This is a genomic window from Microbacterium sp. WCS2018Hpa-9 (genome assembly GCF_031843745.1).
Taxonomy (GTDB): Bacteria; Actinomycetota; Actinomycetes; order Actinomycetales; family Microbacteriaceae; genus Microbacterium.
In genome coordinates, this window is the sequence record NZ_JAVTIY010000004.1 from 55,999 (window position 1) to 111,996 (window position 55,998).

The 55,998-nt window shown below is 67.9% G+C and carries 55 protein-coding genes (2 of these 55 cut by a window edge); 21 read left to right on the forward strand and 34 right to left on the reverse strand.

The genetic code is table 11. From position 1 onward, the window contains the following. From rpoC to RQG82_RS09640, 6 genes are all read right to left on the reverse strand, one after another. A protein-coding gene (gene rpoC, locus RQG82_RS09615; protein WP_311258865.1) for a DNA-directed RNA polymerase subunit beta' crosses the window boundary here: on the reverse strand, window positions 1-59 show its 5' portion. 3,817 nt of this gene lie to the left of the window's left edge; 59 of the gene's 3,876 nt are visible here — the first part of the coding sequence; it begins with the start codon at window positions 57-59; its stop codon lies off the left edge, out of view. Between the two features lie 85 nt (window positions 60-144). Continuing rightward, window positions 145-3,648, reverse strand: a complete 3,504-nt coding sequence (locus RQG82_RS09620; protein WP_311258866.1) for a DNA-directed RNA polymerase subunit beta — start codon at window positions 3,646-3,648, stop codon at window positions 145-147. A gap of 230 nt (window positions 3,649-3,878) precedes the next feature. Further along, entirely contained in the window at window positions 3,879-5,585 is a 1,707-nt protein-coding gene (locus RQG82_RS09625; RefSeq protein WP_311258867.1) for an ABC transporter ATP-binding protein, read from the reverse strand. Then, the gene (locus RQG82_RS09630) at window positions 5,582-6,532 is read right to left on the reverse strand and encodes an ABC transporter permease (protein WP_311258868.1); all 951 of its coding nucleotides are present in this window, start codon (window positions 6,530-6,532) and stop codon (window positions 5,582-5,584) included. Before RQG82_RS09630 ends, RQG82_RS09625 begins: the two co-directional genes overlap by 4 nt. Window positions 6,533-6,581: 49 nt before the next feature. Further along, window positions 6,582-7,586 carry an ABC transporter permease gene (locus RQG82_RS09635; RefSeq protein WP_311258869.1) on the reverse strand — a complete coding sequence of 335 codons (1,005 nt, stop codon included), beginning with the start codon at window positions 7,584-7,586 and terminating at the stop codon, window positions 6,582-6,584. 86 nt (window positions 7,587-7,672) lie between these two features. After that, a complete protein-coding gene (locus tag RQG82_RS09640; RefSeq protein WP_311258870.1) occupies window positions 7,673-9,346 on the reverse strand; it encodes an ABC transporter substrate-binding protein in 1,674 nt (557 codons plus the stop codon). A 167-nt stretch (window positions 9,347-9,513) separates the two neighbouring features. Here RQG82_RS09640 and RQG82_RS09645 point away from each other — a divergent pair, with 167 nt between their 5' ends. Beyond that, entirely contained in the window at window positions 9,514-10,434 is a 921-nt protein-coding gene (locus tag RQG82_RS09645; protein WP_311258871.1) for a sugar kinase, read from the forward strand. Window positions 10,435-10,441: 7 nt separating this feature from the next. On the opposite strand, the gene RQG82_RS09650 is transcribed toward RQG82_RS09645, so the two are convergent. From RQG82_RS09650 to RQG82_RS09670, 5 genes are read right to left on the reverse strand one after another with little or no spacing between them, the layout of a single operon-like run. Beyond that, a complete protein-coding gene (locus RQG82_RS09650) occupies window positions 10,442-11,308 on the reverse strand; it encodes a MurR/RpiR family transcriptional regulator (protein WP_311258872.1) in 867 nt (288 codons plus the stop codon). Between the two features lie 14 nt (window positions 11,309-11,322). After that, window positions 11,323-12,834 carry a glycoside hydrolase family 3 N-terminal domain-containing protein gene (locus tag RQG82_RS09655; protein WP_311258873.1) on the reverse strand — a complete coding sequence of 504 codons (1,512 nt, stop codon included), beginning with the start codon at window positions 12,832-12,834 and terminating at the stop codon, window positions 11,323-11,325. Further along, complete coding sequence (locus RQG82_RS09660; RefSeq protein ID WP_311258874.1) at window positions 12,831-13,664, reverse strand: carbohydrate ABC transporter permease; 834 nt, start codon at window positions 13,662-13,664, stop codon at window positions 12,831-12,833. The genes RQG82_RS09655 and RQG82_RS09660 overlap by 4 nt, the downstream gene beginning before the upstream one ends. Continuing rightward, window positions 13,661-14,638 carry a carbohydrate ABC transporter permease gene (locus tag RQG82_RS09665; RefSeq protein WP_140036315.1) on the reverse strand — a complete coding sequence of 326 codons (978 nt, stop codon included), beginning with the start codon at window positions 14,636-14,638 and terminating at the stop codon, window positions 13,661-13,663. The genes RQG82_RS09660 and RQG82_RS09665 overlap by 4 nt, the downstream gene beginning before the upstream one ends. Before the next feature lie 14 nt (window positions 14,639-14,652). Continuing rightward, on the reverse strand, window positions 14,653-15,945 hold the full coding sequence (locus RQG82_RS09670) for a sugar ABC transporter substrate-binding protein (protein WP_311258875.1): 1,293 nt from the start codon (window positions 15,943-15,945) through the stop codon (window positions 14,653-14,655). 143 nt (window positions 15,946-16,088) lie between these two features. Between RQG82_RS09670 and RQG82_RS09675 the strand changes: the two genes are divergently transcribed. The 4 genes from RQG82_RS09675 (at window position 16,089) to RQG82_RS09690 (ending at window position 19,412) form a co-directional block, all read left to right on the forward strand. Further along, entirely contained in the window at window positions 16,089-17,339 is a 1,251-nt protein-coding gene (locus RQG82_RS09675) for an LCP family protein (protein WP_311258876.1), read from the forward strand. A gap of 17 nt (window positions 17,340-17,356) precedes the next feature. After that, window positions 17,357-18,217 (forward strand): fused MFS/spermidine synthase, encoded by an 861-nt coding sequence (locus tag RQG82_RS09680; protein ID WP_311258877.1) that lies wholly within the window; start codon window positions 17,357-17,359, stop codon window positions 18,215-18,217. A gap of 101 nt (window positions 18,218-18,318) precedes the next feature. Then, complete coding sequence (locus tag RQG82_RS09685; RefSeq protein WP_311258878.1) at window positions 18,319-18,846, forward strand: hypothetical protein; 528 nt, start codon at window positions 18,319-18,321, stop codon at window positions 18,844-18,846. A gap of 77 nt (window positions 18,847-18,923) precedes the next feature. Next, complete coding sequence (locus RQG82_RS09690; RefSeq protein WP_311258879.1) at window positions 18,924-19,412, forward strand: SprT-like domain-containing protein; 489 nt, start codon at window positions 18,924-18,926, stop codon at window positions 19,410-19,412. Window positions 19,413-19,554: 142 nt separating this feature from the next. On the opposite strand, the gene RQG82_RS09695 is transcribed toward RQG82_RS09690, so the two are convergent. The 11 genes from RQG82_RS09695 to RQG82_RS09745 all read right to left on the reverse strand — a co-directional run bounded on the left by RQG82_RS09695 (window position 19,555) and on the right by RQG82_RS09745 (window position 29,472). Continuing rightward, window positions 19,555-20,103, reverse strand: coding sequence for a DUF3054 domain-containing protein (locus RQG82_RS09695; RefSeq protein WP_311258880.1), 549 nt, complete (start codon window positions 20,101-20,103; stop codon window positions 19,555-19,557). Between the two features lie 137 nt (window positions 20,104-20,240). After that, on the reverse strand, window positions 20,241-20,897 hold the full coding sequence (locus RQG82_RS09700; RefSeq protein WP_311258881.1) for a 2-phosphosulfolactate phosphatase: 657 nt from the start codon (window positions 20,895-20,897) through the stop codon (window positions 20,241-20,243). Between the two features lie 80 nt (window positions 20,898-20,977). After that, entirely contained in the window at window positions 20,978-22,450 is a 1,473-nt protein-coding gene (locus RQG82_RS09705) for an ABC transporter permease (RefSeq protein ID WP_311258882.1), read from the reverse strand. Further along, the gene (locus tag RQG82_RS09710) at window positions 22,447-23,208 is read right to left on the reverse strand and encodes an ABC transporter ATP-binding protein (RefSeq protein ID WP_311258883.1); all 762 of its coding nucleotides are present in this window, start codon (window positions 23,206-23,208) and stop codon (window positions 22,447-22,449) included. Before RQG82_RS09710 ends, RQG82_RS09705 begins: the two co-directional genes overlap by 4 nt. Window positions 23,209-23,306: 98 nt before the next feature. Continuing rightward, window positions 23,307-23,942 (reverse strand): response regulator transcription factor, encoded by a 636-nt coding sequence (locus RQG82_RS09715; RefSeq protein ID WP_311258884.1) that lies wholly within the window; start codon window positions 23,940-23,942, stop codon window positions 23,307-23,309. After that, the gene (locus tag RQG82_RS09720; protein ID WP_311258885.1) at window positions 23,939-25,114 is read right to left on the reverse strand and encodes a histidine kinase; all 1,176 of its coding nucleotides are present in this window, start codon (window positions 25,112-25,114) and stop codon (window positions 23,939-23,941) included. The genes RQG82_RS09715 and RQG82_RS09720 overlap by 4 nt, the downstream gene beginning before the upstream one ends. 63 nt (window positions 25,115-25,177) lie before the next feature. Beyond that, window positions 25,178-25,969 (reverse strand): class I SAM-dependent methyltransferase, encoded by a 792-nt coding sequence (locus RQG82_RS09725; RefSeq protein ID WP_311258886.1) that lies wholly within the window; start codon window positions 25,967-25,969, stop codon window positions 25,178-25,180. Window positions 25,970-26,011: 42 nt separating this feature from the next. After that, window positions 26,012-27,172: an AMP-binding protein gene (locus tag RQG82_RS09730; RefSeq protein WP_311258887.1), complete on the reverse strand. Its 1,161-nt coding sequence runs from the start codon at window positions 27,170-27,172 to the stop codon at window positions 26,012-26,014. Window positions 27,173-27,188: 16 nt separating this feature from the next. Beyond that, the gene (locus RQG82_RS09735) at window positions 27,189-28,100 is read right to left on the reverse strand and encodes a 1,4-dihydroxy-2-naphthoyl-CoA synthase (protein WP_311258888.1); all 912 of its coding nucleotides are present in this window, start codon (window positions 28,098-28,100) and stop codon (window positions 27,189-27,191) included. A 78-nt stretch (window positions 28,101-28,178) separates the two neighbouring features. Beyond that, window positions 28,179-29,138, reverse strand: coding sequence for a permease prefix domain 1-containing protein (locus RQG82_RS09740; RefSeq protein ID WP_311258889.1), 960 nt, complete (start codon window positions 29,136-29,138; stop codon window positions 28,179-28,181). Between the two features lies 1 nt (window position 29,139). Beyond that, the gene (locus RQG82_RS09745) at window positions 29,140-29,472 is read right to left on the reverse strand and encodes a helix-turn-helix transcriptional regulator (protein ID WP_311258890.1); all 333 of its coding nucleotides are present in this window, start codon (window positions 29,470-29,472) and stop codon (window positions 29,140-29,142) included. A gap of 115 nt (window positions 29,473-29,587) precedes the next feature. Here RQG82_RS09745 and RQG82_RS09750 point away from each other — a divergent pair, with 115 nt between their 5' ends. Both RQG82_RS09750 and RQG82_RS09755 read left to right on the forward strand, forming a co-directional pair. Beyond that, window positions 29,588-30,607 (forward strand): GNAT family N-acetyltransferase, encoded by a 1,020-nt coding sequence (locus RQG82_RS09750; protein ID WP_311258891.1) that lies wholly within the window; start codon window positions 29,588-29,590, stop codon window positions 30,605-30,607. Between the two features lie 59 nt (window positions 30,608-30,666). After that, on the forward strand, window positions 30,667-31,644 hold the full coding sequence (locus RQG82_RS09755) for an o-succinylbenzoate synthase (protein ID WP_311258892.1): 978 nt from the start codon (window positions 30,667-30,669) through the stop codon (window positions 31,642-31,644). A gap of 31 nt (window positions 31,645-31,675) precedes the next feature. Here the strand turns inward: RQG82_RS09755 and RQG82_RS09760 are convergent, their stop codons facing one another. Then, window positions 31,676-32,299, reverse strand: a complete 624-nt coding sequence (locus tag RQG82_RS09760; protein ID WP_311258893.1) for a TetR/AcrR family transcriptional regulator — start codon at window positions 32,297-32,299, stop codon at window positions 31,676-31,678. 121 nt (window positions 32,300-32,420) lie between these two features. Between RQG82_RS09760 and RQG82_RS09765 the strand changes: the two genes are divergently transcribed. From RQG82_RS09765 to RQG82_RS09775, 3 genes are all read left to right on the forward strand, one after another. Then, the gene (locus RQG82_RS09765) at window positions 32,421-35,234 is read left to right on the forward strand and encodes an efflux RND transporter permease subunit (protein ID WP_311258894.1); all 2,814 of its coding nucleotides are present in this window, start codon (window positions 32,421-32,423) and stop codon (window positions 35,232-35,234) included. Next, window positions 35,231-37,114: a YhgE/Pip family protein gene (locus RQG82_RS09770; RefSeq protein WP_311258895.1), complete on the forward strand. Its 1,884-nt coding sequence runs from the start codon at window positions 35,231-35,233 to the stop codon at window positions 37,112-37,114. Before RQG82_RS09765 ends, RQG82_RS09770 begins: the two co-directional genes overlap by 4 nt. A gap of 163 nt (window positions 37,115-37,277) precedes the next feature. After that, on the forward strand, window positions 37,278-37,874 hold the full coding sequence (locus tag RQG82_RS09775; protein ID WP_311258896.1) for a 2'-5' RNA ligase family protein: 597 nt from the start codon (window positions 37,278-37,280) through the stop codon (window positions 37,872-37,874). Window positions 37,875-37,889: 15 nt separating this feature from the next. Here RQG82_RS09775 and ccsB read toward each other — a convergent pair whose 3' ends face one another. The 5 genes from ccsB to RQG82_RS09800 form a co-directional block, all read right to left on the reverse strand. Then, entirely contained in the window at window positions 37,890-38,867 is a 978-nt protein-coding gene (ccsB, locus tag RQG82_RS09780) for a c-type cytochrome biogenesis protein CcsB (protein WP_311258897.1), read from the reverse strand. Window positions 38,868-38,871: 4 nt separating this feature from the next. Continuing rightward, entirely contained in the window at window positions 38,872-40,656 is a 1,785-nt protein-coding gene (locus RQG82_RS09785; protein WP_311258898.1) for a cytochrome c biogenesis protein ResB, read from the reverse strand. A 28-nt stretch (window positions 40,657-40,684) separates the two neighbouring features. Continuing rightward, window positions 40,685-41,461, reverse strand: a complete 777-nt coding sequence (locus tag RQG82_RS09790; RefSeq protein WP_311258899.1) for a cytochrome c biogenesis CcdA family protein — start codon at window positions 41,459-41,461, stop codon at window positions 40,685-40,687. Window positions 41,462-41,477: 16 nt separating this feature from the next. Further along, entirely contained in the window at window positions 41,478-42,131 is a 654-nt protein-coding gene (locus RQG82_RS09795; protein WP_311258900.1) for a TlpA disulfide reductase family protein, read from the reverse strand. A 62-nt stretch (window positions 42,132-42,193) separates the two neighbouring features. After that, window positions 42,194-42,571 carry a helix-turn-helix domain-containing protein gene (locus RQG82_RS09800; RefSeq protein WP_311258901.1) on the reverse strand — a complete coding sequence of 126 codons (378 nt, stop codon included), beginning with the start codon at window positions 42,569-42,571 and terminating at the stop codon, window positions 42,194-42,196. A gap of 78 nt (window positions 42,572-42,649) precedes the next feature. Here RQG82_RS09800 and RQG82_RS09805 point away from each other — a divergent pair, with 78 nt between their 5' ends. Continuing rightward, window positions 42,650-43,060 (forward strand): RidA family protein, encoded by a 411-nt coding sequence (locus tag RQG82_RS09805; protein ID WP_311258902.1) that lies wholly within the window; start codon window positions 42,650-42,652, stop codon window positions 43,058-43,060. Window positions 43,061-43,065: 5 nt separating this feature from the next. Here RQG82_RS09805 and RQG82_RS09810 read toward each other — a convergent pair whose 3' ends face one another. Further along, window positions 43,066-43,650, reverse strand: coding sequence for an XRE family transcriptional regulator (locus RQG82_RS09810; protein ID WP_311258903.1), 585 nt, complete (start codon window positions 43,648-43,650; stop codon window positions 43,066-43,068). 68 nt (window positions 43,651-43,718) lie between these two features. Here RQG82_RS09810 and RQG82_RS09815 point away from each other — a divergent pair, with 68 nt between their 5' ends. From RQG82_RS09815 to RQG82_RS09830, 4 genes are all read left to right on the forward strand, one after another. Next, window positions 43,719-44,732 carry an NAD(P)/FAD-dependent oxidoreductase gene (locus tag RQG82_RS09815; RefSeq protein WP_311258904.1) on the forward strand — a complete coding sequence of 338 codons (1,014 nt, stop codon included), beginning with the start codon at window positions 43,719-43,721 and terminating at the stop codon, window positions 44,730-44,732. Next, window positions 44,729-45,397: a class I SAM-dependent methyltransferase gene (locus RQG82_RS09820; protein ID WP_311258905.1), complete on the forward strand. Its 669-nt coding sequence runs from the start codon at window positions 44,729-44,731 to the stop codon at window positions 45,395-45,397. The genes RQG82_RS09815 and RQG82_RS09820 overlap by 4 nt, the downstream gene beginning before the upstream one ends. A gap of 73 nt (window positions 45,398-45,470) precedes the next feature. Further along, complete coding sequence (locus RQG82_RS09825; protein ID WP_311258906.1) at window positions 45,471-45,947, forward strand: nuclear transport factor 2 family protein; 477 nt, start codon at window positions 45,471-45,473, stop codon at window positions 45,945-45,947. Between the two features lie 59 nt (window positions 45,948-46,006). Further along, window positions 46,007-46,558, forward strand: a complete 552-nt coding sequence (locus RQG82_RS09830; protein WP_311258907.1) for a TetR/AcrR family transcriptional regulator — start codon at window positions 46,007-46,009, stop codon at window positions 46,556-46,558. 46 nt (window positions 46,559-46,604) lie between these two features. On the opposite strand, the gene RQG82_RS09835 is transcribed toward RQG82_RS09830, so the two are convergent. Both RQG82_RS09835 and RQG82_RS09840 read right to left on the reverse strand, forming a co-directional pair. Further along, a complete protein-coding gene (locus RQG82_RS09835) occupies window positions 46,605-47,234 on the reverse strand; it encodes a histidine phosphatase family protein (protein ID WP_311258908.1) in 630 nt (209 codons plus the stop codon). A 1-nt stretch (window position 47,235) separates the two neighbouring features. Continuing rightward, the gene (locus RQG82_RS09840) at window positions 47,236-47,610 is read right to left on the reverse strand and encodes a DUF5684 domain-containing protein (protein WP_311258909.1); all 375 of its coding nucleotides are present in this window, start codon (window positions 47,608-47,610) and stop codon (window positions 47,236-47,238) included. A 115-nt stretch (window positions 47,611-47,725) separates the two neighbouring features. On the opposite strand from RQG82_RS09840, the gene aspS reads away from it, so the two are divergent. Beyond that, window positions 47,726-49,507, forward strand: a complete 1,782-nt coding sequence (gene aspS, locus RQG82_RS09845) for an aspartate--tRNA ligase (protein ID WP_311258910.1) — start codon at window positions 47,726-47,728, stop codon at window positions 49,505-49,507. Window positions 49,508-49,563: 56 nt separating this feature from the next. Here the strand turns inward: aspS and RQG82_RS09850 are convergent, their stop codons facing one another. Further along, the gene (locus RQG82_RS09850; protein WP_311258911.1) at window positions 49,564-50,391 is read right to left on the reverse strand and encodes a TSUP family transporter; all 828 of its coding nucleotides are present in this window, start codon (window positions 50,389-50,391) and stop codon (window positions 49,564-49,566) included. A gap of 169 nt (window positions 50,392-50,560) precedes the next feature. On the opposite strand from RQG82_RS09850, the gene RQG82_RS09855 reads away from it, so the two are divergent. From RQG82_RS09855 to RQG82_RS09875, 5 genes are all read left to right on the forward strand, one after another. After that, window positions 50,561-51,700, forward strand: coding sequence for an extracellular solute-binding protein (locus RQG82_RS09855; RefSeq protein WP_311258912.1), 1,140 nt, complete (start codon window positions 50,561-50,563; stop codon window positions 51,698-51,700). Next, window positions 51,697-52,644, forward strand: a complete 948-nt coding sequence (locus RQG82_RS09860; RefSeq protein WP_396653591.1) for an ABC transporter permease — start codon at window positions 51,697-51,699, stop codon at window positions 52,642-52,644. The genes RQG82_RS09855 and RQG82_RS09860 overlap by 4 nt, the downstream gene beginning before the upstream one ends. Further along, entirely contained in the window at window positions 52,641-53,435 is a 795-nt protein-coding gene (locus tag RQG82_RS09865) for an ABC transporter permease subunit (RefSeq protein ID WP_311258914.1), read from the forward strand. The genes RQG82_RS09860 and RQG82_RS09865 overlap by 4 nt, the downstream gene beginning before the upstream one ends. Continuing rightward, window positions 53,432-54,511, forward strand: coding sequence for an ABC transporter ATP-binding protein (locus RQG82_RS09870; RefSeq protein ID WP_311258915.1), 1,080 nt, complete (start codon window positions 53,432-53,434; stop codon window positions 54,509-54,511). The genes RQG82_RS09865 and RQG82_RS09870 overlap by 4 nt, the downstream gene beginning before the upstream one ends. Before the next feature lie 88 nt (window positions 54,512-54,599). After that, window positions 54,600-54,776, forward strand: coding sequence for a YegP family protein (locus tag RQG82_RS09875; RefSeq protein WP_311258916.1), 177 nt, complete (start codon window positions 54,600-54,602; stop codon window positions 54,774-54,776). 70 nt (window positions 54,777-54,846) lie between these two features. Here the strand turns inward: RQG82_RS09875 and RQG82_RS09880 are convergent, their stop codons facing one another. Both RQG82_RS09880 and RQG82_RS09885 read right to left on the reverse strand, forming a co-directional pair. Continuing rightward, on the reverse strand, window positions 54,847-55,602 hold the full coding sequence (locus RQG82_RS09880) for an amino acid ABC transporter ATP-binding protein (protein WP_311258917.1): 756 nt from the start codon (window positions 55,600-55,602) through the stop codon (window positions 54,847-54,849). Further along, window positions 55,599-55,998: the 3' portion of an amino acid ABC transporter permease gene (locus tag RQG82_RS09885; RefSeq protein WP_311258918.1), read on the reverse strand. The gene runs 398 nt beyond the window's last position; 400 of the gene's 798 nt are visible here — the last part of the coding sequence; its start codon lies beyond the right edge, outside the window; it ends in the stop codon at window positions 55,599-55,601. Before RQG82_RS09885 ends, RQG82_RS09880 begins: the two co-directional genes overlap by 4 nt.

Below are 55,998 nucleotides of genomic sequence, written 5' to 3' on the forward strand. Positions count from 1 at the left end.
ATGTGATCCGCGGTTGCCAGGCCGATGCGAAGCTCATCGAAAGTGTTTGACTCGAGCACAAATTCTCCTGTGTAGGAATTCTTCTGAAGAAATCGGGGAGGTGGGCCGCCGACCGAGCGTGCTGCTCAGTCGGCGGCCTGAACCTTAGATCTCGTCGATCGAGGCGGCCTCGAAGCGGCTGGAGATGTTGATGCCGAGCTCTTCCGCTGCGCGGAAGGCCTCATCGTCCGTGTCACGGAGGTTGACCAGCGTGCCGTCAGCCGAGAGGACCTCGACGTTCAGGCAGAGCGACTGCATCTCCTTCATGAGCACCTTGAAGGACTCGGGGATGCCGGGCTCCTGGATGTTCTCGCCCTTGACGATGGCCTCGTACACCTTGACGCGGCCGAGGATGTCGTCGGACTTGATCGTGAGGAGCTCCTGGAGCGCGTAAGCGGCACCGTAGGCCTCGAGGGCCCACACCTCCATCTCACCGAATCGCTGGCCACCGAACTGCGCCTTACCACCGAGCGGCTGCTGGGTGATCATCGAGTACGGACCAGTCGAACGCGCGTGGATCTTGTCGTCGACCAGGTGGTGGAGCTTCAGGATGTACATGTAGCCCACCGAGATCGGCGCCGGGAACGGCTCGCCGGAGCGGCCGTCGAACATCTGGGCCTTTCCGGTGGAGTCGATCAGGCGCACACCGTCACGGGTCGGGGTGGTCACGTCGAGAAGACCGGCGATCTCCTCCTCGCTCGCACCGTCGAACACCGGGGTGGCGACCTTGGTGCCGGGGGCGGCCTCGAAGGCGTCCTTCGGGAGCTTCGCAGCCCACTCCGGGTTTCCTTCGACCTTCCAGCCCTGCTTCGCGATCCACCCGAGGTGGGTCTCGAGCACCTGGCCGAAGTTCATTCGACCCGGGATACCCAGCGGGTTCAGCACGATGTCGACCGGGGTTCCGTCCGCGAGGAACGGCATGTCCTCGATCGGGAGGATCTTCGCGATGACACCCTTGTTGCCGTGACGACCGGCGAGCTTGTCACCCTCGGTGATCTTGCGCTTCTGGGCGATGTAGACCACGACGCGGCGGTTGACGCCGGAGCCGAGCTCGTCGTCGCCGTCCTCGGCGTTGAACTCCTTGACGGCGATGATCGTGCCCTGCTCACCGTGGGGCACCTTCAGAGAGGTGTCACGGACCTCGCGGCTCTTCTCGTTGAAGATCGCGCGGAGCAGACGCTCTTCCGCCGACAGCTCGGTCTCGCCCTTCGGCGTGACCTTGCCGACGAGGATGTCGCCGGGGCGGACCTCGGCACCGATGCGGATGATGCCGCGCTCGTCGAGATCCTTCAGCAGCTCAGGGCTGACGTTGGGGAGATCACGGGTGATCTCCTCCTTGCCGAGCTTCGTGTCGCGGGCGTCGACCTCGTATTCCTCGATGTGGATCGAGGAGAGGGTGTCGTCCTTCACGAGGTCCTGGCTGAGGATGATCGCGTCCTCGAAGTTGTAGCCTTCCCACGTCATGAACGCGACGAGGAGGTTCTTTCCGAGGGCCAGCTCGCCGTTCTCGGTGGCGGGGCCATCAGCGATGACCTCTCCGACCTCGACGCGGTCGCCCTCGTTGACGACGACCTTCTGGTTGTACGACGTGCCCTGGTTGGAGCGGTCGAACTTGCGCAGGTGGTAGTCCTGCGTTCCACCCTCGTCGAGCATGACGGTGACGCGGTCTGCAGAGACCTCGGTGACGACACCCGGCTTCTCAGCCGTGAGCACGTCGCCGGCGTCGATGGCGGTGTAGCCCTCCATACCGGTTCCGACGAGCGGCGAGTCGCTGCGCAGCAGCGGCACAGCCTGACGCTGCATGTTGGCACCCATGAGGGCGCGCTGTGCATCGTCGTGCTCGAGGAACGGCACGAGCGAGGTCGCGACCGACACCATCTGGCGCGGCGAGACATCGATGTAGCCGATGTCCTCCGGCAGGAACATGTCGACCTCGCCGCTGCCGCCCTTGGGGCGGGCCAGGACGTGGCTCTCGATGAAGCGACCGTTCTTGTCGAGCGGGGCGTTGGCCTGCGCGATGTTGAAGTCGACCTCTTCGGAAGCCGTCAGGTAGTCGATGTCCTCGGTGACGACGCCCCCGGTGACCTTGCGGTACGGGGTCTCGATGAAGCCGAAGGAGTTGATGCGCGCGAAGGTCGCGAGAGCACCGATCAGACCGATGTTCGGGCCTTCAGGGGTCTCGATCGGGCACATGCGGCCGTAGTGCGACGGGTGGACGTCACGGACCTCGACACCTGCGCGGTCACGGCTCAGACCACCGGGGCCGAGAGCCGAGAGGCGGCGCTTGTTGGTCAGACCCGCGAGCGGGTTGTTCTGATCCATGAACTGCGAGAGCTGCGAGGTTCCGAAGAACTCCTTGATCGCGGCGACGACGGGGCGCACGTTGATCAGGGTCTGCGGGGTGATCGCCTCGATGTCCTGCGTGGTCATGCGCTCGCGGACGACGCGCTCCATGCGGGACAGACCGGTGCGGACCTGGTTCTGGATCAGCTCGCCGACCGCGCGGATGCGACGGTTGCCGAAGTTGTCGATGTCGTCGGTCGCGATGCGGATGTCGGCCTTCTTGCCCGAGCGGATGCCGGGGAAGGTCTCTTCCGTGCCTGCGTGCAGACGCACGAGGTACTTGATCGTCGCGACGATGTCCTGAACCGTGAGGACCGAGTCGGTCAGCGGCGCGTCGAGACCGAGCTTGTGGTTGATCTTGTAACGACCCACCTTCGCCAGGTCGTAGCGCTTCGGGTTGAAGTAGAAGTTGTCGAGCAGCGCACGCGCAGCCTCGGCAGCGACCTGCTCGCCCGGACGGAGCTTGCGGTAGATGTCGCGGAGCGCATCTTCCTTCGTGACGATGGTGTCCTTCGCGAGCGTCTCCTCGATCGAGGTGTAGCCGGCGAACTCCGTGAGGATCTCCTCGCTGGTCATGCCCAGCGCCTTGAGGAACACGGTGACCGACTGCTTGCGCTTGCGGTCGACGCGGACGCCGACCTGGTCGCGCTTGTCGATCTCGAACTCGAGCCATGCACCACGGCTCGGGATGACGCGCGCCGACACGATGTCCTTGTCGGACGTCTTGTCGGGGGTCTTGTCGAAGTAGACACCGGGCGAACGCACGAGCTGCGAGACGACGACGCGCTCGGAGCCGTTGATGATGAACGTTCCCTTGTCGGTCTGCAGCGGGAAGTCGCCCATGAAGACCGTCTGGGTCTTGATCTCGCCCGTGAGGTGGTTCATGAACTCGGCCTCGACGTACAGCGGAGCGGCGTAGGTCTTGCCACGCTCCTTGCACTCCTCGATCGAGTACTTCTCCGGCTCGAGGTACGGGTTCGTGAACGACAGCTGCATCGTTTCGCCGAGGTCCTCGATCGGTGAGATCTCCTCGAAGATCTCGCCGAGGCCGCTGTTCTCGTTCACGTCTGTGCGGCCGGCCTTCTTGGCCTCTGCGACACGAGCCTTCCAGGCGTCGTTGCCGACGAGCCATCCGAAGGATTCGGTCTGCAGAGCGAGAAGGTCAGGGACCGTCAGCGTGTCGGAGATCTTGGCGAACGAAAGACGGGATGCTCCGCGTCCGTTCTTAGTGGTGGTGGTGGTGGATGCGTTGCGAGCAGCAGCCAAGGGAATAACCTCCGTGAGCCCCGCAGGGCTTCTCGATTCCTTTGTCGTCAGGTGAGTGTGCGCCCGAATGCTCAACGAAATGCCGACCACCATATGAGGGCAGGGAGAAGCGAGCGCAACTACCAACTATACGCACGAACTTGCGACATGGCAAGCTCAATCCTTGACCTTCTTCGGATGCTGCGGTATTGGCACCCGAAGAAGGCCGAGAGGATCCTCCGCGGATCGCCTCAGGAGGCGATGTTGAGTTCGTTCCCCGGGATCGACGCCAGCAGGCGCCGCGTGTACGGGTCGCGCGGGTTCGTGAAGATCTCCTCCGACGAAGCCGCCTCGACGAGCGATCCATCCTTCATCACACACACGTAGTCGCTGATCAGTCGCACGACGGCGAGGTCGTGCGAGATGAACAGATAGCTCAGCCCGTATTCGGTCTGCAGGTCGCCGAGCAGCGTCAGGATCTGATCCTGCACCAGTACGTCCAGCGCCGACACCGGCTCGTCGCACACGATCAGATCGGGTGAGAGAGCGAGCGCCCGAGCGATCGCGACGCGCTGCCGCTGACCGCCCGACAGCTCCGACGGATACCGCCGCAGCATGGATTGCGGCAGCGCCACGTCGTCGATCAGCTGACGGACGCGCTTGCGCCTGTCGGCGCTGCTCCCCCGCTTGTAGAAGTCGAGCGGCTCGGAGATCAGGCGCTCGATCGTGAACATCGGGTTCAGGCTCGAGTACGGATCCTGGAAGATCGGCTGCACCCGCTGACGGAAGTCCTTCGTCTCCGCTCGATCGAGGGATGCGATGTCCTTGCCCCCGTAGCGGATGAGGCCGCTGGTCGGCTCGATGATCTTCAGCAGCATCCGGGCCGTGGTGGTCTTGCCCGACCCGGACTCGCCCACGATCGCGACCGTCTCACCCCGAGGGATCGCGAGCGAGACGTCGTTCACAGCGACGAAGTCCTCCTTCTGCCCTCGCACGGGATACACCTTGGTGAGGTGCTCGAACTCGACGATGTGGTCGGCGGCCGGAACCCCGGGCGTCACCTCGTCGGCCATGGCCGGAGCATCCGTCGCCTCGGTCGGCCGGTCCTCGACGCGGAACGCCTCCGGCCGCAGGCGCGCCGCCGCCACGGACGGTGCCGCCGCCACCAGCGACTGGGTGTACGGATGCTGCGGCGCCTCGAGGATCTGCTTGGCCGGCCCCTGCTCGACGACCCTGCCACGGTGCATCACGATGACGCGCTCGGCGCGCTCCGCGGCGAGACCCAGGTCGTGCGTGATGAGCAGCACTGCCGTACCGAGCTCACGCGTCATCTGACCGATCTGGTCGAGGATCGTGTGCTGCACCGTGACGTCGAGCGCACTCGTCGGTTCGTCTGCGATCAGCAGACGAGGCTTGCACGCCAGACCGATCGCGATCAGCGCGCGCTGGCGCATGCCACCCGAGAACTCGTGCGGATACTGCTTCGCTCGACGTTCAGGATCGGGCAGCCCTGCGGCGGTGAGCGCCTCGACGACCTTCTCCTTCACGTTCTGCCTGGTCGCGAGACCGTGCGCGAGGAGAGTCTCGGCGACCTGGGTGCCGATCTTGGCGACCGGGTTCAGGTTGGACATGGGGTCTTGAGGCACGAGGCCGATGTCCCGCCCTCTGATCGTCCGCAGCTCGTTCTCGGAGGCACGCGTGATGTCGCGGCCGTCGAGGCGGACGCTGCCGGCGGCGACGCGACCGCCTCCGGCGAGCAGCCCGATGATGGCCATCGCGGTCGTCGACTTGCCCGACCCCGACTCCCCCACGATCGCGACGGTCTCGCCCGGGGCGATCTCGAGGTCGACACCCTCGACCGCGTGCACGACGCCGTCCATGGTGGCGAAGTCGACGGCGAGGCCCTCGACCGACAGCAGGGGTGCGTCCGGCACCCGGTTCTCTTTCGCAGCGTTCATCGTGCTCTCGTCCTCGGGTCCATGGCCTCGCGCAGAGCCTCACCGAACAGGGTGAAGCCGAGTGCGGTGACCGCGATGCAGATACCTGGCAGGAACGCCAGCCATGGCGCAATGGCGAGTTCGGCCTGCGCGTAGGTGAGCATGCGCCCCCACTCGGCCGTCTCGGGTCGACCGCCGCCGAGACCGAGGAACGACAGCGCCGCCGCATCGATGACGGCCGTCGCGAGCGTGAGCGTCCCCTGCACGATGACCGGGCCGATCGCGTTGGGCAGCACATGCGACATCGTGATCTGACCACGGCCGAGACCCAGCGTCTGGGCCGAGAGCACGTAGTCGCTCGATCGCTGCTGCAGCATCGACGCGCGCAGCAGGCGCGCGAAGATCGGCACCTGCGAAGCGCCGATCGCGATCATCACCGCGAACTGCGTCTGACCGAGGATCGCGGCGATCGAGACGGCCAGCAGCAGGTTCGGCACCGACAGGATGATGTCGACGATGCGCATGATGACGGTGTCGACCCATCCGCCGAACGTGCCGGCGAGAAGCCCGAGGATCATTCCGCCGACCAGACCTAATGCGGTCGAGATGACACCGATCAGCAGCGACGCCTGCGCACCCCAGATGAGTTTGGAGAGCACATCGCCGCCGAAGCGGTCGAGGCCGAGCGGGAACTCCGGCAGCTCCCCTGGTCCGGGGATGTACGTCGGCGTGATGTACTTCGCACCGGGCAGCGCCGTCTCGGGGTAGGGAGCGAGCAACGGCGCGAGCACGGACACCAGGATGAAGATCAGGACGATACCGGCGCCGATCCAGGCGGTGGGGTTGCGGCGGAGGCGACGGAACACATCGCGCCAGAACCCGCCTGGTCCTTCTTTCAGGTGGGACTGCGCGATCGCGACGGTGTCGATGATCTCGCCGCCCTGTGCGGGTGGGAGTGCGACGCTCATGACGTCACCTCTTTTCGGAGGATGGGTCTGCAGAGAACGAGACGGGACATCACTGCACCCGCACTCTCGGATCGATGAAGCTGTACGACACGTCGACCGCCAGGTTGATCAGCGCGTAGGCGATCGCGATGAAGATGATGAATCCCTGAAGGACCGGGAAGTCCCGTGTGAAGATCGCCCTCGCGAGAAAGGACCCGATGCCGGGGAACGCGAAGACGGTCTCGGTGAGCACCGCCCCCGAGATCAGGAGTCCGGTCTGCAGACCGATCGTCGTGATCACCGGCAGCATCGCGTTGCGCAGGATGAAGCGACTGCGCAGCGTCGACGAACCGACGCCCTTCGCACGGCCAGTGCGCACGTAGTCGGCGTTCTGCACCTCCAGAACACTCGCCCTTGTGATGCGGACGATGATCGCGAGCGGGATCGTGCCGAGCGCGAGTGCCGGGAGCACCAGGTGCATCAGCGCATCCCAGGAGGCGTCGAACTCGCCGGTGATGATGCCGTCCCACACGTAGAACCCCGTCGGGTGCGTGGCATCTATTCGGGGGTTCTGGCGGCCGTCCGAAGGAAGCCACCCGAGCTGCACCGCGAACACGTATTTCAGGATGAAGGCCAGGAAGAACACCGGGATGGTGATGCCCACCAGGCTCAGCACCACCGACGCATGGTCGGTGAACTTGCCGTGGCGGCGAGCCGCCCAGTAGCCGAGCGGGATGCCGACGCCGATCGCGAAGATGAGCGCGAGAACGCTCAGTTCGAGCGTCGCGGGGAAGCGGCGGAAGAACTCCTCCGTCACGGGTCGGTTCGTCTGGATAGACGTTCCGAAGTCGCCCTGGAGGAGGCGGCCGACCCAGATGAAGTACTGCTCCAGGATCGGCTTGTTGAAGCCGTAGAGTTCGTTGACCCTGGCGACGGCCTCCGGAGTCGCCTTCTCACCGAGAAGAGCGACGGCCGGGCCGCCTGGCAGGGCCCTGACCCAGGCGAACAGCAGGATGCTGAGGCCGATCAGGGTGGGAATGAGGAAAAGCAGTCGCCTGCCGATGGTGCGCAGCAAGAGGTCTCCGTTGATCAGAAGGTACGCCGGTCCCGGGCCTCCGCGGCGAGCGCGGAGACCCGGGTGGGCATCTCAGTCGGTCAGACCTACTCGGTGAGGACGATGTCCGTGAAGACCTCGTCGTTCACCGGGCTGGCGGGATAGCTCTCGACGCGAGGGTCGAATGCCAGTGTCGGCGCCGGGTGCGCGATCGGCACACCGGGGATGAACTGCGCGACCATCTCGTTGATCTCCTCGTAGAGCACCGTCTGGTCCTCGAGGTTGGAGACGCCGCGAGCCTCGTTCAGCTTCTGGAACAGCTCGGGGTTGTCGAAGCCCCACTCCGAGCTCTGCTGGCCGAAGAAGACGCCGACGAAGTTGTCGGTGTCGTTGTAGTCGCCGGTCCAGCCGAGCAGGTGGATGCCGTGGTCGGACGTTCCCGTGGTGCGGTCGAGGTACTCGACCCACTCCTCCGAGACCGGGGTGGTCTCGACGCCGACCTCGGAGAGCTGCGACGACAGAACCGTGAAGATCTGCTCGGGGTCCGGCATGTACGGACGCGAGACGTTGACCGGGTAGTTGAACGTCAGCTTCAGCGGGTTGGCCTCGTCGTAGCCTGCCTCTGCGAGCAGCGACTTGGCCTTCTCGGGGTCGTAGTCGTACGTCGTGACGTCGGGGTTGTAGCCGTTGACGGTGTCGGGCACGAACTCGATCGCCTTCTCGGTGCCCTCGGGCAGGACCTGGCTGATCAGCGCATCCTTGTCGACCGCGTACGAGAGCGCCTCACGGACCTTCGGGTCCTGCAGCTCGGGGATGGCCTGGTTGAAGGCGAGGTAGAGGATCGTGAACGGAGGGCGCGACACCATGGTGAAGCCGTCGTCCTCGAGTGCCTTGGTGTCGGCAGGGCCGACGAGGTCGTAGCCGTCGATCGATCCGGACTCGAGGGCCTGGCGACGCGCGGTCGGGTCGTCGATCGTGCGGAAGATGATCTCGTCGATCTGGCCCGCCTCGCCCCAGTAGTCGCCGTAGGCCTTGAGCGTGACCTGCTCGCCCGGAGCCCACTCGTCGAACTGGTAGGGGCCGGTGCCGACCGGGTGACCCATCGCGTACTCGGAGAGCACGGGAGCCTCGGCGGAGCCGCTCACGTCGTCGGCGCCGAACTCCTGCAGCGCCGACGGGCTCTGCATCGAGAACGACGGCAGCGAGAGGGATGCGACGAAGCCGGCGAACGGCTTGTTCAGGTCGATCGTGACGGAGTAGTCGCCGTCAGGGGTGCAGGACTTGTAGACGGCGTCCGCCGGGCTGTCGGCGTAGCCCTTGAAGAGCTTGTTGTAGTAGTAGCCGAACGCCTCCGATGCGGCCAGGCCGGTCCAGTTGTACCAGCGGTCGAAGTTCGCGCACACCGCCTCGGCGTTGAACGGGGTGCCGTCATGGAAGGTGACGTCTTCCTTGAGGGTGAAGGTGTGGCTCATGCCGTCTTCGGACGACTCCCACGACTCGGCGAGCAGGGGTGCCGGGTCGGCCGTGCCTGGTTCGGTGCCCACGAGGCCCTCGAACATCTGCCGCGAGACGCGGAAGCTCTCGCCGTCCTGGGCGAATGCCGGGTCGAGGCTGGCCGGGTCCGAGGATGCGGCGAACACGAAAGTGCCGTCGACATCGCCGGCAGCCTCTCCGCCGTCGTCGCTGCGCTCGCTGGCGACGCATCCTGAGAGGACCAGCGCCGCGAGTGCGGCTCCGGTGACGGCGAGGAGTCCTCGCCGACGCATGACTGAGTGGTGCATTGTGTGACCTTCCTGTCGAGCGCTGCTGTGCGCGTTCCGAAGACATCGTCGACTTCGGAACCGTGATGCCTCGACGCTACCCAGTGCGCATACCGATGCAAACACCTCCAGGTTGCATTCCTGTTACGGATGTTCAGCGCCGTGGCCGATCCGGTAGCCTCCTGAACGTGCCCGACACATCTCCCCTCGTCGTCTGCGTCGGCGAGGGCCTCGTCTCTTTCGTCCCCGCCACTGCCGCTCCCCTCGAGGACGTGCGCACCTTCCATCGATCGCTCGCCGGGGCGGAGTGGAACACCGCGATCGCACTGGCGTCGGCGGGCATTCGCGCCGCTGTCGTGTCTCGCGTGGGTGACGACGGCTTCGGGCGATTCCTCACAGCGGAGCTGCGCAGGCACGAGGTAGACGATTCGGCCGTGGACATCGACGCAGAAGCCCCCACCGGTCTCTACGTCAAGGAGCTGTCACCGCGCCCGGACGGCTCGGTCGACGGGACGATGCACTACTACCGCTCGGGTTCAGCAGCCGCGGCGCTGTCGCCCGAGACCCTCGCGTCCCCCGCAGCATCCGCTCTTCTGGCCCAGGCAGCACTGGTGCACACCTCTGGGATCACGCCAGCCCTCTCGGAGTCCGCTCGTGCGGCGCAGGATGCGCTGTTCGCTGCGCCCCGCGACGGTCGGCTGCTCAGCTTCGACGTGAACTGGCGCCCCGCGCTCTGGCGCGGCCGCCAGGACGAAGGGCGCGCGGTGATCTCGGACTACGTCCGCCGCGCCGACATCGCTTTCTGCACTCGACCCGACGCGGAGTCGGTGTTCGGCACCGCCGAGCCGGATCGACTGCGCGAGCTGTTCCCCGAACCGAGGTATCTGATCGCCACGAGCCCCGACGGCGCTGTGGCGTTCGACGGAGTGGAGCGCACCGACAGCAGGTCGCTCGACGTCTCCGTCGTGGAATCCATCGGGGCCGGAGACGCGTTCGCCGCCGGGTTCCTCGCCGGCGTGCTGACCGGCCTCTCGCTCACCGGCAGCCTCGCCCGCGCGCACAGGATCGCGACCAGAGCGCTGCTCAGCACCCGCGACCACGTCGACTGATCGGCACCTACCGGCGGCGACGAGACGCCGCCGCGTCGTGCGTGAGCTGCAGCGGGATGACCACGGGTTCGCCCCGGTGCTGCACGACGCGCACGAACAGGATGTCGACCAGGGCCAGCTGCGCGATGCGGCTCGACATCGCGGCCATCCGGAATGGCGACTCCTGCGCATACGTGATCAGCGCGATGTCGGCAGCGAGCGCGAGCGTCGAGTCGGGGGCGCTCGTGATCGCCACGGACAGCGCGCCGGCGTCTCGGGCGATCTCGACGGCGCGGACGACCTCCTGGGTCTCGCCGCCATGCGAGAAGGCGATGACGACGTCGTCTGCGGTGCGCAGCGACGCCGTCGTGAGAGCGAGATGCGGATCAGCGGAGTGCGCGACCGAGCAGCCGATGCGCGCGAGCTTCTGCTGAAGGTCCTGGGCGGTCAACGACGAGGCCGCCTGCCCGAACAGATCGACGTGGCGGGCTGCCACGACGGCCCTCGCGACCCGGTCGAGAGCGTCTGCATCGAGCCCGCGCGCCGTCTTCTCGATCGCATCGATCTCTTGAGCTGCGAGCTTCGCAGCGATCGCCGACGGCTCGTCGTCAGGGTCGATCGCCGTGGTGTCGAGGCCGAAACGCGCCCGCTGCGCCTGGGCGAGCGTGACCGTGCGAGCGACCGCGACCCGCAGCTCGCGGTACCCGCTGAAGCCGAGCGACTGCGCGAATCGGGCAACGGTCGACAGAGACGTGTGACAGAGCTGCGCGAGATCGTTGATGGCGAGATCGACGACGAGCGTGGGGTCGCCGAGGATCGTCTCCGCGACCCGTGCTTCTGCAGCACTCAGTCGAGGAACGGATCGGCGCACCAGCGCGAGAACATCGTCGTCCACGGTGTCATCCTGCCTCAGTCGGGCGGACCTGCGCTGGTGGGCGAGGAATCGGCGCGGCGCGAAGACCCGCCGGTCAGTCGATCTCTGGCGGCCTGCGCACCGATCCTGCTCGCGGATCCGACCTCCACGACAGGAAGCGGCAGAGGCCGCCGGGCCGCGAGTCCGACGTTGACCACGACCGCCTCGGGGTCGCGCAGAGCGGCGCGCTCGACCAGCGAGCGCTGCGCGTCATCGGCGTCGGGGCGATCCAGAAGGACGACCGTCAGCCCCTCGGCGAGAACCGCCCGCTCGAGGGCGACGTCCTGCTCTTCGATCGACGTTCGCGCGACGTCGACACGAACACGGTGGCCGTCGGCGGCGAGCGTCTCAGCCACGTACGCCGACGCACTGTCTACGGCGAGAGTCGAACGACGGCGGGCGTCGACCACTGCGAGCACCCCGGCATCCGCCGTCGCACCGGTGATCGCTCGTCGGACGATCTCCGATCCGTCGTAGTCGATCGGAGGAGCGGTCGTCGCGCGGGTGCGGAGGGTCTCTGCCAGACGGGCGACCCGCTCGGCCGCAGCGGCGAGTCGCTCGCGGGGCAGCGAGCCGTCGCTCACCGCCGCGAGGATCCCGTCGCGGGCAGCGAGGAAGTCTCGCCGGTCCTGGTCGGGCAGCGTGGCGTCGCCCCGGTTCGTCGGGTTGCCGATGCACAGCAGATCGGCACCGGCCGCCAGGGCAAGCGCAGCGCCCTGTCCGATGCCGACGGTCTCACGGATGGCCGCCATGTCGAGGGCGTCCGAGATGATGACGCCGTCGAAACCCCAGTCGCGCAGCATCCCGAGCACCCGAGGATTCAGCGTCGCCGGCTCTTCCCCCCACGCGGGAACCACGATGTGCGCGGTCATGATGGCGTCGACTCCCGCAGCGATCGCCGCACGGAACGGCTCGAGGTGCACGCGCTCGAACTCGTCGATGCCGAGCGAGATCTCGGGCAGCGAGTGGTGCGAATCCAGATGCGTGTCGCCGTGTCCCGGGAAGTGCTTGACGCACGCAGCGACCCCGTTGCTCTGCAGGCCGTCGACTGCCGCCTGCACGTGTCGGGCCACGAGTTCCTCGTCGCTGCCGAAGGAGCGCACGCCGATCACGGGATTTCGCGGATCCGTGTTCACATCGGCGACGGGCCCGAGCACCACGTTGGCACCGACCGAGGCGACCCGTCGAGCAAGCTCCGCACCGGAGTCCCTCGTCGCCTCGACATCGTCGACGACTCCGAGCTGGGCCGCCCCTGGGAGCGTGGAACCGGCCGTGGACTCGAGGCGTGTGACGTTGCCGCCCTCCTCATCGATCCCGATCAGGGCGGCCGGGTTCGCGCGAAGGATCTCGTCACTCAGGGCAGGCAGTCCGTCGCCGACGTTCTGGCTGAAGTAGACCGCTCCCGCCAGGCCGTCGAGCAGCTCGGCGAGAAGCCAGTCCGGCGCCTCGGTGCCGAGGAACCCCGGCCAGAGCACCGCATTGGCGAGGCGGACCAGCTCGTCGGTCATCCCTTCACCGCTCCGGCGACCATGCCTGCCGAGAGGCGACGCTGCACGATCACGAAGAAGACCATGACGGGGATCGTGATGATCGTCGACGCGGCCATGATGCTGCCCCAGTCGTTGGAGTGCAGACCGAAGAAGGACTTCAGACCGATCGAGACCGTGTACTGGTCGGTCTCGCTGCCGAGGATCGTCATCGCGAAGATGAACTCGTTCCACGCCGTGATGAAGCTGAAGATGCTGGTGGCGACGAGGCCCGGCATCACGAGCGGCAGCAGGATCGAGCGGAACATCCGCCACCAGCTGGCGCCGTCGATGTAGGCGGCCTCTTCGAGCTCGACGGGAACCGCAGCGACGAATCCGCGCAGCATCCAGATTCCGAAGGCGAGTGAGAGCGCGACGTAGACGACCATCAGGCCGAGGATGCTGTTGAGCAGTCCGAGGCTCTTGACCTGCAGGAACAGGGGGATGACGAGAGCCTCGAGCGGGACCATCTGCACGATGAGGATCATCATGAGGACGGTCGTGCGGAACTTGAAGCGGAAGCGCGCGACGGCGACCGCCGCGAGCAGGCACACCAGTGCGCTGACGAGCACTGTGACCAGAGCCACGATGGCCGAGTTGCGCAGGTAGGTGCCGAAGCCGCCGTCGGTGAGGACGAAGGCGAAGTTGTCGAACGTGAACTCCTGGGGCAGCAGCGACTGACCACCGCTGGATGCCTTGGCGTCGAACGCGCTGGAGACCATCCAGTACACCGGGAACAGCGTGAAGATCAGGACGGCGGCGATCGCGATGCCGGTGCCGAGGCGCGACATGGCAGACGGGCGAGGGTTCACAGCTCGTCCTCCTTCATGAGGGATCGGATGTACACGATCGTGATTCCGATCAGCACGAGGGTGAGCAGCACGGCGAGAGCGGCGCCGAACCCGTAGCGGTTCTGACCGAAGGATTCGACGTACGACCAGACGCCGAGGTTGAGCACCGACCGGTTGCCTCCCCCTCCGCCCGGCATCAGATAGACCTGCGCGAAGACCTTGAAGTCCCAGATCGTCGACAGGATGATGACGACCGAGAAGACGGGCTTGAGCGTCGGGAAGATGATCTTCCAGAAGCGCATCCAGGCGTTCGCGCCGTCGAGTGCGGCCGCCTCGAGCATCTCCTTCGAGACTCCGAGGAGACCGGCGAGCACCGTGATCGCCACGAACGGGAAGCCGTGATGCACGACGTTCAGCAGCACGATCGCGTAGAACGACCACTGGTTGGTGAACCAGTTGACCGGCTCGTCCATCAGGCCGAGGTTCTGCAGGGTGGTGTTGAAGATGCCACGGTCGGCGTCGAAGATGAACGTCCACACGTAAGTGCCGGTGACGGCGGGCATGGCCCACGCGACCATGATGCAGCTCGAGACGATGGTGCGCCAGACCGTGCCCAGCTTCGCGAGCAGGAGCGCGACCAGTGTGCCGACCGCCACGGTGACGAACACGGCGACGGCGGCGAAGCCGACGGTGTTCGGCAGGACGACGGCCCACAGCGTCGGGTTGGTGAGCGCCTCGACGTAGTTGTCGACGCCGATCCAGTTGTTCTCGCCGGTGTTGATCTCGCGCAGACCGTAGTCCTGCAGCGAGAAGATGAAGACCTGGATGAGCGGCCAGAGCATGAGCACCGCGAGGATGACCAGCCCGGGAGCGAGAAGAAGCCAGGGGCGGGCCGTGAGCAGCGAGAGTCCTCGCCGCCGGGGCTGGCCGCCGGCCACGGAGGCGGAGGTGGACTCCGCCTTCGTGGCCGGCAGTGGCGCTTGCACCATCGACATGAAGGGATACAGCCTTACTTGTTGAGCAGCTCGGTCATCTCAGCTGCGGCATCCTTCGTCGCGGTGGCGACGTCCTTCTGCCCGCCGAGGATCGCCTGGATCATCGAGTTGGTGGTCTTCTTCGCCTGGACGGCTCCGAAGTTCGGGGTGACGGGCACGGATGCGCCGCCCTCGACCATCTGCTGCGCGAACGGAGCGACGAGCGGGTCGGTCGAGGCGAGGGCCTCTTCCATCGCCGACTGGACGCCGGGGAAGTAGCCGGTCTCGTCAGCCCACTGCTCGGCGAACTCGCCGGTGCTCATCAGCTTGACGAACTCCCACGCGAGGTCGGCGTTCTTCGTCGTGTTGAAGACCGACAGGTGCGAGCCTCCGAGCACGGACGGAGCGATTCCGCCGTCCTCGCCGGGGATCACGGCCGCGCCGATCTTGCCGTCGAGTTCGGGGTTCGCCTCGATCAGAGCCTTCGGCGTCCACGAGCCCGAGAGCATCATGGCGACGTTCCCCTGAGTGAACGAGTCACGGAGGTCGGTCTCCTTCCACGTCGTGGCACCGGCAGAGGAGAAACCGTGCTCGGTCGCGAGTCCGGTGTAGAACTCGATTCCGGCCTGCGACTCGTCGCTGTCTAGCTCGCTCGTCCAGGTCTTGCCGTCGAGGGTCGCGACCTCGCCGCCCGCACCCCAGACCCAGGGGTAGACCTGGAACTCGGCGTCACCCGCGACGGGGAACGGCAGCATGTCGGGCTTGGCGGCCTTGATCGCCTCACCGGCAGTGACGATGTCGTCCCACGTCTTCGGAGCCTCGAGACCGAGCTCCTCGAACACGTCGGTGCGGTAGACGATCGAGCGGACACCGGCGTACCACGGCATGCCGTAGAGCTCGTCCTCGTAGGTACCGGCGACCGCGAGGCCCTCGACGAGGTCGTCGCGCAGGCCCTTCTCGGCGTCGACGTACTCGTCGAGCGGCTCGAGGGCACCAGCGTCCGCGAACTCCGCTGTCCAGGTGGTGCCCGTCTCGGCGATGTCGGGGGTGGTGCCACCGGCGATCGACGTGACGAAGCGGTCGTGAGCGTCCGCCCACTGGATCTCTTCGATCTTGACCGTGGCCCCGGTCTCGTCTTCGAAGGCGCTCGATACCTCGTCGTAGAACGCGGTCGCGTCGGGGTTCGTGCCCTTCATGATCCAGACGGTGAGCTCCTGGCCCTCTCCGTCGACGGCTCCGCCGGTGTCTGCTCCGCCACCGGCACAGGCCGCCAGGCCCAGTGTGGCCACGGCGCCCAGCGCCATGACCGGAAGAATGCGCTTGTGCATCAGGGATCTCCTCTTTGAACGTCCTGGCGGCATCGGGTGCCTACCACGTAGGAAAAAGTATTCATCACTAACTAATTCCCTGCAAGTTATTCTCGGAAACGTCATGCGGCCGTAACATCGACCTCCGCGGGTAGGCTCGCGGCATGTCAGGGGCCCTCGACGACGCGAAGCGCTCGACGGTTGCACGCCACGCAGACCTCCCTACGCCCAGTGCGTTCTCGACTCTGTTCAGACTCCTCGGAGTCGCCCTGGCCGTGCTCCTCGTCTCGTCGATCGCGGTCGCGGGCTTCGTCGCCGCGGACGTGCTGAACCGCGTCGGCGAAGGCGCCGTCGCCCTCGAGGGCGACGTCGAGGTCGCCCCTCCGTCGCTGGGCGCGTACCCGAGCGACAAGGCCTTCAATCTTCTCATCGTCGGGACGGACGAATGCGGCGAGGTCTCGACGAAGATCCTCGGCGACCGCTGCGCCCAGAGCGATCAGGGTGCCCTGAACGACGTGACCCTCCTGGTGCACGTCTCGGCGGCGCCTCGCGCTGTCACGGTCGTGTCGTTCCCCCGCGACCTCGGCCTGGAGGTGCCCGAATGCGAGAGGGCCGACGGCTCGACCGCATCGGCGATGTCGAAGGGGCGGATCAACGAGGTCTTCGAGCACGCCGGCGTCTCGTGCGTCGCGAAGACCGTCACCGATCTCAGCGGGCTCCCGGTCGAGTTCGCGGCCAAGATCAGCTTCGACGGCGTGATCGCGATCACGGATGCGATCGGCGGAGTCGACGTGTGCGTCGCAGGCGAAGGGATCCACGACACCCTCGCGGGCGTCGACCTGCCGGTCGGCACGCACACGGTCTCGGGGGCCAGCGCCCTCGCCTTCATCCGCACCAGGCACGGAGTCGGCGACGGGAGCGACCTCGCCCGCATCTCGAATCAGCAGCAGTACATGTCGCGACTGGCCAAGAAGATCCTCAGCGCGGAGACCCTGACGGACCCCTCGAAGGTGCTTCGACTGATGAACACGGTGGCCGACAACATCGTGCCGAGCGAGTCGCTGAGCAACGCCCTGACGCTCACGCAGTTGGCGCTCGCTCTGAAGGACGTGCAGTTCTCGGACTTCGTGTTCGTGCAGTACCCGAACCTGGCTGACCCAGAAGACAGCAACAAGGTGGTGCCCGACTACGACGCAGCGGCCCCGCTGTGGGCGGCACTCGTCGCCGGAGAGCCCATCGCGCTCGCCGGCGACGTCTCGACGCATCGCAGCGTGGAGCTCGCGACGCCGCCACCCGCAGGCGCGCCGGTCGAGACGGCCACCGAGGCGCCGGAGGCGCGGGCGACCCTTCCCCCGGAGATCTCGGGGCAGACCCTCGACCAGGACACATGCTCGGTCGGCGTCCAGGCGGAGTGACCGCGTAGTCTCGAAGCATGGGCAGGACGCGAGCGAAGGACACCGAACACCCGCAGGCCCGTCTCGACCACGGCGGCATCGCCCGCATCGTGCCGTCGGAGTTCACCACCGGATTCGAGCTCATCGTCGACGACACCCCGCAGTCGCACGTCGACCTCGACGACCCCACGCATCTGCACTTCGAGTACATCGTGCGCATGGGCGCCGTGATCGATCAGCTCGCGGCAGGTGCCCTCACCGCGGTGCACCTCGGAGCGGGAGCGCTGACGATCCCCCGCTACATCGAGGCCACGCGGCCCGGTTCGCGGCAGCAGGTGATCGAACTCGAAGCTCCGTTGGCCGCACTCGTGCGCGAGCACCTTCCGCTGCCGAGAGGCGCATCGATCAGGCTGCGGATCGGAGACGCCCGTGAGGGCGTCCGCCGTCTTCCGCCGGCCATCGTCGGCAGCTGCGATCTGGTGGTGTCCGACGTGTACTCCGGCGCCCAGACGCCCGCCCACCTCACCAGCATCGAGTTCTATCGCGAACTCGCCGAGCTTCTCGCGCCAGGAGGCGTGCTGCTCGTGAACGTCGCCGACGGCCCCGGCCTCGCCTTCGCTCGACGTCAGGTCGCGACCATCGCGGAGGTGCTTCCCGAGATCGGCGTCCTCGCCGATACGCAGGTGCTCAAGGGCCGCAGGTTCGGCAACCTCGTGATCGCGGCGTCGGCCGCTCCCCTCCCGACCGAATGGCTGCCGCGGATGCTGGCAGCCGGACCGCATCCTGCGAAGATCGCCCAGGGCGCCGAGGTGACCGCGTTCGTGCAGGGTGCCCGCGTGGTCACGGACGCGGATGCCGTGGCCTCCCCTCGCCCGGATGCCTCGCTTTTCCTCCGCTGAGCACCTCGATCGAGATCGGATGCGAGGACCCGGGGCGTGCCGCCCCGACGACGGCGCCGTCGCGAGGCACACTTGTGGGGGGACGCTGCGGAAGGAGAGCAATGAGTTTCATCAGAGGCTATGACCACGAGACCCTTCGCGAGCGCGTCGATCTCGATGAGTGTTCGGCACGGCTGGAGGAGATCGACGGTCAGCGCAGCCTTCCGGCACTGCTCGAACGCGTCTGGCTGCTGAAGGTGCTCGATCGCCTGGACGAAGCCCTCCCCCTCGCTGACGAAGCAGTGCGTCAGGCTCGCATGGCCGGAACCCGCAAGGATGTCCTTCGCGCCCGGGTGCTGCACGCCACCATCCTTCAGCACCGCGGCGCGCACGCCGCCGCCGCGCAGGAGCTCGCCACGTGCGCCGCCGAGGCGGAAGGGCAGCGCTGGGTCTCGATCGCCGCGTTCGCCCATCACCACCACGGCAAGAACGCGTACGAAGCCGGCGACTACGAGACCGCCCGCGAGAGCTTCAAGCAGTCCCTCTTCCTTCGTCGCGAAGCGGGAGCCCAGGACCGGGAGCTCGAGACGGTGCTGCTCGCGATCGAAGCCGCCGAGCGGCGCCGCACGACTCAGCTCGTCGCGGGCTGACGCTGCACGTCGCGCGCCCGCCTCGGGTTGACGCTGCGCTGAGCGGCGATGTCGGCGGTATGGCTTAGCCTGATCGCATGGCGGAACTTGACCGGGTGCGCGTCTGGGGCGAGGCACTGATCACGATGCACCTCGACGACAGCTGGTCGTTCGGCTTCGACCATGCCAAGCGTCGAGCGGGGCAGTGCGACTACACGAAGAAGCGCATCACCGTGTCGCGATACCTGGCAGCCCGGTTCGAAGACGACGAGATCCATCAGGTGCTGCTGCACGAGGTGGCGCATGCGCTCGCCGGTCATGAGGCCGCCCACGGCGCGACCTGGAAGCGCTTGGCCCGCGACCTGGGTTACGTCGGCGGAACGACTCATCATGGCGAGACCGCGGTCGAGCTCGCACCATGGGTCGGCCGGTGCCCCGCCGGTCACGTCAGCTACCGGCACCGGCGCCCGTCACGGGCCACGTCGTGCGCACGGTGCTCGCGCTCGTACGACGCCCGCTATCTCTTCGACTGGACGCGTCGCGAGATCACGGCCGACACGAAGCTCGCCGCCCAGATGTCGCGCTGACAGCGTCAGGCCGCTGCGGGGCCGGAGCGATCATCGAGGTCCGCGCTGCAGAGCGAGCTGCAAGGTCGAAAGCGCATCGCACACAGCCGATACAGGTGCTTCATCGACCACCCATGCGCCGCACCCGGACACCCGTCCGCTGTCAGCGCGGGTGAGCACCCGATTCGGGATCGACCCCGGGCGCCGACTCTGGCCCTGATCGCTCATCGACGGCAGCCTCGCCTGCGGCGACCTCGTCATGCACGACTCGATCGGCCGGGACCGCGTCATCCACCCGGTCGTCAGACCACTCGTCATCCACTCGCTCATTCATCGCACCGGTGTCGCTCGTGCGTCCGGCGCGCCGACGCAGGAACGCCGCCGCGGCTCGCCAGCCGACGATGAAGACGCCGAGCACGAGTGTCGTGACGATGATGAACGCGATCTGAGCGGTGTCTCCCGCCGCGACCCGCAGCAGGAGCCCGCCGACGACCGTGACGAGCCAGACGACGGCGCCCCATCCCAGCGACCACGGACGACGCGGCCGCGCCGGCAGCAGAGCGGCCACGACGTGACCCACCAGCAGCGCGACGATGAAAGGCCAGGCGGTGATCAGGAACCCGCCGGGGCTCTCGCCGTGCGAGGCACGGCCGATCACGGCGAACACGAGCACCAGGACGGCATCGACGATGAACGCGGGGACGAACCTCATGCCATGACCCTACGTGGCACGAGCCGAAACCCGTGCCGGGTGCGCGGCCTGTTGCCGACCGCACTGCGAGTCGACGTCGGCGCGGCGCTCGATCACGGGCGTGCGGTGCGTCCGTCGCCGCGAGTCGGGGTGACGAGTCAGTCGAACGCGACGAAGACCCCGTCACGCAGCACGGGCACGGCATCGATGGCATCGAGCTCGGCGGCACTCGACGTCGTCGTCGGGACCGCGCCGGATGCCCGCATCCGATCGGTCGCGGCCACTCCGTCGGCGAGTTCGCGGGCCGATCCGCTCGCGCTGACCATATGGCGCAGCGCCCGCTTCAACGCTCGGAATCCCTCGGCTGCCACGGCCGCATCGGGTGCGGTGTGATCGATGCCGAGATCGGTCAGCGCGGCGACGATCGCTCCGGCCCCGAGGTGGTCTTCGACCGCGAACCGCACTGCACCGTCTGCGTCGGCTTCGCCCGCCGCGATCACGCTCACCGACGTGCGTGCCTGGTTGCGCTCCTGCAGCGTCGCGATCGATCGCGCGACCGCCGACGCGTTGCGGAGACTTCCGATCAGCACCACGGCCTCACCTGCGCGGGCGGCGACCGCAGCACCATTGCGAGACCACGCACGTGCGTCGTCGAGCGAGACCGAGGACCCGGAGGCGACGGCATCCGCGACCGTCGACGAGAAGCGGAGCACGTCGACGACCACGACGACGTCGGCGGGTGCGAGGCGGTCGAGCCCTTCGACGCCCCACTCGAGGCGCACCTGATAAGTGGACTGGTCGAACGGAGACGGCATCCGTCCAGCCTAGAGCGACCGGATGCGCCAGAACGCCCCGATGACCGATTGGGTCACGGGGCGCTGGCGCACGCACGTCGTCAGTCTGCGGCGAGTGCGTCGACCGGCGCCACCCGGGTGGCGAGACGGGTCGGAGTGGCGGCCGCGACCAGGGTCAGCACAGCGGTCGCCGCGACGATGATGACGACCGGCAGCCACGGCACGTGAGGGGCGACGAGCCCGGCCGGCTCGAAGTCGGGCAGGGTCGGCACCGAACCGAGCAGAGACTGCGCCGCGATCCACCCGTACACGATGCCCAGGATCAACCCGGTCAGCGTCGCGGCCACCGTGATGTGTGCGGCCTCGAGCAGCACCATACGACGCACCTGCACGTTGGACAGTCCGATCGAGCGAAGCAGTCCGAGCTCGCGACGACGCTGCACGACGCCGATCGTCAGAAGATTGACCAGGCCGACCGCGGCGATCACCGCCGACACGGCGACGAGCACCATCATCACCGATGCGAAGGCGTCGAAAGGAGTGAAGAACTCGGCGGGCGTCTCGCCCTCGACCTGGCCGATCAGCATCTGCTTGACCGACTCGAGCGCGACGGCGAACATCGTGACGAGCGTGACCCCCATCACCACGCCGATCGCCATGCGCGAGGAGCGCTCCGGGTAGCGCAGGGCGTTCTCGGCCGCGAGGCGTGCGGTGGCACTCGAGCCGAACATCCGCCCCACCAGACGCAGCACGGGTGGCATGAACAGCACCGATCCGAGCGCGAGTCCCGTGAACGACAGCAGTCCGCCGAAGAAGGCGACGACCACTCCGAGAGGATGGGCGAGTCCGACGACGACCCCTGCCGCCAGCAGGACGGTGCCTGCACCCAGCAGCACCCATGCGCCGATGTGACGCCCAGGGCGGGACATCTCTTCGTGGCTGCGCTCGACCGATCCGCCGATCGCCTGCAGAGGTGTGACGGCGAGTACGCGTCTGGATCCTGCCCAGGCGGCAGCCCAGGTGGTGAGGGCTACGCCGATCACAGGCAGGGCGATGAACGGCTGTGCGAGTGAGAACCCCGTCGGCACGTTCTCGATCAGTCCCGAGCCGATCTGCACGCCGACGGCCGCGATCGCGAGGCCGGAGAGCAGCCCCAGTGCCGCGCCGATGACGCCGACCACCAAGCCCTGCTTGCCGACCTGCGCCCTCTGCGACCGCGCGGTCGCACCGATCAGGCGCATCAGCGCGATCTGACGAGTGCGCCCGGCGATGATCGTCGAGAAGGTGTTGGCGGTGACGATCGCCGCGACGTACATCGCGACGCCCGTGAGGAGCACCGAGAGCAGCCCGACCACGAAGGCGAGGGTCTCGCTGTCGCCGATGAACGGGTCGGCCTGCAGCACCGCTCCGAGGTAGGCCGTGGTCTCGACCAGCACCACTCCGAAGGCGGCCGAGAGCGTCGCGACCAGGATGCTGGCTCCCATGCCGCGGTCGCGCAGCCATGCGAGGCGCGGACCGGTCGCCGACGTCTGAGCGACGACCGTGCGGACCGGAGAATCGATCACGGCGCTCATGCCGCGACCTCGGCGGCGAGCATGTAGGCCGAGATCTGCTCAGCGCTCTGACGCGGGTGATCGGCGACGATCCGTCCGTCGCCGAGGAACAGCACCCGGTCGGCATAGCTCGCCGCGATCGCGTCGTGCGTGACCATCGCGATCGACTGCCCGTGCTCGCGGCTCGCGGTCGCGAGCAGCTGCAGCACCTCGCGTCCGGTCTTCGAGTCGAGGTTGCCGGTCGGCTCATCGGCGAAGACCAGGTCAGGTGCCGTGGCGAGAGCGCGGGCGATCGCGACCCGCTGCTGCTGACCGCCCGACAGCTGGTGCGGTCGGTGCTGCAGCCGTGATCCGAGCCCGAGCGTCTCGATCAGTCCGTCGATGCGGGCCTTCTCGATCGCGCTGGGGCGGCGTCCGTCGAGCTCGAACGGCAGCATGATGTTGCCGAGGGCGGTGAGTGTCGGCACGAGGTTGAACGCCTGGAAGATGAATCCCACTCGGCGGCGGCGAAGGATCGTCAGGTCGAGGTCTCCGAGCTGGGTGATCTCGGTGTCGCCGATCCAGCTCCTCCCCTGCGTCGGGGTGTCGAGGCCGGCCATGATGTGCATGAGCGTGGACTTTCCCGAACCGGACGGACCCATGATGGCGGTGAACTGCCCACGACGGATGCCGACGCTGACATCGTCCAGCGCGTGGACGGTGCCCTCGCCGGAGCCGTAGGTCTTCGTGAGGTGCTGGACGCGGGCTGCGAGCCCGAGGTCGGTGGTCGTGATCTCCATGCCTTCGACGCTACGGACGGCGGGTGTGCCGCCGCGTCGGCCTGACGACGCATCCGCCTACATCGCAAGGATGATCCCGCGAGCGGGCGGGTGTTCTGTCAGGCGAGCCCGTGCTCGAAGGCGAAGACCACGAGCTGCACGCGGTCGCGCAGAGTGAGCTTGGTCAGGATGCGGCTGATATGGGTCTTCACGGTCGCCTCGCTGAGATACTCGCGAGCGGCGATCTCGGAATTCGAGAGTCCCCTGGCTGCGAGCGCGAAGATCTCGCGCTCACGGTCGGTCAGCGCGGAGAACTGCACGGGCACTGGCTTCGGCTCCTCGGCGAAGTGCTCGAACAGCTCACGTGTGGCGGAGGCGGCGATCACGCTCGACCCGGAATGCACGGTGCGGATCGCCGCGAGGAGGAACTCGGGGTCGGCGTCCTTGAGGAGGAACCCGCTGGCACCGCCGCGGATCGCACGGGCGGCTGCCTCGTCGAGGTCGAAGGTGGTCAGCATCACGATGCGGGGCGGGTCGGGCTGCGCGAGGATCTCGGCGGTCGCGGCGAGACCGTCCATGACCGGCATCCTGATGTCCATCAGCACCACATCCGGTCGGGTCGCGCGCACCAGGGCGACGCCCTCTCGTCCGTTGCCCGCTTCTCCGACGACGTCGATGTCGGGCTGCGAGGCGAGCAGCATGCGGACGCCGGCGCGGAACAGCGCCTGATCATCGACGAGGACGACCCTGATCATGCGACTTCTCCGATCGGGAGCGACGCACCGACGACGAACTGCGCGCCTTGACGCTCCGCCTGAAGGCTACCGCCGACGAGCTGAGCCCGTTCGCGCATGCCGATCACACCGTGCCCGGCACCGACCTGCGTCTGCGCCTGGCCGATCGTGTTGCGCACCTCGATGTCGACGCGGTCGGGAAGCCAGGCGAGGTGCACATCGACCGCCCCGTCGCCGTGTCGGATGGCATTGGTGAGCGCCTCCTGGAGGATCCGGTACACCGCGAGCTGGATCGCCCCCGGCGGCTCTCCAGGGGGCATCGGATCGACGGTGATGCGCGGCTCGACGCCTGCCTGACGCACCTGCGCGAACAGCGCCTCGAGGTCCGCGAGCGTCGGCTGAGGACCGTCGCCCTGTCGGTGGCGCAGCTGGGTGAGCAGCAGGCGCACGTCACTCAGGGCGCTGCGAGCGGTCTGCGCGATGGTTCCCAGGGCCTCGGTGGCCATCTCGGGCTTCGCGGCCGCCGCGTACCTGGCTCCGTCGGCCTGGGCGATCACCACGGCCAGCGAGTGCGCGACGATGTCGTGCATGTCGCGGGCGATGCGCACTCGTTCCTGCTCCTCCGCCGCGAGCGACTCCGCCTTCAGCTGCGCCGAGCGGGTGCTCCGCGCACGCAGCACCACACGCCACAGCAGCCCGCACACCCAGGCGAAGCCGAGAGCGAGCACCGAGACGACGAGGAGCAGAGTGCCGGTGGTCAGTTGATCCCAGCCGCTGGCTCCGGAGGTGACACCGGTGACGACCACCAGGTAGACCGCCGACACGAAGGCGCCCAGCAGCGCGGAGCCGAACCCCCACCACAGCACGACCCGCGACCCCCAGGCGGCGGTGGCGTAGAGCACGAGAAGGATCGCGACATCGATCGGAAGCGGCCCGAATCCGGAGAGCATCTGCACGATGGCGCCCGCCCAGGCCGCGGCGAGCGCGAGTCCAGGAGCCAGCCTGCCGATCGCGACGCCGCCGAACATCAGGATGCCCGCGACCACGACCGCCGCGACAGCAGCACCGCTGATCCCCTGGCCGGCCGCCCCCGGACCGTAGAACGCGACCGAGAAGGGAGTGAGGATGACGAAGAGCAGCGCCGCCCCGACGATGTCGAGCACGAGCGCCGTGCGGGAGAGCGGGCGGATCACTCCCCCAACGCTACGCGGCACGGCATCCGCCTCGCATCCGCCTGGAGATGTATCCGGCGCGTGTCAGGCGCGGGCGATGATCTCGCCGTGCGGCACGAGGTACCAGCCGTCGCCGTCGTCGGCCCAGCGCATCCAGGCGTCGCTGATCGCCTGCAGGTCGCTCGACGTCGCCATCTCGCTGTCGACCAGCTGCCGTGCGAGCGCCGACTCGAGGATGCGGTCTGCCCACATGCCGCCCCACCAGGCACGATCCTCGGGGGTCGCGTACGTCCAGGTGGAGGTCGTCGCGGTCACTTCTTCGAACCCGGCCTCCCGTGCCCACGAGAGGAGGCGGCGTCCCGCATCGGGCTCCCCTCCGTTGGCTCGCGCGGCACGGCGATACAGGTCGAGCCACCGGTCGAGCTCCGGCAGCACCGGGAACCAGATGAATCCGGCGTAATCCGCGTCCCGGGCGGCCACCACGCCGCCGGGCACTGCGACCCGGCGCATCTCACGTAGCGCCTGCACCGGATCGCCGACGTGCTGCAGCACCTGGTGCGCATGCACGACATCGAAGCTGTCGTCGGCGAAGCCCAGCGCATGCACGTCCTCGATCGCGAAGTCGAGGTTGTGCAGACCTCTGCTCGACGCGAGATCGCGCGACAGCGAGAGCGCGTTCTCATCGATCTCGGTCGCCGTCACGTGGGCGACGATCCCGGCGAAGTCGACCGTGATGCTGCCTGGCCCTGCTCCGACGTCGAGAAGCCTGGTGGTCTCGGTCAGGTGCGGGCGGAGGTACTCCGCGGAGTTGGAGATGTCGCGGCTGCTGTGAGAGCGGAGGACGGACTCATGGTGCCCGTGCGTGTAGGTGGCCATGCCTCAGTCTGGCAAGAACCCCTCGCCTGACCGAATCGACCGTCAGTGCAGCTCGAGGACGGCCCGTCTGATCGATTCGCGATCCGGTTTTCCGGAGGCCAGCGCGGCAAGCTCGTCGACCATGACCAGGCGTGCCGGTCTGGCATGCTTTCCGAGCTCCTCCGCCACGAGATCCCGCGCATGCGCGAGCTGCTCGGGCTCGCTGCGCCGCAGCGCCTCGCCTCTGGCCGCGACGATGACCGAGGCCTCGCCCCATCGTTCATCCGGCACGCCGACGACCACGGCGCCGGTGAGCCCCGGAACACTGCGAACCAGCCGTTCGACACGGTCGAGGGAGATGTTGATGCCGCCCGAGACGATCACGTTGTCCGCACGACCGTGCACCCGCACCACGCCGTCGTCGAAGAGCCCGAGATCGCCGGTGTGGTACCAGCGGATGCCGTGCTCGTCGCGCGAGAAGTTCTTGGCGGTCAGCTCCCCGTCGCCGAGGTAGCCGTCAGCGAGCATCGGACCGGCGATGCGCAGCTCCCCGTCCACCGTGCGCACGGCGACGGTGTCGAGGGGAACACCGTCGTACACGCATCCGCCGCTGGTCTCGGTGGAGCCGTAGGTGCGCACGAGCCGGACGCCGAGATCGGCGGCCCGTTCACGGAGGGGCACCGGCAGCGCCTGTCCCCCGACGAGGATCGCCCGGTAGGCCTGCAGTGCGGCGCGCACCGGTCGGTCGTCGGCGGCGTCGAGCAGTGTCGACAGCTGTGCGGGCACGAGAGAGGTGTACAGCTCGGGGATCGCTGCGGAGCCGCCCGGAGTCGGACGCAGCATCGACAGCGTCGCATCGGCGAAGGTCTCGGGTGAGAACCGACCGCCCAGGGCCACCGGGTGCGTGCCGGCGATCAGAGACCTCACCAGAACCTGGAGCCCCGCCACGTATCCGGCCGGAAGCGCGAGCAGCCATCGTCCGCCGCCCACCCTCGCCGCCGTGGCTTCGACACTCGCTCGCAGCGCCTCGCCGCTCAGGACGACGCGTTTGGGGACGCCGCTGGAGCCGGAGGTGGCGATCACGACCGCCGTGCCGTCGGGCACGCCCCTGGGCGCGTCGCCGAGCATCCCGAACCCGAGCGCCGGTCCGCCGTCGAGCGCCCGCGCCAGGGCGTCGCGCAGTTCGGCCGGATCCTCGGCATCCGTGGGCGTCAGCGCGACCATGTGCGTCTCGATCCGCTCAGTAGTGCCAGGGGAACGACGACCAGTCGGCGTCGCGCTTCTCGAGGAACGAGTCGCGGCCCTCGACCGCCTCGTCGGTGCCGTAGGCGAGACGCGTGGCCTCGCCCGCAAAGACCTGCTGCCCGACGAGCCCGTCGTCGACCGCGTTGAACGCGAACTTCAGCATGCGGATCGCCGTGGGCGACTTGGTGAGCACGGTGCGCGCCATCTTCAGCGCCTCGCGCTCGAGCTCGGCGTGGGGAACGACCCGGTTCACGGCTCCTGCCTCGTAGGCACGCTGAGCCGAGTACTCCTCCGCAAGGAAGAACACCTCGCGTGCGAACTTCTGACCCGTCTGCCTCGCCATGTAGGCCGACCCGTAGCCGGCGTCGAAGCTGCCGACGTCGGCATCGGTCTGCTTGAACCGCGCCTCCTCGGCCGAGGCGATCGTGAGGTCGCAGACCACGTGCAGCGAGTGCCCGCCGCCCGCGGCCCACCCCGGTACGACGGCGATGACGACCTTGGGCATGAAGCGGATGAGGCGCTGGACCTCGAGGATGTGCAGGCGACCGGCTCGCGCGGGGTCGTGCACGGTCGTCTCGTCGTCGGAGTACTTGTAGCCGTCGCGTCCGCGGATGCGCTGGTCACCGCCCGAGCAGAACGCCCACCCTCCGTCCTTCGGACTCGGCCCGTTGCCCGTGAGCAGCACGGCGCCGATGCGGGGGTTCTGCCGTGCGTCGTCGAGCGCGCGGTAGAGCTCGTCGACGGTGTGCGGACGGAAGGCGTTGCGCACCTCGGGGCGGTTGAACGCGATGCGGGCGACTCCGCCGTCCGTGCTGACGTGGGCGGTGATGTCGGTGTAGTCCTCGGCACCGGGCGCGAGCACCCATTCGTCCGGGTCGAACAGGTCTGAGACGAATGCGCTGGTCACAGCATCCAGCCTATTCCCGCGGGGGTTGCAGACGCAGACGGCGTCGCCCCGAGAGGCGACGCCGTCTGCGTTCTGGGTTCAGGGGCGGCGGGCTCGAGCCGTCTTGATCCAGCCGTCCACGATGTCCCAGATCGGGAAGGCCACGAGGCAGAACCCCGTGATCACCGTGAGGATCCGCATCGTCTCGTCGGTCACCCCGTTGTCGGTGAAGACGTAGTCGAGGAACTCCGGATTGACCAGCTCTCCCTGCACCAGCAGCGTCAGCGACCAGGCGGCGAACACCGCCGCGAGCACGGTGTTGACCACCGCGGCGCCGATCGTCCAGCGACGCTGGGCGTAGACGAACACGGCCAGCAGCGCCTCGGCGACGAAGAGCGCGAGGAGGAAAGTGATGCCCCACGGCCAGAGCGCCGGATTGAGCAGGGCGATCGGAGCGCCCTCGGTCGGGAAGAAGCCGACGAATGCGTCCCAGAACACCGCCCCCGCGCCGAGCACGAGGAAGACGATCGAGGCGATGGCGTCGGCGCGACCGGCACCGTTCTGCGTCGGCTCAGGCAGCTGGTCGACACTCCACCTCACCCCGGTGTCGGCGCCGGTGCGCTCGAGCACGAAGAAGACGAGTGTCACCCAGAACCCGACATGGACGACGGATCCGAGAGCCGCCACCACCGCCGTGCCGATGATCTCGCCCGTCGGGGCGCCGTCGATGAGCTGTCCGAGCATGACGCCACCGAATGCACAGATCGGAACGATGATCAGCAGCAGCTTGAGCAGCCGCCACCAGACGAGGTAGTACTTCGGCCCGATCAGGTGCAGCGGACGGTCGGCGTACCCCGCGGCGAGGATGCCGGGGTCGCCGAGCTCGGTGAGCACGGCGCGTTCAGCGGCTGCGGGGGTCTCCCCCTGCTCGAGCTTCGCATCGATCGCATCCGCGATCGACCCTTCGAGCTCTGCGCGAACGTCGTCCTGCACCTCGGGCGTGAGGCTGCGGATCGTGGCGCTGATGTAGCGCTCGGTGAGCGTGGCTGTCGTGGTCATGTCAGTGCTCCTCGGAGGTGAGGGTCGCGATCGCCGCGGTGAGCGATCGCCATTCTTCGGTCAGGGTGTCGGCGAGCCGGATGCCGGCGTCCGAGGTGCGGTAGAACTTGCGGGGCCGCGCCTCGTCGGTGTTCCACTCGCTCGTGAGGTACTCCTGCTTCTCGAGCCTGCGAAGCAGCGGGTACAGCGTGTTCGCGTCGGTGGCGAAGCCGCGGCGCTCGAGGTCTTCGAGCAGTCCGTAGCCGTACCCCGCCGTGCGCAGCAGCTGCAGGCAGGCCAGCACCACGGTGCCGCGGCGCAGTTCCTGCAGATGCGTGTCGAGGGTCTCGTTCATGTCCGTCACATTACTGTGCGTCACACACCATTGTCAATCACACATCTGTGTAGCGGACCATGGACCGCGACAGTGCCCCCTCGGCGCCCTCCCCTCGAGCAACTACCGTGGGGGAATGACGATCGAGATCTCCCGCGTCGATCCCTCCGACGACGCCGAGGTGGATGCGTGGTGGGACTGCTACGCCGCCGCCGAACGAGCGGACCGCGGTGCGGATGCCGTCGTTTGGTCTCTGGCCGAGTGCCGCAGCGAGCTACGGCAGGCGTCGGCTGTCGTCGACCGGCGCGCCTATCTCGTCCGCGACGGCGCAGACATCGTCGGATCCGCGAGCCTCGCGCTGCCCCTCAAGGACAACACGCACGTCGCGCACCTCGCGATCAGCGTGCCGCCGCGACACCGACGCCGCAGCATCGGCACCGAGGCGCTCGCTTTTCTCGAGCGCGAAGCCGTGGCATCCGACCGCACGACAGCGCAGGGTTCGGCGTCGTGGCCGTATGAGCTCGGTTCGGAGGGAGCGGGGTCCCCGGGCCGCGAGTTCGCGAGGCGACACGGCTACAGCCTCGCTCTCGGCGACGTGCAGAGCAGACTTCCCCTGCCGGTCGACCCCGCACTGCTCGACCGGATCGAGAGCGACATCGCCTCTGCGATCGCCCAGTACGAGGTCCGCAGCTGGGTGGGCCACATCCCCGACGACGTCGTGGAGCGCTGGACGGTCCTCGACGCCACGCTCGAGACCGAGGCGCCGACCGGCGAGCTCGACATCGAGCCGCAGAAGCCCGACGTGGCCAGCATCCGCGAGAGCGAAGAGCTGCTCGACCTGCAGGGCCGCATCTCGTTCGGCACGATCGCTCTCGCCCCTGACGGCGACGCCGCGGCCTATTCGCAGCTCGTCGTGTCGACCGACGACGGCAACGCCTATCAGTGGGGAACCCTCGTGCGCGCGGCCGACCGGGGCCACCGGCTCGGCATCGCGGTCAAGGTCGCCAACCTGCGGATGCTGCATCGCGGGGCGCCTCAGGCGCGCGCCGTCTACACCTACAACGCAGAATCGAATGCGCACATGCTCGCCGTGAACACCCTGCTCGGCTTCCGCCCGAGCGAGCGACTCGGCGAACTGCAGAAGCGCCTGATCTGAGGAGCGTCCGTCGGCACGGCGGATCCCCGGAGGCCGCTCCGACAGAGCAGAATGAGCACATGCTCCCACCGCTCGCAGATCTGCTCGGCTCGGCCAGGGTCGTCTCGCTTCCGATGCACACCCGGTTCCGCGGGGTCGACACTCGCGAGGCACTGCTGTTCGAAGGCCCCGAGGGATGGGCCGAGTTCTCCCCGTTCCTCGAGTACGACGATGCCGAAGCGGCGACCTGGCTCGCTGCGGCGATCGACTTCGCATGGCGGGCGCCGCCGACGCCCCTGCGCGACCGCATCGGCGTGAACGCCACGATCCCCGCCATCGAGGCGGCACGGGTCGCCGAGGTGCTCGCCAGGTTCGCCGGGTGCCGTACCGCGAAGGTCAAGGTCGCAGAGCCCGGCCAGACGTTGGCCGACGACGTCGCCCGCGTGCGAGCCGTGCGCGAGGCGATGGGGCCGGAAGGACGCATCCGGGTGGATGCCAACGGAGCCTGGAACGTCGACGAGGCCGAGCATGCGGTGCACGCCCTCAACGAGTTCGATCTCGAATACGTCGAGCAGCCCTGCGCCACGGTGCCCGAGCTCGCGGAGCTGCGCACCCGTGTGAAGTACATGGGCATCCCGGTCGCGGCAGACGAGAGCATCCGCAAGTCATCCGACCCGCTCGCGGTCGCTCGGGAGAAGGCCGCCGACCTGCTCGTGATCAAGGCGCAGCCCCTGGGAGGAATCACCCACGCTCTGCAGATCGTCACCGCAGCCGGCCTACCCGTGGTCGTCTCGAGCGCGCTCGACACCGCGATCGGGCTCTCGCAGGGGGCGGCGCTCGCTGCCGCGCTGCCGACGCTCGACTACGACTGCGGGCTCGGCACCGCATCTCTGTTCCTCGACGACGTCGCCGATCTGCGCCCTGTCGACGGCTCGATCCCTGCCGGACGCGTGACGCCCGATGCCGCGGCGTTGACTCGACTCGCCGCTGCCGACGACCGTCACGACTGGTGGATCGCGAGGCTCAGCCGCTGCTACGAGGCGCTCGCCGCGCGCTGAGCGGCGTTCGTCTGCAGCGCGAGCAGCCGCGTCACTCCGCGAGCAGCAACTGCACGAGCCTGCCCAGCTCCTCGCTGCCCGAGTGCCGCAGCTGATCGGAGTCCTGGCCGGCCATCACACCGCGAACGGTCATGCCCTCCCAGAGGATCATGAGCATGCGCGCGGCCTCCTCGGCCGGTACCTTCAGCTCGAGCGAGCTCACCGAGACGATGTCCGCGATGATCACCGCGATGCTCGAGACCATCTCGCTCTCCTGCACGAGGTAGGCCGAGCCGAACTGATGATCGCGCAGTGCGCGGATGCGGATCTCACTCATCAGCATCACGCCGAGCCGGTCGTCGCCGCCCGCATCCATGATGCGCTGAACGAGCTCTACCGGGTCGCACCCCTCTGACAGGCCGCCCTCTGCGGCGATCTCCTCGACGCGGGCGCGCACCCCATTGACGCGCTGCTCGCCGACGCTGCCGGCGAGCACGAGGAAGAGCTCGTCCTTCGACTCGAAGTTCGAGTAGAAGGCTCCGCGCGTGAATCCGGCGCGGTCGCAGACCGCTTCGACCGAAGCGCCGTCGATTCCGACCTCTGCGAAGACCTGCGCAGCGGCATCGAGAAGCCTGGCTCGCGTGTTCTCACGACTGCGGGTGGCGGGTGTCGTCATCGAATCCTCCTGCTTCTCATTCTCACACCCCGCACACAGACTCCGGGGCTCGGACCACCTTACGATACAGGTATGTATTGGATACACCTGTGTATCCAGCCCGCATTCCCTGAGGAGCCTCGTGTCCACACTCCTGTCCTCGCTCGGCCGCTGGTCTTACCGGCACCCGTGGCGCGTCCTCATCTCCTGGCTCCTCGCGCTCGGCATCGCCGGCGCCGGCGCGCTCGTGCTCGGGGCGGGGACGGACAACTCGTTCTCGATTCCCGGAACCGAGTCGCAGGCGGGTCTCGAGCAGCTCAACCGCTCGTTCCCTGCAGTCAGCGGCACCAGCGCGCAGATCATCGTGGTCGCCGCGGACGGCGACTCGATCACGGATGACACGTATCGGGACGACATCGAGGACACCGTCGACCAGCTCGCCGATCTCGACGATTCCGTGCTCTCGGCCACCTCCCCGTTCGACGAGATGGTCAGCGGCATGATCAACGACGAAGAGACCGCCGGCATCATCCGCCTGCAGTTCGACGGTCAGGCGAGCGATGTCTCGGCCCAGACACAGGACGACCTGCGGGCCGTCGTGGCCGAACTCGCCGACGAGCTTCCGGACGGATCGCAGACCTCTCTCGGCGGCGAATTGTTCGCCACCTCCATCCCCGGTGTCACGCTCACCGAGGCGGTGGGTCTGCTCATCGCGTTGCTCGTGCTGATCGTCACCTTCCGCTCGTTCGTCGTCGCAGGGCTGCCGCTGCTCACCGCCGTGCTCGGTGTGGGCATCTCGATGGCCGGCATCTTCGCCGCGACCGCCTTCGCCACGGTCTCGTCGACCACTCCTCTCCTCGCCCTCATGCTCGGACTCGCGGTCGGCATCGACTACGCGCTGTTCATCATGGCCAGGCATCAGGATCAGGTGCGCGACGGGGTCGACCCCGAGGAATCCACCGCTCGCGCCGTCGGCACGGCCGGCTCCGCAGTGGTGTTCGCAGGTGTGACCGTGCTGATCGCCCTGATCGGACTCGGCTTCGCCGGCATCCCGTTCCTGACGACCATGGGCATCGCGGCATCCGCCGCTGTCGCGGTCGCCGTCGCGATCGCGGTGACGCTCACCCCTGCGCTGCTGGGCTTCATGAAGGGCCGCGTGGCGGGTCGGCCGCGCAAGGCGCGAAAGGCGAAGGAGGGCAAGCCCGCTCCCGCTCCGCGTGTGCGGTTCAGCGAGCGCTGGGTGACCGGCGTGACCAGGCGCCCGATTCTCGTCTCACTCGCCGTCGTGATCGGCCTCGGCATCATCGCGGTTCCGGCTCTGAGCCTGAACCTCGCGCTGCCCAACGCCGGCGTGCTGCCGAAGGACTCGGAGGCGCGGCAGAGCTACGACCTCGTCGCCGAGGAGTTCGGCCCCGGCTTCAACGGACCCATGATCCTCACGGGCACGATCGTCACGTCGACCGATCCGCTCACGCTGATGGAGGATCTCGGTGACGAGGTCGCGAAGATCGACGGCGTCAAGGAGGTAGCGCTCGCGACGCCGAACGAGACGGCCGACACCGGCATCGTGCAGATCATTCCCGAGACGGCACCCGACGACCCCGCCACGGCCGACCTCGTGCGCGAGCTGCGGTCGCACCACGACCAGTGGCTCGACGAGTTCGGCATCGACCTGAAGGTGACCGGGTTCACCGCGGTCGGCATCGACATCTCCGACCAGCTGGGCAACGCCCTGCTGCCCTTCGGCATCTTCGTGATCGGCCTCTCGCTGATCCTGCTCACGATCGTGTTCCGCTCGCTGTGGGTGCCGATCACCGCCGCAGTCGGCTACCTGCTGTCGATCGTCGCCGCGTTCGGCATCGTCGGCGCGGTGTTCGAGTGGGGCTGGTTCGCCGATGCCCTGCATGTCGCGAAGGTGGGCCCGATCATCAGCTTCATGCCGATCATCCTGATGGGCGTGCTGTTCGGACTCGCGATGGACTATCAGGTCTTCCTGGTGTCACGCATGCGCGAGGACTTCGTGCACGACCCCGACGGCAAGAGCCCCGACCGAGCCACGCGTCGCGCCGCCGCGCTGCGTGCCGTGCGCAGCGGCTTCACGGGGTCTGCGAAGGTCGTCACCGCGGCCGGACTCATCATGTTCGCGGTTTTCGTGGCATTCGTCCCCGAGGGAGATTCGTCACTCAAGCCCATCGCGCTGGGCCTCGCGGCCGGCATCGCGATCGATGCCTTCCTGGTGCGGATGACGCTGATCCCTGCTCTCATGGCCATTCTCGGCGAGCGGGCGTGGGAGATCCCGGCGTGGCTGGAGAAGATCCTTCCGAGCGTCGACATCGAAGGTGAGGCTGTCGAGCGCGAGCGCCACCTGGCCGGATGGCCGGGAGACGACTCGGTCGTGGCCGCCGACGATCTCACGGTGACGGATGCCGGCATCGACGGCCTCCACCTGCGCCTCGCTCCCGGCGGGTCCGCCGTGCTCACTGGCTCGTCCGCCGGTGCGCTGCGTGCGCTGGCATTGACGATCGCCGGCCGTGCGACCCCCGACGACGGGCGCCTCCGGGTCGCCGGTCACCTGCTCCCAGGGCGAGCGGCGTGGGTGCGCGCGCATGTCGGAGCAGTCATGACCGCGGATGCCGGAAGCCTGTCTGCCGACCTCTCCGAGGCGCTGCGCGGACGGCCCGCACTCGTGGTGATCGACGGAGCCGACCGGCTCTCGCGCTCCGAACGCGATCAGCTCGCGGCACGACTGCGTGACTCCCGCAGTACGACCGCGATCCTGCTCACCGCACTCGACCCCGAGATCGGCCTCGAGATCCTCGCAGACGCTGGCCGCTCCCCCGCCGACGTGGTCGACATCGACGCGCCCGCAGCACAGACACGACCCGAGTCCTCGGTGCCCCGCACCGCCGACGACACCACCGAAGGCACCACCGAATCGACCGAGGTGAACGCATGACCCTCCCCATCGAACGCGCCCGCTCGCGCAAGCCCATCACGTGGCTGACGATCCTCGGCGTCCTGCTGCTGCCCGCAGCCGTCGGCGGCATCCTGGTCGCCGCACTGCAGAACCCGACCGAGCGTCTCGACTCGATGACCGCCGCGATCGTCAACCTCGACGAGCCGGTGGAGATCGACGGACAGCTGACGCCGCTGGGGCGGCAGCTCGCCTCAGGACTCGTCGAAGGATCGGACGAACTCGACTCCAACCTCACCTGGGTGATCTCGAACGAGGATGACGCAGCCGATGGGCTCGCTGACGGGTCGTATCAGGCCGTCATCACGATCCCCGAGGAGTTCTCCGCCGCCGCGACCTCGGCTGGACAGGCGATCTCGGACGGCGGAGGTGACGCCGAGCAGGCCACCATCCAGGTCACCACGCCGGATGACGGACTCGTCGCCGACGATCTCATCACCAGTCAGATCGCGAATGTGGCCGCATCGAGCATGGGCACGCTGCTGTCGGAGGCGACGACCGAGAACATCCTCGTCGGCTTCACCACGATCGGCGATCAGATCGGGGAGGCCGCCGACGGTGCCGCCCAGCTGGCCACCGGCGCGCGGGATGCGGCGACGGGCGCGGCCGCTATCCCCGACGGCGCGACACAGCTCGCCTCGGGCGCCGCCGAGCTCGGAGACGGCGCGTCGTCGCTCGCGTCAGGACTCGACACGCTCGCCTCGAAGACCCGCGAGGCTGCGGGTGGCGCGAGTCAGATCGGCACCGGTCTGACCACAGGAGCGACGGAGCTTCAGAACCAAGTCGCCGGCGCCCAGCAGCTCGCGGCCGGGTCGACACAGGTGGCCGCCGGTCTGCAGCAGCTCGCCGAGACCTGTGTACCCAGCGGATTCCCTCAGGAGTACTGCGACCAGATCGTCGCCCTCTCGACGGGTGCGACGCAGACTGATGCAGGGGTACAGCAACTTGCTACTCTTCCCGCCACCCTCGCGACCCAGCTCGGCGAAGCCGGCGCCGGCGCCACGACTCTCGCGGACGGCCTGAACCAGCTGGCATCCCAGGGCCTCGACGAATCCGCCGCCGGCGCACGTGCGCTGTCGACGGGAGCCGCTCAGCTGTCCGACGGGACGACCGAGCTCGCGACCGGCGCCGCCGACCTCGCGACCGGCCTCGACACCCTCGCCACCGGAACGGGCGATCTCGCCGGGGGTCTGCGCACCGCATCCGACTCCCTCCCCTCGTTCAGCGACTCGGAGTCGACCTCGCTCGCCTCGGTGATCGCCGATCCGGTGGCGTCGAAGGGGGCCGACGGGGCGACGATCTTCGGCCCGACCGCTATCCCGCTTCTCACTGCCGTGGTGCTGTGGTTCGGCGCTCTCGCCTCGTTCCTCGTGATGCGGGCGCACACCGCGCGCACTCTCACGTCGCGGCGCTCCTCTGCCGGGCTCGCGCTGCGTGCCTTCGCCCCGACCGCCGCCATCGGCGCCGCCCAGGGCCTGCTGGTCTCCCTGATCGTGCAGATCGTCGCGAGCTACGACGCCGCGACCTGGTGGGGGTTCGCCGGAATCGCCGTGCTGGCCGGTGTCGTCTTCGCCGCCGTCAACCAGGCGCTCGTCGCCCTCTTCGGTGGCGTCGGCCGGTGGATCAGCGCCCTGGTCGGGGTGCTCGCGATCGCGACAGGACTCATCTCGACGGTGCCCGGCTGGCTGGCGGATCTCGGTGCGTCTCTGCCGACCGCCCCTGCCTTCGCCGGGTTGATCGCCGTGAACGGAGGCGCAGCCGCCGGTCTCATCGTGTGGGGTGTGCTGTCGCTGGTCGCGACCACCATCGCGGTCGCCCTGCGTCGCACGACCTCGGTGAAGGCTGCTGTGGCGACCGCCTGAGGGCCCCCTCCGGGCACCCCGCCCGGGCACGACTTCGGAGCACACCCGACGACGCGCCGCGCCTCGTTCTCGATGCGCGGCGCGTCGCCGTCCGGCTCCGAAGCCGTGCTCGCCCGGGCAGAGGCGGTATTCGTACACTCCCCGACGCACGTACGATCAGAAGATGCGTCGCCCCTTCATGACCTCTCCCGCCCAGCTCGAGTCACTCGAGGGGCAGCAGTACCTCGTGCTGCGCCCGACGAGAGCTGTGTCGGACGTCTACCGGGCCGAGCAGCGATCGGCACTCGGCCGGATGGATGCTCCGCACCCGAACACCGAGCACGTCACGCTGCGTGCATTCCACGAGCCCGAACGTCGGGAAGACCTGCTCGCGCTGATCCGCGAATGGGCGGTGGCGCAGCGCCCGATCGAGGTCGTCGCCGAGGCCGTAGACGTGTTCCCGGCGCCGTGGCAGGTCGTCATCCTGCGGCTGAGACGAACCCCCTCGCTCGTGTCGGCCTACGCGACTCTCAGCGAAGCCCTCGAGGGCACCGACTTCCGTCGACTGGACGAGCGCAGCACCGAGGACTGGACCTTCCACCTGTCAGTGATCTACGCGAAGACGCTCGCACCCGCCGCGTGGACCGAGCTCTCGCACAAATCCCGTCGCTCGCTCAGCTCACGCCCCGCCGAGACCATCAGCGAGGCCGAGCTCGTCTGGTACGAAGGCGGCGTCGAGCATTCCGAAGTGATCCCGTTCGGACTGCGTTCGTTCAGATGAGGTGAGCTCGGGCGCTCAGCTGAGGCCCGAGTACGCGTGCAGACCCTTGAAGAACACGTTGACGATCGTGAAGTTGAAGAGCACGGCCGAGAAGCCGACGATCGCCAGCCAGGCCGACGGGTTTCCGCGCCAGCCGCGCGTCGCACGAGCGTGGATGTATCCCGCATAGAGCACCCAGATGACGAAGGTCCACGTCTCCTTGACGTCGAAGCCCCAGAAGCGGCTCCAGGCGTAGTAGGCCCAGATCGAACCGGCGATGAGCGTGAACGTCCAGAGGATGAAGCCGATGATCGTGAAGCGGTAGGCCATGCTCTCGAGGCGCTCCGACCCGGGGAAGGTGCGCAGGAAGCCGGGGCCGGTCTTCTCGGCGCCCTCCGAGATCAGCCGCTCGCGGCGGGACTGCATCAGCTGGATCACCGACAGAGCGAAGGCCAGCGCGAAGAACGCGGTGCCGAGAGAGGCCACGAAGACGTGGATCACCAGCCACACGCTCTTGAGCGGGTCCATCAGAGGCGACACCTCGACGTAGAAGTTCGTGGCTGAGAGCCCCAGCAGCACGACGACGAGACCGGTGATGAACGTGCCGAGGAAACGCAGATCGATGCGCGTCAGAACCGCGAGGAACACGGCGACGATCAGCAGCGTGCCCATCATCGCGAACTCGTAGAGGTTGGCCCACGGCACTCGTCCGGCCGCGAAACCACGGGTGAGCGTGGCGGCGAGGTGGAAGATGAAGGCGAGGACGGTGAGCGACGTGCCGATGCGGGCCATCACGAAGCGCTGCGGGGCGGCGGCTGAGCCGGATGCCGAAGCACCCTTGGCGCCGCGCGAACCCGCGCCGGCTCCGACCAGTTCGAACTCCCGCACGCTCGCCGCATCTGCCGACAGCTGCGACCGGCGCGCGAGGTCGAAGGCGTAGGCCACGAAGGCCGCCGCATAGATCGCGATCGCCGTCCACAGCAGGATCGGCGAGATCACTTCGAGATCGAACATGGTGTCAGTCTACTTTCGGGGTGTCGGATGCAGGGTGCTCGGGGTCACCGTCGCGGACGGCCCGGGATGCCGTCACGGTCTTGTCGGAGTCGTCGACGGCCGGCTCCGGCTCCTCGACCGCAGTCGTCACTCCCGATGCGTCCATCAGACGCGCGTGACCGGCCACGAGGTCGTCGACAGCCGTGGCGAGAGTCGGGTCCTCGCCTCGCGCGAGACCGGCGTACTCGAGAGCGACGACGCCGTCCTGCCCCGTCGCCTTGACCCACACGCGGCGCCGAGGGATGAACAGGGCGAGCATGAGTCCGCCCAGCGCGAGAAGCGCGAAGCCGAGCACCCATGGGCCCGACGCATCGCGGTGGATCTGCAGCGAGGCGAAGCGCTTGACCGACTGAGAGGCGTCGCTGGCCCCCGCCGGCGACTCGTCCTCGAAGGTCACGGTTCCCATGCCGTTCGGCAGATCGGCCGTCTCTCCGGGTACGAGCTCGATCGACTCGAGGTCGGTCGTTCGTCCGGTGACCTTGGTCATGCCGGTGGTGTCGAGCACGTAGACCGAGCGAGGGATGCCCTCGTTGATGCCGAGGTCGCCCGTGTAGACGTCGAGGGTGAGAGTCGGGTTGGTGAGATCGCCGAAACCGGAGAAGAACGCGCCCGTGTCGAGCACACCCGTGGTCGGGTAGAAGAAACCGACCAGACCGACCTGCTCGCTGAGACCGTCAGGGATCTTGATGACGCCGAGCGAGGTCATGTTGTTGTCCTGCGGCAGGAAGGGCGTGCTGTTCGTGAACACGACCTCCCCGTCGGGGTCGCGCACGGTGATCGTCGGCGCATAGCCGTTGCCGAGCAGGAAGACGTTGTCGTCGGCGACGCCGAGAGGCTCGTTGACCTTGACCGAGCCGGTGCGCTCCTCGCCGTTCTCCTGCACTGTGACGTTGGCCGAGAAGTCGCCGGCCTGGCCGGAGCCGGGCTCGCCGAACGGCTGGTAAGTGACGTCGAAGCTGTCGAGGCGCATCGAGTACGGCGCGAGCGCCCCGTCGCTGACGAAACGGCCGCGGTTCATCGAGTCGTAGTCGAGCAGCGTGTTCGCGAACGTCTCGCCCTCGACCAGCACGCGCTGGCCCGTGTAGGCGAACCCGCCCCCGACGCCCACGGTGATCAGTACACCGACGAGGGCCAGGTGGAAGAGCAGGTTGCCCGACTCGCGCCAGTAGCCGCGCTCGGCCGAGACCGACGCGGTGCGACCCGAGTCGTAGCGCTCGACGCGGTAGCCGAGCGCTTTGAGCTGCTTCGTCGCGATGTCGATCGTCGCCGCGGCGTCGGCGGTCGGGTCCGTCGACGTGCGTTCGACCGCGCGGAAGTCGGCGAGCCGCTTGAGACGCGCCGGGGTGCGAGGGGGCCGAGCCTGCAGCGCCTTGGCGTGATGACGGATGCGCGGGATGACGCAGCCGACGAGCGAGGCGAACAGCAGCAGGTAGATGGCCGAGAACCACGGCGACAGGTAGACGTCGAACAGTTTCAGCCCGTCGAGCACGGGGAACAGATCGGGGTTGTCGCGCTCCCACTGGGTGACGCCGTTGGGGTCGGCCATCCGCTGGGGGAAGATCGAGCCGGGGATCGCCGCGATCGCGAGCACGAGCAGCAGGATCAGCGCGGTGCGCATCGAGGTCAGCTGACGCCAGCCCCAGCGCAGCCAGCCCACGAAGCCGAGGCGCGGCTGAGTGATGGACTCCTCGCCGTCGACGTGGTCTGACGGTCGGAGCGGATCGCTGGACCTCTCGGTTGTGCTGCTCACGTCATCCTTCCGATGCGTCTTCTTCTGATCAGATCGGGAGGACGACACTGTTCATCACCGCCGTCAGTCGAGACATGATGTCGGTCCAGAGGCCGGTCAGCATCAGCAGGCCGAGGACGATCAGCAGCACGCCGCCGATGACGTTCACGACGCGGATGTGACGGCGCAGGAACCCGATGGTCTTGGTCGCCCACCCGAAGCCGAGCGCGACCAGCAGGAACGGCAGGCCCAGGCCCAGCGAGTACGCCAGGCCGAGCAAGCCCGCGCGCACCGGGTCGCCCGCGTTGAACGAGAGGGCGAAGATCGCGGTGAGCGTCGGTCCGAGACAGGGCGCCCATCCGATGCCGAGAGCGATTCCCAGCAGCGGTGCGCCGATCAGTCCGGCCTTCGAGTCGACGTGGAAACGCAGCTCGCGCTGAGCGAAGCCGAAGAGACCGAGGAAGACGAGTCCCATCAGGATGATCACGCCACCGAGGATGCGCGTGATCAGCTCACCCCACTGGAGCAGGAAGACGTTGGCGAGCCCGCCGAGCGCTGTCAGCGACACGAACACGAGACTGAAGCCCAGGATGAAGAGGAGCACCCCGACGACGAGTCGGCCGCGGGCGGGCGCCTCGACCGTCGCCACCCCACTGCCGTTCGCCGTCCGCTCGCGTCGAGGGGCGACCGCTCCCCCGAGGAACCCGAGGTAGCCCGGCACCAGGGGAAGCACGCACGGTGAGAGGAAGGAGACGAGGCCCGCGAGGACCGCGACGGGGATCGCGAGCCAGAGGGCTCCCGTTCCGATGATGGCTTCGGGGTTCATGCCGCTCCCGCGAGACTCACGAGTCCTCCGCGAGCGCGTCCTTGACGAGCGTCGAGAGGATCGAGGTGCCGTCGATCGGACCGATGATGCGAGCGGCGACTCGGCCCTGCTTGTCGAGCACCAGAGTGGTCGGCGTCGCCTGGATCGGCACCGACGATGCGAAGGCGAGCTTGGCCTCGGCGGTGTCGACATCGATGAGACTCGGGTAGGTCACGCCGAATTCGGCCGAGAACGCCTTGGCGGTGTCGGCCTGATCGCGGGTGTTGATCCCCAGGAAGGCCACGTCGTCTCCGCCGTGCTCCTGCCACACGCTCTCGAGGTCTTCCGCCTCGACACGACACGGTGCGCATCCGGCGTACCAGAAGTTGACGACCGTCACCTTGCCCGCGAGCTCGGCGCTGCTGAAGTCGTCGCCGTTCTCGGTCACGCCGCCGAAGTCGACGACGGGTTCACCGCGCTCGGCGACCGGGATCTCGACGATCGCTCCGTCGGCCGCGACGTAGCCGGGGTTGTCACCGCTCAGGAAAGAGTCGTTCACGGGATCGGGAGCGCAGGCGCTCAGACCGATGGCTAGTACCGCGGCGAGCGCGGCACCGACCGCGCGGCGAGAAGGCCGGATGCGGGAGGAGCGGCCGCTGCGGATCGGACGAACCGTCGAGGCGAGAGGCACGATTCCCAGTTTACGCGGGGGTTCCTATGCATGGGCCGGGCGCGCCAGCCGTCGAGCGCCGCTCAGTCGGTCTCGTCATCGAACCGGCGGCGCGCGTCTTCGATGCGCGGCATCTGAGCGTCCACCCACGCCAGAATCGCGTCGATCGGCGGGCGCAGAGTCTTGCCGAGGGGCGTGATCCGGTACTCGACGGCGATGGGACGGGTGCCCAGGACCGCCCGATCGACGATGCCGTCGCGTTCCAGCCGCCGCAGGGTCGCGGTCAGCGACTTCTGCGTGACGGCGGGGATCGCGCGGCGCAGTTCGCTGAACCGCATGGGTCTCGTGCACAGCTCGTTCAGCACCCCCAGCGACCATTTGTCGAGCACCTGATCGAGGAGGTCTCGATGCGAGGCGCTGATGGTGAACTCGCTCACGGCAGAGCTGGCGGTATCCGTCATGACACCTAGTCTCGTTGAAGTTACTTCTGGATACCAGGTATTCATGTGTTACCACCTCATCTCATGAAGGAGCCATCCATGACCGTTCACCTCTCGACTCCGTCGAACCTGCAGCAGGGCACCCCGTACCACCATGTCGCCGTCGCCTCCGGCTCACGGCACATCCACGTCGCCGGCCAGATCTCCCGCCTCGCCGACGGCACCCCTGTCGCCCCTGACGACCTCGCCGGTCAGGTCGCTCAGGCACTGCGCAACACCCGAGACGGTCTCGCGAGCGCAGATGCGTCGTTCGCCGACGTCGTCCGCCTCACCTTCTACGTCACCGGGTGGAGCCCCGAGAAGATCGAGGACTTCATGGCCGGGGTCGAGTCCGTGGCAGCAGAGATCGGACTGCCGATCCCCATGCCCCCGGCATCCCTCATCGGCGTCGACTACCTGTTCGAATCCGACGTCCTCGTCGAGGTCGAAGCCACCGCCGTCGCCGACTGATCTGTCTAGATGCTGGATCCGGCGGCGCGGGCGCGGAGGTGGATGCGCTTCCCGTCCTTGCTGAAGATCGACAGGAACTCGGTCGGTCCGGCCCCGGCGGCGCCCAACCAGTGCGGGATGCGCGTGTCGAAGTCGGCGGCTTCGCCGGGGCCGAGGACGACGTCCTGTTCTCCGAGCACGAGGCGCAGGCGCCCAGACAGCACGTACAGCCACTCCTGCCCGTCATGGACCTGCGGCTGGGGTGTCGCCACGACTCCTGCGGGATTCGCCGGAAGCGTCACCTTGTAGGTCTGGACCGGGCTCATCTCGGGTGAGAGGGACTCGTACCAGACCTCTCCGGCGCGCTTCGTCTTGCGTGCAACCCGCGGATCGGGAGCCGTTCGCGGCACCAGGTCGTCGAGTTCGAGGCGCAGGGCGCGGGCGATCGGGATCACCAGCTCGAGGTTCGGAGCGCGCTTTCCGGCCTCCAGGCGAGACAGCGTGCTCGAGGAGATGCCGGTCACACGCGACAGCTCGGCGAGAGTCATGCTGCGCTTCTCCCGCCACCCCTTCAGCCGGGGGCCGATGAGCGCGAGGGTGCCGTCGGGCATATCGTCTCCTTCTTGCCGTTTCAGCATCGATAGTTGCTGTTCCGCTCAGGCTACCGGACTCTGGGACCATGACAAGCGATACCAGGACCATCACAGGCTCCGACACCGAACACCGCACCTCGACCTTGCCTCCGTCGGGCGATCGGTGGGACGTCATCATCATCGGCGGAGGTGCCGCCGGCCTCAGCGCGGCACTGATCCTCGCGCGTGCGCGCCGTCGGGTGCTGGTGCTCGACGGAGGCCAGCCCCGCAACCGCTTCGCGCCGCACATGCATGGCGTGCTGAGTCGCGACGGCTACTCCCCGATCGATCTCGTGAACGACGGATACCACGAGGTGCGCGCCGCCGACGGAGTCATCCGGAACACGCGCGTCGTCGAGACACGCGCCGTCGACGACGGTTTCGACGTGGTCACCGATTCCGGGGCGGTCGAGAGCGCGCGTCGCCTCATCGTGGCGACGGGCGCCCGCGACGTGCTCCCCGATATCCCGGGTCTCGTCGAGCAGTGGGGGCGCGGGGTCGTCGCCTGCCCGTACTGCGACGGCTACGAGGCGACCGGCCGCGCGATCGGCGTCCTTCTCGGGTCGGCGGGCGGGGTGCACAAGGCGCACATGATCCTCCCCTACTCCCCGAACCTCACGGTGTTCACCGCTCTTGCCGGCCCTCTGTCCGCCGACGACCGTCGCCTGCTCGAGCATCGGGGCGTGCGACTCGAGGATCGAGCCGTCTCGCGGGTGGTCGTCGACGGCGACACTCTCACCGGACTCGCCCTGGAGGACGACACCGTCGTGCCGCTCGACGTGGTGTTCGCCGAACCCGCGCTCGTGCCCCTCGACGACCCCCTGCGTCAGCTGGGCGCCCAGCGCGTCGACTCGCCCATGGGGCAGTGGGCCGAGGTCGATGCCTTCGGGCGCACGAGCGTCGCGGGAGTGTGGGCCGTCGGCAACGCTGCCAACCCGGGGGCCCTGGTGCCGATCGCAATGGGATCCGGGGCCACCGCGGCGCTGACCGTCAACGGCGAGCTCATCGCCGAAGAGGTCGCAGCCGCATCCGCAGCACTGGCCGAGGAGCGGAAGGGATGAAGGGGATGCATCACGACCCCGCACGGACGGACGTCGATGCGTCCGAGTTCTGGGAGAACCGATACCGCACCGGCCGCGGTGAGGACGGTCGCATGTGGAGCGGCCGGGTCAACGCGACCGTCGAGGCACAGGTGGCCGGGCTGACGCCGGGCAGCGCACTCGAGCTCGGTTGCGGCGAGGGCGCCGACGCGCTCTGGCTCGCGGAACACGGGTGGAGGGTGACGGCCGTCGACCTCTCGGCCGCCGCTCTCGAGGTCGCTGCGCTGCACGCGACGCGAGCGGGACTCGCCGAGCGCGTGACCTGGCAGCAGGCCGACCTCACCACGTGGCGTCCGACCCAGGAGTACGACCTCGTGACGTCGGCGTTCCTGCACTCCCCGTTCGAGTTCCCCCGCGAGGCCATCCTGCGCCGGGCGGTCTCTGCGGTGGCACCCGGTGGCCGCTTGCTGGTGGTCGGCCATGCGGCATCCCCTCCGGGTTCAGGCCATGACCACGACGCGGATGCTCCGCCGCTGCCGACGCCCGACGAGGTCCTCTCGTCGCTCGAACTCGGCGATGACTGGGGCGTCGAGTCGAACACCACCGTCGAGCGTTCCGTCACCTGGAACGGTCACGACGTCACTCTGCTCGATGCGGTCGTGAGGGTGCGTCGCCCGATGCGCTGATGGTCGGCCCGATGCCGTCGAATGCCTGTAGTCTTTGTTTGTTATCAATCAATCACTAACAAAGGATTCTCAGATGAATACGGCTATCGACGACATCGCCGCCCGCCGGACATCCGCGCAGCGCGCCGTCACCGAGCACCTCCGGCTGACCGCTGCCGGACAGGTCGACGAATGGCTCGACCTCTTCACCGCCGACGGTGTGCTCGAGTTCCCCTTCGCCCCCGCCGGGGTGCCCGCTCGACTCCAGGGTCGCGAGGCTCTTGCCGCCCACATGGCTCACTTCCCCCAGAACTTCGACGTGGAGTTCGTGGGGCTCGAGATCCACGAGACCACCGACCCCGGCCGGGTGATCGCAGAGTTCCGATCGGTGGGGACCGCGGTTCCGACCGGCAAGCCCTACGAGCAGACATGCATCTCGGTCGTGTACGTCGACGACTCGGGGCGCATCACCCGCTACGTCGACTACTGGAACCCGCTGGTCGCGATCGAGGCGCTCACGCCAGACGCCGATGTCGCATCGGCGGATCTCGCAGGCAACTTCGGCGGCTGAGCTCCAGGGGCGGTGGGGCGCCATGCCCCGCCACCCCCGACCGTGGTTGACTGACTGGCATGCCTGCACCCGGATCCACCGCGAAGAGCGACGAGAGACGACGAGAGGTCCTCGACGCGGCCGTCGCATGCTTCTCCCGAAAGGGCTTCTACGGCACGACGACGCATGAGATCGCCGCACAGGCCGGGATCTCCCAGCCCTACGTCTACCGACTCTTCGGGAACAAGCAGGAGCTCTTCGCAGGCGCCGTCGACTTCGTGTCCGAAGTGATGGAGGCGACTCTCTCGGCCCACACCGCCGAGCTTGGGAGCGCAACGAGGACGACCGCGGATGCGCTCGATGCCGCCCGAGAGGCGTACCGAGCGCTGATCGAGGATCGAGACGTGATGATGTTCCTCATGCATGCGAACTGCGCCGCCGACGAACCGCTCGTGGGCGACGCCGTCCGCCGCTGCTACGCCAAGCAGGTCGACCTCGTCGGACAGCTGCTGAACTCCGACGCGGAGGCGATCCGGCAGTGGTTCGGGGCCGGGATGCTGCAGAACGTGGTCACAGCACTGGATCTCGCCCGTATCGATGAGCCCTGGGCTCGCACGATGTCGGGCACCTGACGGCCACTGTCCTCGGCGTTGGCCAGACCCTAGCGGGATCGGCTTCTCAGACCGCCCCGACGTCGACCGCGCCGCCGGTGGACGCGGGTTCGGCGTAGGCGACCTCGCGCCACACGTCACCGACGAGCTCGAACGAGGTGACGCTCGACAGCGCGCAGCGACGGGTGCGCGGGTCGTGCCGCAGCGGCAGACCCGCGACCCGCAGGTGCGTGATCCAGATCGGCGCCTGATGCGACACCATCACGAGGTCGCCGGTGTCGACCGATCGCCAGGCTTCGGCCATCATGCCCAGCATCCGCTCGGCGATCGACGCATACGGCTCGCCCCAGCTCGGCAGCGAAGGCTGGCGCAGGTGCCACCACTTGAACGGGTTCATGAGAGAGCGACGCATCTGCGTGCCCTCGAACACGTTCGTCGGCTCGATCAGCCGGATGTCGATCTCGGGCGTGAGGCCGAACCGCTCGGCGAACGGCTCCGCCGACTCCTGTGCGCGCTCGAGCGGAGAGGAGTAGAGCCCTGCGACCGGACGATCGAGGCCGGCGATGTGATCGGACGCGGCTCGTGCCATCTCCCGCCCCGCCTTGCTCAGGTGGTAGCCGGGGAGCCGCCCGTAGAGCACTCGCTTCGGGTTGTGCACCTCACCGTGCCGAACGAGGTGCAGACGGGACGCCACCATGTCACACCTGGCGGTAGCGGGAGTCGCCGAAGCCGAGGATCAGGTACCCGATGTAGGGGAAGACGAAGAGCAGGAAGAACGAGAAGACCCCACCCTTGCCGAATCGCTCGCCGAGCTTGAACGCGACGATGATCCCGAACACGAAGTTCACGATCGGGACGAGGTAGAGCAGCGCGAGCCAACCGGACATGCCGGCGATCTTCACGAGGAACACCAGGTTGACGATGGGGATGACCGCGAGGATGCCGGGGTGGCCCGCTTTCGTGAACACCTTCCAGAGGCCGACGGCGACCAGGATGTAGAACACGAGTGCGATGAGCCCGGTCGTCCCGGAGAAGATCGAAGCGTAGAGGTCGGAGATGCCGTTGGTGTCCATGAAGACCCTTTCTGTCGTGGCGATCCTACTGACCGATATGCCACCGGCGGAGGAGGCGACACCGCCCCCGTAGAATGGGCGGGTTCATCATTTCCCAGATCAGGAGGAATCCTCCGTGCTTCGCACCCACTCGGCAGGCTCACTGCGAGCCGAGCAAATCGGTCAGACCGTCACCCTCTCGGGTTGGGTCGATCGCCGTCGTGATCACGGAGGAGTCGCGTTCATCGATCTTCGGGACGCATCGGGCATCGCCCAGGTCGTCATCCGCGATGAAGAGGTCGCGCACCCGCTGCGCAACGAGTTCGTCCTGAAGGTCACGGGCGAGGTCTCGCGCCGCCCCGACGGGAACGCGAACCCGAACCTGCCGACCGGCGAGATCGAGCTCATCGCGACCGACGTCGAGGTGCTGAACGAGTCCGCTCCGCTGCCGTTCCAGGTGTCGACGGCGGTCGCCGACACCGAGACCGTCGGCGAGGAGGCTCGCCTCAAGTACCGCTACCTCGACCTTCGGCGCCCCGCCGCGGCATCCGCTCTGCGTCTGCGCTCGAACGTCTACAAGGCCGTCCGCGACGTGCTGCACGGCGAGGACTTCACCGAGGTCGAGACCCCGACCCTCACGCGCTCGACGCCCGAGGGCGCCCGCGACTTCGTCGTGCCCGCTCGCCTGCACCCCGGCAGCTGGTACGCCCTGCCGCAGTCTCCGCAGCTGTTCAAGCAGCTGCTCATGGTCGGCGGCGTCGAGAAGTACTACCAGATCGCCCGCTGCTACCGCGACGAGGACTTCCGCGCCGACCGTCAGCCGGAGTTCACGCAGCTCGACATCGAGATGAGCTTCGTCGACCAGGAAGACGTCATCACGCTGATGGAGTCGCTCATCCAGGCGATGTGGAAGACGATCGGCGTCGAGGTGCAGACCCCGCTGCCGCGCATGACCTACGCCGAGGCCATGTCGAAGTACGGCTCGGACAAGCCCGACCTGCGCTTCGGCCTCGAGCTTGTCGAGGCGACAGAGTACTTCGCGAACACCCCGTTCCGCGTCTTCCAGGCCGAGTACGTCGGTGCCGTCGTCATGCCCGGTGGCGCGAGCCAGCCGCGCAAGCAGCTCGACGCGTGGCAGGACTGGGCCAAGCAGCGCGGCGCCCGCGGTCTCGCATACGTCCTCTTCAACGAAGACGGCTCGCTCGGCGGCCCTGCTGCCAAGAACCTCTCCGAGGCCGAGCAGGCCGGCCTCGCCGAGTTCGTCGGCGCCTCCGCCGGTGACTGCGTGTTCTTCGCCGCCGGATCGACCAAGGAGAGCCGCGCTTTGCTCGGCGCCGCCCGCGTCGAGATCGGCCGCCGTCTCGGCTACCTCAACCCCGACGAGTTCGCGTTCACGTGGGTCGTCGACGCCCCGATGTTCGAGCCAGCAGCGGATGCCGTCGCATCGGGTGACGTCGCCGTCGGCGCCGGAGCCTGGACCGCCGTGCATCACGCATTCACGGGGCCCAAGCCGGAGTTCCAGGACACGTTCGACACCGACCCGGGTTCGGCTCTCGCGTATGCGTACGACATCGTGTGCAACGGCTCGGAGCTCGGCGGCGGATCCATCCGCATCCACCGCGAAGACGTGCAGAAGCGCGTGTTCGAGGTCATGGGCATCAGCGACGAGGTCGCGCAGGAGCAGTTCGGCTTCCTGCTCGACGCGTTCAAGTTCGGTGCACCGCCTCACGGAGGAATCGCGCTCGGCATGGACCGCGTGCTGCAGCACCTGACCAAGACCGAGTCGATCCGCGACGTCATCGCGTTCCCGAAGTCGGGCAACGGGTTCGACCCGCTGACCGCGGCTCCGGCGCCGATCACGCCCGAACAGCGCGCCGAGGCCGGCGTCGACTTCGAGCCCGAGGACGACGAGGCCTGACCTCACGCACGAAGAGGCCCTCTCCCGCTCAGGCGGGAGAGGGCCTCTTGGTCTGCTCAGTGCAGCGAGGCAAGAGCCGGCGCGATGTTCTCGTTCCACACGTCGACACCGAGCTTCGCGATCAGCGCGACCACGACGACGAGGAACACGACGCGGATGAACGTCGTGCCGCGTGAGATCGCCATGCGCGAGCCGAGATAGCTGCCGGCGACATTCGCCACGGCAAGGATCCCGCCGAGCAGCCACAGCACGGCCCCGTGAGGAATGAAGAGCAGCAGCGCGCCGGTGTTCGTGGCGAGGTTCACGATCTTCGCCTTGGCGCTCGCCTGCAGGAAGTCGTATCCCAGCAGCGCGACGAGCGATATCACCAGGAACGTCCCTGTCCCCGGCCCGATCAGCCCGTCGTAGAAACCGATCACGAGCCCGGCGAGCCCCGCCATGATGTGGTGCTTGTGGCCACGGAAACGCAGACGGGTGGCCGCGCCCATCTGCGGGCGGAACGCCGTGAACAGAGCGACAACGAGCAGGGCGACAACGATGATCGGCTTGAAGGCCGCGGCCGGCAGCACCGTGGCGACGGCGGCTCCGCCGAACGACCCGACGAGCGCGATCGCCGCCATCGGCAGAGCCGTGCGGATGTCGGGTTTCGCTCGGCGGTAGAAGGTGACGCTGCTCGTGGCCGTGCCGAACACCGAGGCGAGCTTGTTGGTGGCGAGCGCCTGGATAGGCGAGATACCGGGGATCAGCAGCAGGGCCGGCAGCTGGAGCAGCCCTCCGCCGCCCACGACGGCGTCGATCCAGCCGGCGGCGAAGGCCGCGATGACGATGAGGATCAGCGTGCCCCAGGTGAGCTGCTCGAGTCCGAGCACACTGCCGATGTCCATCGCTCCAGGATGTCAGACCACACAGCGTCGCGAACGCCACCGCAGCCCGAACCGCCACGACCCGGACATCTCTCGTTCACCAGGCTCGCTGCGATCGGCAACCCGTGGCTCATAGTGTCCTCTCGCAACCCGAATCCGGCTCACAGCGCCGGGCACCGAGAGGACCCTGATGACCAACTTCCACCGCCGCGCGCGCATCGGCGCCGGCATCGCCCTGTTCACCACCGCTGCGCTCGGCCTGACCGCCTGCGCGACGGGCGCCGAGACCCCCGCGGCCGGCAGCGACGACGTCGACGCCGCAGCCGCCACCTCGGTCGAGGACTTCGGATCGTTCGCCGACCTCGAAGAGGCCGCGAAGGCCGAGGGTCAGCTCAACGTCATCGCGCTTCCGCGTGACTGGGCCAACTACGGCGAGATCCTCGACCTCTTCGCCGAGAAGTACCCCGAGATCACGATCAACGAGGCATCGCCCGACGTCTCGAGCGCCGAGGAGATCCAGGCTGCGAAGACCAACGAGGGCCTCGACACCGCCCCCGACGTGTTCGACCTCGGCCTCACCGTCGCGCTGCAGAACACGGACGTGTTCGCCCCGTACCAGGTGCAGACCTGGGACGAGATCCCCGACGAGCTCAAGGAGCCGACCGGTCTCTTCGTCGGCGACTACGGCGGATACATGTCGATCGGCTACGACTCGTCGAAGTTCGACGCCCCCGAGTCGCTCGACGACCTGAAGGACGCCGCCTACAAGGGTGCCGTCGCCATCAACGGCGACCCGACGCAGGCCGGTGCGGCGTTCGCCGCTGTGGGCCTCGCCACGGTGCAGTCCGACGGCACACTCGACGACTTCCAGCCCGGAATCGACTTCTTCTCCGAGCTGCAGAAGGCCGGCAACCTGCTCAAGGTCGACGTCACCACGGCGACCGTCGCGAGCGGCGAGACCCCTGTCGTCTTCGACTGGGACTACCTGAACGCCTCGCACACCGCTGACAACGAGAACTGGGAGGTCGTCGTCCTCGACGGCACCGGTTACGCCGGCTACTACAACCAGGCGATCAACAAGGATGCCCCGAACCCGGCAGCCGCACGCCTGTGGCAGGAGTTCCTCTACAGCGACGAGGTGCAGAACCTGTGGCTCAAGGGCGGCGCGCGCCCGGCTCGCATGGAGGCCATGACCGAGGCCGGCACGATCGACGCCGACCTGGCAGCGGCTCTTCCCGAGGTCCCGAGCGAGACGGTCGTCCCGACCGAGGAGCAGTCGACGAACGCCGGCACGCTGCTCGGCGAGAAGTGGGCAGCGGCGGTCCAGTGACCACTGCCACCGCGACGGGGGCGGATGCCACGGCATCCGCCCCCGTCCCCCTCACTCCGGCCGGCGCCGGGCCCGTCATCTCGGGGCCCCGGCGCTCGGCGTCATCTGCGGCCTGGCTCGGTCTCGTGCCGTTCGCCGCATACGTGCTGCTCTTCCTCGCAGTGCCGACGGTCCTCGCGATCGGCTCGGGCTTCTTCACGGAGGACGGCTCGTTCACCTGGTCGAACGTCTCGGCTCTCGGCGACCCCGTCGTGCTCACGACGTTCGCGAACTCCGCCGGGCTGTCGCTGCTGACCGCCGTCGTCGGCGCGATCGTCGGAGCCCTCGTCTGCTATGCCCTCCTCGGCATGAACCCGGATGGAGCGGTGCGGTCGACCGTGGATGCCGCTGCCGGCGTGCTGGCCCAGTTCGGTGGTGTGATGCTCGCGTTCGCCTTCATCGCGACGATCGGCATCCAGGGCGTACTCAAGCTGTTCCTCCAGGACACCTTCGGCATCGACATCTTCGCGAACGGCACCTGGCTCTACGAGCTCCCCGGCCTGATCCTGCCGTACATCTACTTCCAGATCCCCCTCATGGTGATCACCTTCATGCCCGCCCTCGCCGCGCTCAAGCCGCAGTGGGCAGAGGCGAATCTCACGCTCGGCGGCACGCGCTCCAGCTTCTGGCTGCGTATCGGCATCCCGGTGCTGGCCCCCTCTTTTCTCGCGAGCCTTCTGCTGCTGTTCGCGAACGCCTTCTCGTCGTACGCCACGGCCGCGGCGCTCGCCAGCCAGGGCGCGCAGATCGTTCCGCTGCAGATCAGGGCGGCGCTCACCAGCGAGACCGTGCTCGGCCGCGAGAACCTGGCCGGCGCGCTCGCGCTCGGCATGATCGTGATCGTCGGAGTCGTCATGGCCCTGTACTCGATCATCCAGCGACGAGCCGCGAGGTGGCAGTCATGAACCGTCTCGGCCCTTCTCTCGCGACCCGCTGGATCATCGGCATCGTCGTCGGCGCCTTCTTCGCCATCCCGCTGGTCTCGACCTTCCTCTACACGCTGCGCCAGACCGACGGGACCCTCGGCCTCGAGCGGTGGTTCGCACTGTTCGACCCCGCGAAGTCCGCGGCCATCAAGCCGATCTGGATGGGTCTCGGCAACTCGCTGATCCTGGCCGTCGTGACGGTCGCGATCGTGCTCCTCCTGCTGGCGCCGACGATGATCCTGGTCAACCTGCGCTTCGCGAAGCTCAAGCCGGTGTTCGAGTTCGCGGTACTGCTGCCGATCTCGATCCCCGCGATCGTGCTGGTCGTCGGGCTCGCGCCGATCTACCTGCAGATCGGACGCGCTCTCGGCACGGGCACCTGGACCCTGGCCTTCGCCTATGGCATCACCGTGCTGCCCTTCGCCTACCGCTCGATCCAGGCGTCGATCGACGCCGCCGATCTGCGCACGCTCGCCGAGGCCGCCCGCTCGCTCGGGGCGAGCTGGCCGACCGTCGTTCTCAAGGTGCTCGCACCGAACCTGCGCCAGGGGCTGCTCGCGGCGTCGCTCATCTCGATCGCCGTCGTGCTCGGCGAGTTCACGATTGCCTCGCTCCTCAACCGCCAGGTGTTCCAGACGGCCATGGTCGTCGTCCAGAAGCAGGACCCGTACGCACCGGCCATCTTCACCCTGCTGGCGCTGCTGTTCGTCTTCCTCCTGCTCCTCCTCATCGGCCGCGTCGCGCGCGGCAACGGAAAGGCCCGCTCATGACCCTCCCCCAGACCGCCGACAACATGCTGCTCGCCGAGGCCGGCGAGGGCACCCGTGTGCAGCTGCAGGGCATCGTGAAGAGCTACTCGGGCAACACCGTGCTGCACGGCGTCGACCTCGACATAGCCCCCGGCGAGTTCGTCTCGCTGCTCGGCCCCTCGGGCTGCGGCAAGACCACTCTGCTGCGGGTGCTCGCCGGGCTCGAGGGCCTCGACAGCGGTGCGGTGCTCCTCGACGGCGGAGACGTCTCGCGGGTGCCGACCAACAAGCGCGATATCGGCATGGTCTTCCAGTCCTATTCGCTGTTCCCGCATCTGCGCGTCGCGGAGAACACCGCTTTCGGGTTGCGCCGCCGCGGACTCGGTAAGGCAGAGGCCGCGAAGCGGGCTCTCGATGCCCTCGCCCTGGTGCGGCTCGCCGACTTCGCCGACCGTTTTCCGCATCAGCTCTCCGGTGGCCAGCAGCAGCGCGTGGCGCTCGCCCGCGCATTGGTGACCGAGCCGAAGGTGCTGCTGCTCGACGAGCCGCTGTCCGCCCTCGACGCGAAGGTGCGCGTGCAGCTGCGTGACGAGATCCGTCGCATCCAGCTGCGGCTCGGCATCACCACCGTCTTCGTGACGCACGACCAGGAGGAGGCACTGGCCGTCTCCGACCGGATCGCCGTGATGAACGCAGGGACCATCGAGCAGATCGGCACTCCCGAGCAGCTCTACACGACGCCCTCGACAGCGGGTGTCGCCGCCTTCGTCGGTCTCTCGAGTGTCGTCTCGGGCGTCGCCGAGGGCGACCACGTGGTGGTGTGGGGGCAGAAGCTGCCGCTGCAGGCACCCGCTGACGGACCGGTCGACGTCTACCTGCGACCGGAGAACGTGCACTTCGCCTCCGAGGCGGATGCTGCGACCGATGCGCTCGTGCAGGAGAGCACGTTCCTGGGCAGCATGCGCCGCACGCTCGTGCGCACCGAGTCGGGCGAGCTCGTGCGCCTGCAGCATGCTCCCGGCATCCATCCGGCGTTCGGAGATCGTGTGCGGATCGCTGTCGCGCCCGAGCCCGTGGCCGTGCATCCGCGCGGCTGAATCGCGCTCTATCCCTGGGCCAGTACTCCGGGATACCGTGATGCTCGAGGGGCATACTTCCCTCGATTCGGCAGAGAAAGGACGCCTCATGGCAGGCACGTTCGAGCTGTATGAAGACAGGGCTGGAGAGCACCGGTTTCGCCTGAAAGCCGGCAACGGCCAGGTGATCGCCACCAGCGAGGGTTACTCATCGAAGTCCGCGGCCCGGAACGGGATCGAGTCAGTGAAGACCAACGCCCCGGATGCGGAGATCGTCGAGATCTGACGGCTTCGCAGAGAGGCCCCCTCCCGCTGACTCAGCGGGAGGGGGCCTCTGCACGACGGGGATCCTGGGCTCAGAGCACTCGCGCCAGGAAGTCCTGCGTGCGAGGATGCTGCGGGTTGGCGAGCACCTCGCGCGGGTCGCCCTCTTCGACGATGTGTCCGCCGTCCATGAAGATCAGTCGCGACCCGACCTCGCGGGCGAAGCCCATCTCGTGCGTGACGACGAGCATCGTCATTCCCTCGTCGGCGAGTGAGCGCATCACCTGCAGCACCTCACCGACCAGTTCGGGATCGAGCGCCGAGGTCGGCTCGTCGAACAGCATCATGTCGGGGTTCATGCACAGCGCACGCGCGATCGCGACGCGCTGCTGCTGACCGCCTGACAGGTGCCCGGGATAGGCGTCCGCCTTCTCGGAGAGCCCGACACGGCCGAGCATCTCCTTCGCGACCCTCTCAGCCTCAGCCTTGGACCGCTTCTTCACGCGCTGCTGCGCGATCATGAGGTTGCCCATCACATCGAGGTGCGGGAACAGGTTGAAGCTCTGGAACACCATGCCGATGCGCGTGCGCACGCGGTCGATGTCGACGTCGGGATCGGTGATGTCGATGCCCTCGATGAGCACCTTGCCACCGGTCGGTTCCTCGAGCAGGTTCACCGAACGCAGGAGCGTCGACTTTCCCGACCCTGAGGGACCGATGATGCAGACGACCTCGCCCTTGGTGACGGTGAGGTCGATGCCCTTGAGCACCTCGTTGTCGCCGAACGACTTCACGAGCCCCTGCAGATCGATCGCAGGTGCGTGGACATCAATCAGGTCGGTGATCATCGCTGCCTCGACATCCTTCGTTCCAGGTACGCGCTGAAGCGCGTGAGGGGGATCGTCACGATCAGGTAGAGGGCCGCCGCCATGATCAGCGGCGTTCCGTTCGCGTTCTGCGTGCTCGCATCACGCGCGAAGTTCGTGAGCTCCTTCGACCAGATGAAGGATCCTGCCACGAAGAGCAGCGAGGTGTCCTTCAGCAGGAGCACGAACTCGTTGGTCAGCGGCGGGATGATGATGCGGAAGCCCTGCGGCACCACGATCCAGAAGGTCGTCTTCATGGGCGACATGCCGAGCGAGCGCGCGGCCTCGGTCTGCCCCTTCGGAACCGCCTGGATGCCCGCGCGGATGGTCTCGGCCATGTAGGCCGACGCCACCAGGATCAGACCGATCAGACCGAGC

What these genes read in the sequence shown, in the direction of transcription:
- RQG82_RS09755 (WP_311258892.1), top strand. Translation starts at nt 30,667, where the DNA reads ATGCTCCCACCGCTCGCAGATCTGCTCGGCTCGGCCAGGGTCGTCTCG.
- RQG82_RS09770 (WP_311258895.1), top strand. Translation starts at nt 35,231, where the DNA reads ATGACCCTCCCCATCGAACGCGCCCGCTCGCGCAAGCCCATCACGTGG.
- RQG82_RS09820 (WP_311258905.1), top strand. Translation starts at nt 44,729, where the DNA reads ATGAAGGGGATGCATCACGACCCCGCACGGACGGACGTCGATGCGTCC.
- RQG82_RS09710 (WP_311258883.1), bottom strand. Translation starts at nt 23,208, where the DNA reads ATGGAGATCACGACCACCGACCTCGGGCTCGCAGCCCGCGTCCAGCAC.
- RQG82_RS09790 (WP_311258899.1), bottom strand. Translation starts at nt 41,461, where the DNA reads ATGAACCCCGAAGCCATCATCGGAACGGGAGCCCTCTGGCTCGCGATC.
- RQG82_RS09875 (WP_311258916.1), top strand. Translation starts at nt 54,600, where the DNA reads ATGGCAGGCACGTTCGAGCTGTATGAAGACAGGGCTGGAGAGCACCGG.
- RQG82_RS09850 (WP_311258911.1), bottom strand. Translation starts at nt 50,391, where the DNA reads ATGGACATCGGCAGTGTGCTCGGACTCGAGCAGCTCACCTGGGGCACG.
- RQG82_RS09715 (WP_311258884.1), bottom strand. Translation starts at nt 23,942, where the DNA reads ATGATCAGGGTCGTCCTCGTCGATGATCAGGCGCTGTTCCGCGCCGGC.
- RQG82_RS09630 (WP_311258868.1), bottom strand. Translation starts at nt 6,532, where the DNA reads ATGAGCGTCGCACTCCCACCCGCACAGGGCGGCGAGATCATCGACACC.
- RQG82_RS09800 (WP_311258901.1), bottom strand. Translation starts at nt 42,571, where the DNA reads ATGACGGATACCGCCAGCTCTGCCGTGAGCGAGTTCACCATCAGCGCC.
- RQG82_RS09695 (WP_311258880.1), bottom strand. Translation starts at nt 20,103, where the DNA reads ATGAGGTTCGTCCCCGCGTTCATCGTCGATGCCGTCCTGGTGCTCGTG.
- RQG82_RS09880 (WP_311258917.1), bottom strand. Translation starts at nt 55,602, where the DNA reads ATGATCACCGACCTGATTGATGTCCACGCACCTGCGATCGATCTGCAG.
- RQG82_RS09625 (WP_311258867.1), bottom strand. Translation starts at nt 5,585, where the DNA reads ATGAACGCTGCGAAAGAGAACCGGGTGCCGGACGCACCCCTGCTGTCG.
- ccsB (WP_311258897.1), bottom strand. Translation starts at nt 38,867, where the DNA reads ATGTTCGATCTCGAAGTGATCTCGCCGATCCTGCTGTGGACGGCGATC.
- RQG82_RS09640 (WP_311258870.1), bottom strand. Translation starts at nt 9,346, where the DNA reads ATGCACCACTCAGTCATGCGTCGGCGAGGACTCCTCGCCGTCACCGGA.
- RQG82_RS09815 (WP_311258904.1), top strand. Translation starts at nt 43,719, where the DNA reads ATGACAAGCGATACCAGGACCATCACAGGCTCCGACACCGAACACCGC.
- RQG82_RS09730 (WP_311258887.1), bottom strand. Translation starts at nt 27,172, where the DNA reads ATGGTCGCGCTGACGCCCACGGATGCCGAGGATCCGGCCGAACTGCGC.
- RQG82_RS09725 (WP_311258886.1), bottom strand. Translation starts at nt 25,969, where the DNA reads ATGGCCACCTACACGCACGGGCACCATGAGTCCGTCCTCCGCTCTCAC.
- RQG82_RS09750 (WP_311258891.1), top strand. Translation starts at nt 29,588, where the DNA reads ATGACGATCGAGATCTCCCGCGTCGATCCCTCCGACGACGCCGAGGTG.
- RQG82_RS09705 (WP_311258882.1), bottom strand. Translation starts at nt 22,450, where the DNA reads ATGAGCGCCGTGATCGATTCTCCGGTCCGCACGGTCGTCGCTCAGACG.
- RQG82_RS09870 (WP_311258915.1), top strand. Translation starts at nt 53,432, where the DNA reads ATGACCCTCCCCCAGACCGCCGACAACATGCTGCTCGCCGAGGCCGGC.
- RQG82_RS09675 (WP_311258876.1), top strand. Translation starts at nt 16,089, where the DNA reads ATGTCAGGGGCCCTCGACGACGCGAAGCGCTCGACGGTTGCACGCCAC.
- RQG82_RS09865 (WP_311258914.1), top strand. Translation starts at nt 52,641, where the DNA reads ATGAACCGTCTCGGCCCTTCTCTCGCGACCCGCTGGATCATCGGCATC.
- RQG82_RS09835 (WP_311258908.1), bottom strand. Translation starts at nt 47,234, where the DNA reads ATGGTGGCGTCCCGTCTGCACCTCGTTCGGCACGGTGAGGTGCACAAC.
- RQG82_RS09745 (WP_311258890.1), bottom strand. Translation starts at nt 29,472, where the DNA reads ATGAACGAGACCCTCGACACGCATCTGCAGGAACTGCGCCGCGGCACC.
- RQG82_RS09740 (WP_311258889.1), bottom strand. Translation starts at nt 29,138, where the DNA reads ATGACCACGACAGCCACGCTCACCGAGCGCTACATCAGCGCCACGATC.
- RQG82_RS09670 (WP_311258875.1), bottom strand. Translation starts at nt 15,945, where the DNA reads ATGCACAAGCGCATTCTTCCGGTCATGGCGCTGGGCGCCGTGGCCACA.
- RQG82_RS09665 (WP_140036315.1), bottom strand. Translation starts at nt 14,638, where the DNA reads ATGTCGATGGTGCAAGCGCCACTGCCGGCCACGAAGGCGGAGTCCACC.
- RQG82_RS09825 (WP_311258906.1), top strand. Translation starts at nt 45,471, where the DNA reads ATGAATACGGCTATCGACGACATCGCCGCCCGCCGGACATCCGCGCAG.
- RQG82_RS09805 (WP_311258902.1), top strand. Translation starts at nt 42,650, where the DNA reads ATGACCGTTCACCTCTCGACTCCGTCGAACCTGCAGCAGGGCACCCCG.
- RQG82_RS09690 (WP_311258879.1), top strand. Translation starts at nt 18,924, where the DNA reads ATGGCGGAACTTGACCGGGTGCGCGTCTGGGGCGAGGCACTGATCACG.
- RQG82_RS09680 (WP_311258877.1), top strand. Translation starts at nt 17,357, where the DNA reads ATGGGCAGGACGCGAGCGAAGGACACCGAACACCCGCAGGCCCGTCTC.
- RQG82_RS09830 (WP_311258907.1), top strand. Translation starts at nt 46,007, where the DNA reads ATGCCTGCACCCGGATCCACCGCGAAGAGCGACGAGAGACGACGAGAG.
- RQG82_RS09840 (WP_311258909.1), bottom strand. Translation starts at nt 47,610, where the DNA reads ATGGACACCAACGGCATCTCCGACCTCTACGCTTCGATCTTCTCCGGG.
- RQG82_RS09655 (WP_311258873.1), bottom strand. Translation starts at nt 12,834, where the DNA reads ATGACCGACGAGCTGGTCCGCCTCGCCAATGCGGTGCTCTGGCCGGGG.
- RQG82_RS09810 (WP_311258903.1), bottom strand. Translation starts at nt 43,650, where the DNA reads ATGCCCGACGGCACCCTCGCGCTCATCGGCCCCCGGCTGAAGGGGTGG.
- RQG82_RS09685 (WP_311258878.1), top strand. Translation starts at nt 18,319, where the DNA reads ATGAGTTTCATCAGAGGCTATGACCACGAGACCCTTCGCGAGCGCGTC.
- RQG82_RS09855 (WP_311258912.1), top strand. Translation starts at nt 50,561, where the DNA reads ATGACCAACTTCCACCGCCGCGCGCGCATCGGCGCCGGCATCGCCCTG.
- RQG82_RS09700 (WP_311258881.1), bottom strand. Translation starts at nt 20,897, where the DNA reads ATGCCGTCTCCGTTCGACCAGTCCACTTATCAGGTGCGCCTCGAGTGG.
- RQG82_RS09760 (WP_311258893.1), bottom strand. Translation starts at nt 32,299, where the DNA reads ATGACGACACCCGCCACCCGCAGTCGTGAGAACACGCGAGCCAGGCTT.
- RQG82_RS09775 (WP_311258896.1), top strand. Translation starts at nt 37,278, where the DNA reads ATGCGTCGCCCCTTCATGACCTCTCCCGCCCAGCTCGAGTCACTCGAG.